The organism is Oceanobacillus sp. GQ8 (genome assembly GCF_059758495.1).
Genome location: NZ_JCAXEV010000001.1, coordinates 57,672 through 115,342, shown reverse-complemented (window position 1 = coordinate 115,342; position 57,671 = coordinate 57,672). Strand labels below are relative to the sequence as shown.

General features: G+C 38.4%; 60 protein-coding genes, 1 riboswitch and 2 other annotated features (2 of these 63 cut by a window edge). Of the genes, 13 read left to right on the top strand and 47 right to left on the bottom strand.

Annotation, left to right across the window (positions count from 1 at the left end):
* Positions 1-144, bottom strand: partial view of a TrmH family RNA methyltransferase gene (locus tag AC6CHS_RS00585; protein ID WP_498233557.1) — the 5' portion only. The gene continues 594 nt to the left of window position 1, outside the view; the window shows 144 of its 738 coding nt (coding positions 1-144); its start codon is at positions 142-144; the stop codon falls past the left edge of the window.
* Positions 145-315: 171 nt separating this feature from the next.
* On the opposite strand from AC6CHS_RS00585, the gene sspI reads away from it, so the two are divergent.
* The 6 genes from sspI to AC6CHS_RS00555 all read left to right on the top strand — a co-directional run bounded on the left by sspI (position 316) and on the right by AC6CHS_RS00555 (position 6,272).
* Positions 316-537 carry a small acid-soluble spore protein SspI gene (sspI, locus tag AC6CHS_RS00580; RefSeq protein ID WP_106897105.1) on the top strand — a complete coding sequence of 74 codons (222 nt, stop codon included), beginning with the start codon at positions 316-318 and terminating at the stop codon, positions 535-537.
* 405 nt (positions 538-942) lie between these two features.
* Positions 943-2,523 carry a hypothetical protein gene (locus AC6CHS_RS00575; protein WP_498233556.1) on the top strand — a complete coding sequence of 527 codons (1,581 nt, stop codon included), beginning with the start codon at positions 943-945 and terminating at the stop codon, positions 2,521-2,523.
* A 109-nt stretch (positions 2,524-2,632) separates the two neighbouring features.
* Positions 2,633-3,769: an ABC transporter permease gene (locus tag AC6CHS_RS00570; RefSeq protein ID WP_498233555.1), complete on the top strand. Its 1,137-nt coding sequence runs from the start codon at positions 2,633-2,635 to the stop codon at positions 3,767-3,769.
* Complete coding sequence (locus AC6CHS_RS00565; protein WP_498233554.1) at positions 3,766-4,911, top strand: ABC transporter permease; 1,146 nt, start codon at positions 3,766-3,768, stop codon at positions 4,909-4,911. Before AC6CHS_RS00570 ends, AC6CHS_RS00565 begins: the two co-directional genes overlap by 4 nt.
* Positions 4,895-5,563: an ABC transporter ATP-binding protein gene (locus AC6CHS_RS00560; protein WP_498233553.1), complete on the top strand. Its 669-nt coding sequence runs from the start codon at positions 4,895-4,897 to the stop codon at positions 5,561-5,563. Before AC6CHS_RS00565 ends, AC6CHS_RS00560 begins: the two co-directional genes overlap by 17 nt.
* A 76-nt stretch (positions 5,564-5,639) precedes the next feature.
* Complete coding sequence (locus AC6CHS_RS00555; protein ID WP_498233552.1) at positions 5,640-6,272, top strand: lytic transglycosylase domain-containing protein; 633 nt, start codon at positions 5,640-5,642, stop codon at positions 6,270-6,272.
* 135 nt (positions 6,273-6,407) lie between these two features.
* Here the strand turns inward: AC6CHS_RS00555 and AC6CHS_RS00550 are convergent, their stop codons facing one another.
* Together AC6CHS_RS00550 and dut are read right to left on the bottom strand one after the other, a co-directional pair.
* On the bottom strand, positions 6,408-7,493 hold the full coding sequence (locus AC6CHS_RS00550) for a M42 family metallopeptidase (RefSeq protein ID WP_498233551.1): 1,086 nt from the start codon (positions 7,491-7,493) through the stop codon (positions 6,408-6,410).
* A 100-nt stretch (positions 7,494-7,593) separates the two neighbouring features.
* Entirely contained in the window at positions 7,594-8,028 is a 435-nt protein-coding gene (dut, locus tag AC6CHS_RS00545) for a dUTP diphosphatase (RefSeq protein WP_498233550.1), read from the bottom strand.
* A gap of 232 nt (positions 8,029-8,260) precedes the next feature.
* On the opposite strand from dut, the gene AC6CHS_RS00540 reads away from it, so the two are divergent.
* Entirely contained in the window at positions 8,261-8,653 is a 393-nt protein-coding gene (locus tag AC6CHS_RS00540; protein ID WP_498233549.1) for a sigma-w pathway protein ysdB, read from the top strand.
* 57 nt (positions 8,654-8,710) lie between these two features.
* On the opposite strand, the gene AC6CHS_RS00535 is transcribed toward AC6CHS_RS00540, so the two are convergent.
* The 22 genes from AC6CHS_RS00535 to citZ form a co-directional block, all read right to left on the bottom strand.
* Positions 8,711-9,283: a TVP38/TMEM64 family protein gene (locus tag AC6CHS_RS00535; protein ID WP_498233548.1), complete on the bottom strand. Its 573-nt coding sequence runs from the start codon at positions 9,281-9,283 to the stop codon at positions 8,711-8,713.
* Between the two features lie 109 nt (positions 9,284-9,392).
* On the bottom strand, positions 9,393-9,668 hold the full coding sequence (locus AC6CHS_RS00530) for a DUF1294 domain-containing protein (RefSeq protein WP_498233547.1): 276 nt from the start codon (positions 9,666-9,668) through the stop codon (positions 9,393-9,395).
* Positions 9,669-9,900: 232 nt separating this feature from the next.
* Positions 9,901-10,257: a 50S ribosomal protein L20 gene (gene rplT / locus AC6CHS_RS00525; RefSeq protein ID WP_036572175.1), complete on the bottom strand. Its 357-nt coding sequence runs from the start codon at positions 10,255-10,257 to the stop codon at positions 9,901-9,903.
* Positions 10,258-10,317: 60 nt separating this feature from the next.
* Positions 10,318-10,515, bottom strand: a complete 198-nt coding sequence (gene rpmI, locus AC6CHS_RS00520) for a 50S ribosomal protein L35 (RefSeq protein WP_106897116.1) — start codon at positions 10,513-10,515, stop codon at positions 10,318-10,320.
* Positions 10,516-10,546: 31 nt separating this feature from the next.
* Positions 10,547-11,050, bottom strand: coding sequence for a translation initiation factor IF-3 (gene infC, locus AC6CHS_RS00515; protein ID WP_036572171.1), 504 nt, complete (start codon positions 11,048-11,050; stop codon positions 10,547-10,549).
* Between the two features lie 72 nt (positions 11,051-11,122).
* Positions 11,123-11,245 (bottom strand) — a sequence feature (ribosomal protein L20 leader region).
* Between the two features lie 161 nt (positions 11,246-11,406).
* Positions 11,407-13,350: a threonine--tRNA ligase gene (thrS, locus tag AC6CHS_RS00510; RefSeq protein ID WP_498233546.1), complete on the bottom strand. Its 1,944-nt coding sequence runs from the start codon at positions 13,348-13,350 to the stop codon at positions 11,407-11,409.
* 53 nt (positions 13,351-13,403) lie between these two features.
* Positions 13,404-13,628, bottom strand: a binding site (T-box leader).
* Between the two features lie 54 nt (positions 13,629-13,682).
* A complete protein-coding gene (gene ytxC / locus AC6CHS_RS00505) occupies positions 13,683-14,540 on the bottom strand; it encodes a putative sporulation protein YtxC (protein ID WP_498233545.1) in 858 nt (285 codons plus the stop codon).
* A gap of 201 nt (positions 14,541-14,741) precedes the next feature.
* A complete protein-coding gene (gene dnaI / locus AC6CHS_RS00500) occupies positions 14,742-15,671 on the bottom strand; it encodes a primosomal protein DnaI (protein WP_498233544.1) in 930 nt (309 codons plus the stop codon).
* A gap of 27 nt (positions 15,672-15,698) precedes the next feature.
* The gene (locus tag AC6CHS_RS00495) at positions 15,699-17,024 is read right to left on the bottom strand and encodes a replication initiation and membrane attachment family protein (protein WP_498233543.1); all 1,326 of its coding nucleotides are present in this window, start codon (positions 17,022-17,024) and stop codon (positions 15,699-15,701) included.
* Positions 17,025-17,055: 31 nt separating this feature from the next.
* Positions 17,056-17,538, bottom strand: a complete 483-nt coding sequence (nrdR, locus tag AC6CHS_RS00490) for a transcriptional regulator NrdR (RefSeq protein ID WP_498233542.1) — start codon at positions 17,536-17,538, stop codon at positions 17,056-17,058.
* Between the two features lie 40 nt (positions 17,539-17,578).
* On the bottom strand, positions 17,579-17,968 hold the full coding sequence (locus tag AC6CHS_RS00485) for a cytosolic protein (RefSeq protein ID WP_498233541.1): 390 nt from the start codon (positions 17,966-17,968) through the stop codon (positions 17,579-17,581).
* Positions 17,969-18,183: 215 nt separating this feature from the next.
* Positions 18,184-18,564: an adenosylmethionine decarboxylase gene (speD, locus tag AC6CHS_RS00480; protein WP_106897122.1), complete on the bottom strand. Its 381-nt coding sequence runs from the start codon at positions 18,562-18,564 to the stop codon at positions 18,184-18,186.
* A gap of 286 nt (positions 18,565-18,850) precedes the next feature.
* Entirely contained in the window at positions 18,851-19,882 is a 1,032-nt protein-coding gene (locus AC6CHS_RS00475) for a glyceraldehyde-3-phosphate dehydrogenase (RefSeq protein ID WP_498233540.1), read from the bottom strand.
* Positions 19,883-20,002: 120 nt separating this feature from the next.
* On the bottom strand, positions 20,003-20,614 hold the full coding sequence (coaE, locus tag AC6CHS_RS00470; RefSeq protein WP_498233539.1) for a dephospho-CoA kinase: 612 nt from the start codon (positions 20,612-20,614) through the stop codon (positions 20,003-20,005).
* Between the two features lie 12 nt (positions 20,615-20,626).
* The gene (mutM, locus tag AC6CHS_RS00465) at positions 20,627-21,457 is read right to left on the bottom strand and encodes a DNA-formamidopyrimidine glycosylase (RefSeq protein WP_498233538.1); all 831 of its coding nucleotides are present in this window, start codon (positions 21,455-21,457) and stop codon (positions 20,627-20,629) included.
* 15 nt (positions 21,458-21,472) lie between these two features.
* On the bottom strand, positions 21,473-24,112 hold the full coding sequence (polA, locus tag AC6CHS_RS00460; protein ID WP_498233537.1) for a DNA polymerase I: 2,640 nt from the start codon (positions 24,110-24,112) through the stop codon (positions 21,473-21,475).
* Between the two features lie 170 nt (positions 24,113-24,282).
* Positions 24,283-25,659 (bottom strand): two-component system histidine kinase PnpS, encoded by a 1,377-nt coding sequence (pnpS, locus tag AC6CHS_RS00455; protein WP_498233536.1) that lies wholly within the window; start codon positions 25,657-25,659, stop codon positions 24,283-24,285.
* The gene (locus tag AC6CHS_RS00450) at positions 25,656-26,351 is read right to left on the bottom strand and encodes a response regulator transcription factor (RefSeq protein ID WP_498233535.1); all 696 of its coding nucleotides are present in this window, start codon (positions 26,349-26,351) and stop codon (positions 25,656-25,658) included. Before AC6CHS_RS00450 ends, pnpS begins: the two co-directional genes overlap by 4 nt.
* A 311-nt stretch (positions 26,352-26,662) precedes the next feature.
* On the bottom strand, positions 26,663-27,139 hold the full coding sequence (locus AC6CHS_RS00445; protein ID WP_498233534.1) for a MaoC family dehydratase: 477 nt from the start codon (positions 27,137-27,139) through the stop codon (positions 26,663-26,665).
* A 217-nt stretch (positions 27,140-27,356) separates the two neighbouring features.
* Positions 27,357-28,295, bottom strand: coding sequence for a malate dehydrogenase (gene mdh, locus AC6CHS_RS00440; RefSeq protein WP_498233533.1), 939 nt, complete (start codon positions 28,293-28,295; stop codon positions 27,357-27,359).
* Positions 28,296-28,634: 339 nt separating this feature from the next.
* The gene (gene icd / locus AC6CHS_RS00435) at positions 28,635-29,906 is read right to left on the bottom strand and encodes an NADP-dependent isocitrate dehydrogenase (RefSeq protein WP_238020532.1); all 1,272 of its coding nucleotides are present in this window, start codon (positions 29,904-29,906) and stop codon (positions 28,635-28,637) included.
* Positions 29,907-29,980: 74 nt separating this feature from the next.
* On the bottom strand, positions 29,981-31,096 hold the full coding sequence (gene citZ / locus AC6CHS_RS00430) for a citrate synthase (protein WP_498233532.1): 1,116 nt from the start codon (positions 31,094-31,096) through the stop codon (positions 29,981-29,983).
* Positions 31,097-31,378: 282 nt separating this feature from the next.
* On the opposite strand from citZ, the gene ytvI reads away from it, so the two are divergent.
* Positions 31,379-32,488, top strand: coding sequence for a sporulation integral membrane protein YtvI (gene ytvI / locus AC6CHS_RS00425; RefSeq protein ID WP_498233531.1), 1,110 nt, complete (start codon positions 31,379-31,381; stop codon positions 32,486-32,488).
* 7 nt (positions 32,489-32,495) lie between these two features.
* Here the strand turns inward: ytvI and AC6CHS_RS00420 are convergent, their stop codons facing one another.
* The 8 genes from AC6CHS_RS00420 to dnaE all read right to left on the bottom strand — a co-directional run bounded on the left by AC6CHS_RS00420 (position 32,496) and on the right by dnaE (position 43,349).
* Complete coding sequence (locus AC6CHS_RS00420) at positions 32,496-32,885, bottom strand: FxsA family protein (protein WP_036572134.1); 390 nt, start codon at positions 32,883-32,885, stop codon at positions 32,496-32,498.
* A 230-nt stretch (positions 32,886-33,115) separates the two neighbouring features.
* Positions 33,116-34,879, bottom strand: a complete 1,764-nt coding sequence (pyk, locus tag AC6CHS_RS00415) for a pyruvate kinase (RefSeq protein ID WP_498233530.1) — start codon at positions 34,877-34,879, stop codon at positions 33,116-33,118.
* A gap of 21 nt (positions 34,880-34,900) precedes the next feature.
* A complete protein-coding gene (gene pfkA, locus AC6CHS_RS00410; protein ID WP_498233529.1) occupies positions 34,901-35,860 on the bottom strand; it encodes a 6-phosphofructokinase in 960 nt (319 codons plus the stop codon).
* Between the two features lie 177 nt (positions 35,861-36,037).
* Positions 36,038-36,982, bottom strand: a complete 945-nt coding sequence (gene accA, locus AC6CHS_RS00405; RefSeq protein WP_249226162.1) for an acetyl-CoA carboxylase carboxyl transferase subunit alpha — start codon at positions 36,980-36,982, stop codon at positions 36,038-36,040.
* A gap of 8 nt (positions 36,983-36,990) precedes the next feature.
* Entirely contained in the window at positions 36,991-37,851 is an 861-nt protein-coding gene (accD, locus tag AC6CHS_RS00400; protein ID WP_498233528.1) for an acetyl-CoA carboxylase, carboxyltransferase subunit beta, read from the bottom strand.
* A gap of 128 nt (positions 37,852-37,979) precedes the next feature.
* Positions 37,980-38,609: a FadR/GntR family transcriptional regulator gene (locus AC6CHS_RS00395; RefSeq protein ID WP_498233527.1), complete on the bottom strand. Its 630-nt coding sequence runs from the start codon at positions 38,607-38,609 to the stop codon at positions 37,980-37,982.
* 31 nt (positions 38,610-38,640) lie between these two features.
* The gene (gene ystJ, locus AC6CHS_RS00390; protein ID WP_498233526.1) at positions 38,641-39,879 is read right to left on the bottom strand and encodes an NADP-dependent malic enzyme; all 1,239 of its coding nucleotides are present in this window, start codon (positions 39,877-39,879) and stop codon (positions 38,641-38,643) included.
* 104 nt (positions 39,880-39,983) lie between these two features.
* On the bottom strand, positions 39,984-43,349 hold the full coding sequence (gene dnaE, locus AC6CHS_RS00385; RefSeq protein WP_498233525.1) for a DNA polymerase III subunit alpha: 3,366 nt from the start codon (positions 43,347-43,349) through the stop codon (positions 39,984-39,986).
* Positions 43,350-43,488: 139 nt separating this feature from the next.
* Between dnaE and ytrH the strand changes: the two genes are divergently transcribed.
* The 3 genes from ytrH (at position 43,489) to AC6CHS_RS00370 (ending at position 44,691) form a co-directional block, all read left to right on the top strand.
* The gene (gene ytrH / locus AC6CHS_RS00380; protein WP_106897139.1) at positions 43,489-43,821 is read left to right on the top strand and encodes a sporulation membrane protein YtrH; all 333 of its coding nucleotides are present in this window, start codon (positions 43,489-43,491) and stop codon (positions 43,819-43,821) included.
* Positions 43,821-44,312, top strand: coding sequence for a sporulation membrane protein YtrI (gene ytrI / locus AC6CHS_RS00375; protein WP_498233524.1), 492 nt, complete (start codon positions 43,821-43,823; stop codon positions 44,310-44,312). The genes ytrH and ytrI overlap by 1 nt, the downstream gene beginning before the upstream one ends.
* 175 nt (positions 44,313-44,487) lie before the next feature.
* Entirely contained in the window at positions 44,488-44,691 is a 204-nt protein-coding gene (locus AC6CHS_RS00370) for a YtzJ family protein (protein ID WP_498233523.1), read from the top strand.
* A 255-nt stretch (positions 44,692-44,946) separates the two neighbouring features.
* Here the strand turns inward: AC6CHS_RS00370 and AC6CHS_RS00365 are convergent, their stop codons facing one another.
* Complete coding sequence (locus tag AC6CHS_RS00365; RefSeq protein WP_498233522.1) at positions 44,947-45,891, bottom strand: DHH family phosphoesterase; 945 nt, start codon at positions 45,889-45,891, stop codon at positions 44,947-44,949.
* A 161-nt stretch (positions 45,892-46,052) separates the two neighbouring features.
* Here AC6CHS_RS00365 and AC6CHS_RS00360 point away from each other — a divergent pair, with 161 nt between their 5' ends.
* The gene (locus tag AC6CHS_RS00360) at positions 46,053-46,364 is read left to right on the top strand and encodes a YtpI family protein (RefSeq protein ID WP_498233521.1); all 312 of its coding nucleotides are present in this window, start codon (positions 46,053-46,055) and stop codon (positions 46,362-46,364) included.
* Between the two features lie 25 nt (positions 46,365-46,389).
* Here the strand turns inward: AC6CHS_RS00360 and AC6CHS_RS00355 are convergent, their stop codons facing one another.
* The 12 genes from AC6CHS_RS00355 to AC6CHS_RS00300 all read right to left on the bottom strand — a co-directional run bounded on the left by AC6CHS_RS00355 (position 46,390) and on the right by AC6CHS_RS00300 (position 56,213).
* A complete protein-coding gene (locus AC6CHS_RS00355) occupies positions 46,390-47,697 on the bottom strand; it encodes a DRTGG domain-containing protein (RefSeq protein ID WP_498233520.1) in 1,308 nt (435 codons plus the stop codon).
* Between the two features lie 72 nt (positions 47,698-47,769).
* Entirely contained in the window at positions 47,770-47,997 is a 228-nt protein-coding gene (locus AC6CHS_RS00350; protein ID WP_379549407.1) for a hypothetical protein, read from the bottom strand.
* Positions 47,998-48,105: 108 nt separating this feature from the next.
* Positions 48,106-48,645, bottom strand: a complete 540-nt coding sequence (locus AC6CHS_RS00345; protein WP_498233519.1) for a hypothetical protein — start codon at positions 48,643-48,645, stop codon at positions 48,106-48,108.
* The gene (locus tag AC6CHS_RS00340) at positions 48,626-49,180 is read right to left on the bottom strand and encodes a hypothetical protein (protein WP_498233518.1); all 555 of its coding nucleotides are present in this window, start codon (positions 49,178-49,180) and stop codon (positions 48,626-48,628) included. The genes AC6CHS_RS00345 and AC6CHS_RS00340 overlap by 20 nt, the downstream gene beginning before the upstream one ends.
* A gap of 5 nt (positions 49,181-49,185) precedes the next feature.
* Complete coding sequence (gene pilM / locus AC6CHS_RS00335; RefSeq protein WP_498233517.1) at positions 49,186-50,085, bottom strand: type IV pilus biogenesis protein PilM; 900 nt, start codon at positions 50,083-50,085, stop codon at positions 49,186-49,188.
* A 15-nt stretch (positions 50,086-50,100) separates the two neighbouring features.
* Entirely contained in the window at positions 50,101-50,853 is a 753-nt protein-coding gene (locus AC6CHS_RS00330) for a prepilin peptidase (protein WP_498233516.1), read from the bottom strand.
* Positions 50,854-50,947: 94 nt separating this feature from the next.
* Positions 50,948-51,289: a prepilin-type N-terminal cleavage/methylation domain-containing protein gene (locus tag AC6CHS_RS00325; protein ID WP_498233515.1), complete on the bottom strand. Its 342-nt coding sequence runs from the start codon at positions 51,287-51,289 to the stop codon at positions 50,948-50,950.
* A 48-nt stretch (positions 51,290-51,337) separates the two neighbouring features.
* Positions 51,338-51,420: riboswitch (cyclic di-GMP riboswitch) on the bottom strand.
* 44 nt (positions 51,421-51,464) lie between these two features.
* Entirely contained in the window at positions 51,465-52,664 is a 1,200-nt protein-coding gene (locus AC6CHS_RS00320; protein WP_498233514.1) for a type II secretion system F family protein, read from the bottom strand.
* A gap of 1 nt (position 52,665) precedes the next feature.
* Entirely contained in the window at positions 52,666-53,706 is a 1,041-nt protein-coding gene (locus AC6CHS_RS00315) for a type IV pilus twitching motility protein PilT (protein WP_498233513.1), read from the bottom strand.
* Positions 53,707-53,717: 11 nt separating this feature from the next.
* Positions 53,718-55,352 carry a GspE/PulE family protein gene (locus tag AC6CHS_RS00310; RefSeq protein WP_498233512.1) on the bottom strand — a complete coding sequence of 545 codons (1,635 nt, stop codon included), beginning with the start codon at positions 55,350-55,352 and terminating at the stop codon, positions 53,718-53,720.
* The gene (locus AC6CHS_RS00305) at positions 55,345-55,797 is read right to left on the bottom strand and encodes a hypothetical protein (protein WP_498233511.1); all 453 of its coding nucleotides are present in this window, start codon (positions 55,795-55,797) and stop codon (positions 55,345-55,347) included. Before AC6CHS_RS00305 ends, AC6CHS_RS00310 begins: the two co-directional genes overlap by 8 nt.
* A complete protein-coding gene (locus tag AC6CHS_RS00300) occupies positions 55,794-56,213 on the bottom strand; it encodes a type II secretion system protein (RefSeq protein ID WP_498233510.1) in 420 nt (139 codons plus the stop codon). Before AC6CHS_RS00300 ends, AC6CHS_RS00305 begins: the two co-directional genes overlap by 4 nt.
* Positions 56,214-56,276: 63 nt before the next feature.
* On the opposite strand from AC6CHS_RS00300, the gene AC6CHS_RS00295 reads away from it, so the two are divergent.
* Entirely contained in the window at positions 56,277-57,590 is a 1,314-nt protein-coding gene (locus AC6CHS_RS00295) for a prepilin-type N-terminal cleavage/methylation domain-containing protein (protein WP_498233509.1), read from the top strand.
* Positions 57,591-57,652: 62 nt separating this feature from the next.
* Here AC6CHS_RS00295 and AC6CHS_RS00290 read toward each other — a convergent pair whose 3' ends face one another.
* Positions 57,653-57,671, bottom strand: partial view of a metal-dependent hydrolase gene (locus tag AC6CHS_RS00290; RefSeq protein WP_498233508.1) — the 3' end only. The gene runs 662 nt beyond the window's last position; only the last 19 of its 681 coding nucleotides appear in the window; the start codon falls outside the window, past its right edge — the gene reads right to left on this strand; it ends in the stop codon at positions 57,653-57,655.

The window sequence follows — 57,671 nt, the reverse complement described above, 5'->3', positions numbered from 1 at the left end:
CTCCAAGATAGTCCAATTGCTTTTCCATGCTTCTTCTACCAAGTGATTACCTTCAACTAGAAAAGTTCCTGTATCCGTTCTTTCTTTCTTTTTATGTAGCTTTCGTAACGCTTTTATTTTCTCGTTTTTTGCTGAGGTAATCATAGACTTTTCATCCTTCATCTTAAAATTAAAATTGGCTAAAACATCTGAGGAATATTAATTTGCATTAATAGTCCTTGTATTAATTAAATCCATTTTTTATTATCATACATATTATTTTACTTCCGGGTCAAACTATCCCTAGCTTTAATTTTCTAAAAGAGGTGAAAAGTAATGGATTTAAATTTACGGAAAGCAATATTAACAAATATCGCGACGAATGACCAATCTCAATTAGAGGCAACAATCGTGGATGCCATCCAGGATGGAGAAGAAAAAATGCTACCGGGTTTGGGCGTGTTATTTGAATTAATTTGGAAAGCATCAGATGAACAAGAAAAACAAGAAATGATCGATGCCCTTGAACAAGGTGTTAAAAAGGAAACGGCTAGCTAAAAAAGCGCAAAAAGGTAAGTATGTTTAAGTTTTTGGAGCTCGGTGCTAGACGAAGAATTAAGGACGTCTGGTTATTTAAGACAATAAATAGACGATACTAAAATAGATGCGATTCGCATCTATTTTTTTAAAATAAAGAAAAAGACCTAAGCACATCGATCAATTTCTTAAATTTACCAATTATATTACCAAAATAAGGGAATAAATAAGACCTAATTACTCACTTAATTATCTTGAAGTCAAAGTATTATACCCCTTGATATGACAATCTATTTACCTACTTTTGTGAAACCATTTGACTATATTTTTTTTATCTGATAAAAAGAATGAGGATACTTTGTCGTTATGTATTTTTACTCTAAGCATATATAATAATGATAAAGGATAAAGGAGAGGAGCAAGATAATGGATGAAACTGTAAACAATACTCCAGAAAAAAAGAAAGGAGTATCCAAAGGACTTATTGCAATTATTGTTGCCGCAGTTTTGGTGGTAGGAGGTAGTGTAGCTGCCTTTGTATTATTAGACAATTCAGCCAAGGCTCAGTATTTTTTAGCAGAGAAAAACTCACTAGATTACATAGGTGATAAATTTGAAGAACGTTACCAACCAGAAATGGATTGGTTAGAAACATCAGAGGAAAATCCTACAGAGTCAACAGTTGAGTTATCAGCTGAATATAATGACCCAAACGGTGGGATGGGATATGGAATGGGATTGGATCCTAGCCAGATCATTAATAACTCTACTATCACCCTAACAACTGCTGCTGACATGGAAGCAAAACAAATATCCACAGAACTAGCTGCATCATTCGGTGAAATGGAGATAGATGGGGTTCAATTCCATGTGACAGCAGAGAAGGTTCTTCTTGGCCTCCCATTCATCAATGAAATATTACAACTAAAAGACGAAGACCTTGGACCTTTATTAAAAGAAGTAGACCCGGAAACCTTCACAGGTGAGGAATCTATGAATCTAGAACAATTATTTGAAGGAACAAACTCAGAAGACTTAGAGTACTTAAAAGAAGAATATGGAAAGATGATTTTTGAAGAGCTACCCGAAGATGCTTTTGAACAAACGGAAGAATCTATTAAAGTTCAAGATCAATCTCTAGACACAGAGAAACTTAGTCTCCATCTTTCTGAAGATCAGGTTAAAGATATTATCGTCAAGACATTAGAGAAAATGAAAGACGATGAAAAACTGAAAGAAATGATCCGTGAGCAAATGGCATTACAACAGTTTGGTGGTACAGCAATGGCAACTGATGCTGACCAATTTATCACCGATTTTGAAACTGGTTTAGAAGAAGGAATTAATGAAATAGATAAAGTAAGCATCCCTGATGGACTAAATTCTACAATTTGGGTTAAAGATGATTTAATTGCCCAGCGAGATTTCTCTGTAAAATTAGGTTCAACAGAAAATGAAGATACCGTTACCTTGGCTGTAAAAGGTACGCAACTACTTGAAGATGCAAAACAATCGTTTAACTATGATTTCAGTTACGATGATAGTTATACAGAAGGCACCATGAACTTAACAGGAGACCTTTCCTGGAAAGATAATCAAGCAACGGATTCACTAGCATTAACCGTCGCTGATACGGTTCTTTCTTATAATGGAGAAGAAACGCTTGATGGTACCGCGCGTGAGTTTGAGCGAACATTCTCGTTTGAAGATCCAATGAATGGTGAAGGAAGCTTGATCTGGTCTGGAAATGCAAATTATGAAGGTGACCAAATGACTTCTGAACATTCCTTCTCTGTGAACACACCAGATATGAGTCAAGACATGTTCGCCTTACACGCTGCTGTTGAAGGGAAAACAATTGATAGCGTCGAGCTACCAAACGAGGATAACTTAAAAGACATAGGAAGTATGAGCATGGATGAATTGTCGCAATACTTCAATACGGAGGTAACACCACAATTCCAGCAATGGGTTTCAAACCTTCTATACGGAGGAGCAGGCTTTTAATCTTTAAAGAAATGGAAGTGCTAGAATGCATTTCATGAGTAATGTAAGATTATTTGTTAAAAATAATGTATTACAGTTTAGGAGGAAGTGGCTCTCACTTCCTCTTCTTTTGATTTTTCCGATCTTATTAACAGGCCTTGTACTATTTGTTATACTTCAGTTTTTTATTAACGAGGAGCATGCCCCCGTTCAAGTCGGGATCGTGGATCAAGACCAATCGGAAGAAACACAACTCGTGAGCCAATTAATTGAAGAGACCCCGCTAGGCTCTTTCCTTGAACTTAAAGGGATGGAAGAGCAGCAGGCGATTGAAAAAATAGAAGATGACACATTGAGTGCTTATCTAGTCATCCCAGAAGGTTTTACAGAAGACCTCTATCAAGGTCGATCGGTAGAGTTTCCAATCGTAGGTAATCCAACACAGCCGGCACAAAGCCAATTAGTAAGAGAGTTAATTGCAAGCGTGACACGACACATACGTGCTTCCCAGGCTAATATTCTGACCATTAATTATTATGCTAAGCAGTTAGATATGGATAGTGAAACAAGAAGCGATCTACTCTTTGAACAATTCAAGGAATACTTTTTCTATACGATCGGAAAAGACAGAATAGTAAATGAAAATGAAATTAACAATGCAGCTACATCTAATCCAATTAATTATTATGGCTTATCTTTTTGGTTTACCTTTGTAACATTATGGCTTTTTGTTATTTATAACTTTTTATCTAAGGAAGACACTGTGCGACTTAAGCAGCGGATGAAGTTATATGGCGTTACCGAGTTACAGCAAACATTAGCAAAAATGTGCGTTACGCTTATGGTAGCTACGTTATTTTCTGCAATTGCCCTTATTCTTTTCCAATCATTACTTGATTGGGATATGATGATAGAAGACTATGGACGGATCTTACTGCTTAGCATGCTTTATAGTACTCAATTTCTCTTTGTTCTAGGGTTGGTAGAAATAATAATTTTCTCCCAAAAATTACGGATGCTAATCCAATGTTTAATAAGCGGTGTATACCTTCTAATAAGTGGTGCACTAATCCCGACGATTTATTTTCCAATCGTCATACAAAAATTTATAGACTATGTTCCCTCTGCGGAGGCACTCCATTGGGTGCAAGAAATTGTTTTAAATAACAGAGTATCTGTTGACTATATTCCACTCTTGCTTCTAACGATTGCTACTACTCTTATTTTTATTGGGACAGCTATTGGAAAGGAGCGGATTCAAGAATGAAAGCAATTCTTCAAACACGCTTCATCCATTTAAAAAAGCATTGGGGATCACTTCTTTTTTGGCTCCTATTTCCTATTATTGCTACTCTGGCCATTATGGGGTTAACGAATTCTCTACAACAAGACAGCAAGGTACCAGTAGGAATTGTCGTAGAAGAGACCACCCCTATGGCATTGGACTTGGTTGATTCTATCAAACAAACACCCATCATTCGAGTTGAACAACTATCTGAAGATGAAGCTTTAACTCAGCTGGAACAACACCAGCTTGATAGTGTATTTATCATACGGGAAGGCTATGAGGAACAAATAAAAAAAGGAAGTAGAAACCGTCTGATCAAGAGTTATCGTTCAGACCTATCCTTTGCTTACTCTCCTATTGCGGAAATGGTTATGTCCTACGTCCAGCAGGATACTGGTAGAACGAAAGCAGTGCTCACTATTCAGGAACTTAGTGAACAATATCCTAATACAGGACAAATTTGGACATGGGAAGAAATCGTGGACAAAAGTAAGGAAGTAGAAGCAGAAGAAAATTTACTACAGACTTCTTTTACGTTTTTAAATGCCAACACAAAAGAGGATGAAAACCGATTTGTTTTATTTAATCCCTGGGGATTATGGGCCATTTTTTCAATCCTTTCGACCTTTATGGTAATGGATTGGATTATACGGGAACGACGCAAGAGCTTATCGCCACGTTTTTTCTTTATGCGAATAGCACTTAAATCTTATCTACTGCGAAATGCTCTGTTATATCTGCTGTTATTTATCATGGTAGACATCGTAACAATTGCAGTATTTTACAAATTCTTAGGAGAAGCTGTAACGCTGGCATTAACCTTAGCTGTCCTCTCCTTTCGACTTACCGTTTTAATGGGAGCATTCTTACTAGCCATATGGATTAATAAATTACCTGTCTATTATGGTTTCTCGTTTGTGCTCACACTTTTAATTGCCATTATAAGTGGTGCCATTCTTCCGACTGAAGGATTAATAAGTCGCTATCCATGGCTACAATTAGGAAATCCACTAGCACCCTTTCTTTCTAAAGAAATTGGATATGGATGGAATATTTTATTTGTTATCCTAATTGCAATATGGTTTGTACGAAAGGAGAAGAGAAATGTTAAAGGTTCATAACCTATCCAAAAATTACGGAACGCGAAAAGTATTACAAGACATTAGTTTCATTGTTAACCCAGGAGAAGTCATCGGTTTGGTTGGGGAAAATGGCGCAGGGAAATCTACTCTGCTTCAGATCCTTGCCACCTTACAAAAACCAACTAATGGTAGCCTATCACTGTATGAACGAAACTTTGAGGACAAAAAGAAACTTCGAAAACAGATTGGGTTTGTGCCCCAAGAAATAGCCTTATGGGATGAATTTTCCGTAGAGGAAAATATGGTCTTTTTTGAAAAGCTGGCGTGGAGCAATAGAACTAAAACCCAGCTAAAACAACTCTGTTTGGATATGAAGCTCGATAGATGGAAAGACCCTGTTAAGTCCTTGTCTGGTGGGATGAAGCGTAAATTAAACATTGCAATCAGTCTAATTCATGATCCGGATCTACTGTTGCTTGACGAGCCTACAGTAGGTATAGACCTTAAATCGCGCAAAGAGATCGGCAACTATCTAAAACGATTAGCTAAGGATGAAGGCAAAATCATCGTTTACACTTCCCATGATATGGATGAAATTATCTCATTATGTGATCGAATTGTCTGCATCGGGGAAGATCCTTTTTATAAAAACTTACTAGAAGAAGCGGGTAAGTCTATTATTCCAGTTTAAATTTATATTGCATAATAGATAGATTATAGTAAAATAATCCTGTAAGCTATTTTAAAAGAGAAAGGGGGCAGTTACTATGGAGATAAGAGAGTTACAACAAATGATTCAATATCAGGCAATGGCTACGATGACAACATCCTCTGGCTCAAGTCCTTACTCTAATGGTTCCCCCATGATGGAATTAGCATTTAAACAAATGCTCCAGGAAAGAATAAACCAGGCAACAACTCAGAGTGCTGATTTAAATAAAAATGTTTCAAATATGAATACTCTTTATACTGCAATACAATCCAGTCCATCGACCTCTTTCACAACAGGGGCAACTGGTGTTACTTCACAGTATAATACATATGTACAAGAAGCAGCGACAAAGTATGGCTTGGATGAAAAACTGATTCATGCGGTTATTAAAAATGAATCCAATTATAACCAAAACGCACGTAGTACTGCTGGTGCCCAAGGTCTTATGCAACTGATGCCCGCTACAGCTAGAGGACTTGGAGTAACAAATCCATTTGACGCACAGCAAAACATCGAAGGCGGAACAAAATACTTAAGTCAGATGCTTAGTCGATATAACGGAAATATGGAATTGGCACTTGCTGCCTATAATGCTGGTCCAGGTAATGTTGACAAACATCAAGGTATTCCACCATTTAAAGAAACACAAAATTATGTAACTAAGGTAATGAACAGTTACTTAGCATAATTTCACAAAATAAAGTGGGCATGTAAAAGCCGAACGTTATTGGAACTCTTTTAGAGTTCCAATAACGTTCGGCGTTTCTTTATTCTATACTCTTTAGTCTAAGCAAGGTATTTCCGTATTTCCGTATCTCCCTGCTTAACTTAGCACAATGTCCTTTACTGTATCTGCGTCCAGTTTTTTTATGGTTTCTACAATAATTTTCACAGCATTTTCAAAATCATCACGATGCAAAATTGCTGCATGAGAATGTATATAGCGAGTAGCTACCGTGATAGATAATGACGGTACACCATTTGCAGTTAAATGAATAGAACCTGAGTCCGTACCACCAGCCGCGATAGAAGTGTACTGATAAGGAATGTTGTTCTCATCAGCTGTCGCTAATACAAGATCTCTAACTCCTTTGTGAGATATCATAGAAGCATCATATAAAACAATCTGTGGGCCTTCTCCTAGCTTACTGTCAGCATCTTTGTCTGATACACCTGGCATATCTCCAGCAATTCCTACATCCACACCAAAACCAATATCTGGCTTTATCGTATGTGCAGCTGTCTTAGCACCACGCAGTCCGACTTCTTCCTGAACAGTTCCCACTCCATATACAACGTTAGGATGATCAGTATCTTTTAACTGTTTTAACACTTCAATTGCGATAGCACATCCGATACGATTATCCCAAGCCTTTGCCATTAGCAACTTCTCGTTATTCATTTGGGTAAACTCAAAATAAGGAACTATGGAATCTCCAGGTTTTACACCAAATTCTTTTGCCTCTTCCTTACTTGAAGCGCCAATATCAATAAACATATCTTTGATATCTACAGGTTTCTTACGTACTTCTGCAGAGAGAATATGTGGTGGTTTTGAACCAATTACACCAGTTACATCTCCTTTATTTCCCATAATCGTTACACGTTGTGCGAGCATAACTTGGTTCCACCATCCGCCAATGGTTTGGAAATAAACGAAGCCTTTCTCATCGATTCGAGTTACCATAAAGCCAATCTCATCCAAATGACCTGCAACCATAATGCTTGGTCCATTTTCATCGCCAGCTTTTTTAGCTATTAAACTCCCTAGATTATCGGTATACACCTCATCTGCATATGGAGAGATATATTTTTGCATTACTTCTCTTGCTTCTTTTTCATTACCAGAAATCCCTTTAGCGTCCGTTAAATCCTTTAGCATTGTTAATGTTTCATCTAGTTTTGCCATATATGTACCAGTACCTCCTATATTATAATGTTCCCTTACAGTATAACCGTTTTTTGAAAAATAACAAAACAGAAACGTAGTTTTGAAAAGGCATCCTCATTTATTTTCCAGAGGAACCAAATCCCCCTTTATCTCTAGCAGTTTCAGACAGGGTGACTGTTTCAATAAGATTTACTTGTGCGACAGGAGCGACAACCATTTGGGCAATTCGCATTTGTTTCAAAACCTGGAAATCCTCTTTCCCATGGTTAATTAAGATTACTTTTATCTCCCCCCGATACCCCTCATCAATTGTTCCAGGACTATTCAGAACCGTAACAGAGTGCTTTAACGCTAACCCACTTCTAGGTCTTACCTGCGCCTCTGTTCCTTGTGGTAACTCAATTTGAATCCCCGTTCTTACTAAAGCTGACTCGCCTGCTTTAATTGTTTTGTCTTCTATTGAGAATAAATCCATCCCAGCATCCCCTCCATTTGCGCGGAATGGTAATGTTGCTTCATCATCAACTAATTTTACTTTCAATGTATATGGCATGTAATCAACCTCTCCCCTATTTCCATCTAGCTACAATTTGTATACGTTTGATAGCGACACACTTGTCCAGTGTTTCTCTATCAAATTTACAATCAGTTCATTTTAACATGATTGGACCTTTAATATTAAACAAGACAATGTTAAAGTCCTTAAATTTTTTTGTCAAAAGTGAAACCTTCCTCCCTTGTTATACGTATAACGAGTATTAATCTGCAGGGAGACGTGTATCTTTATGATTGTGATTCTATTTCGCGTACTAGTTATCATCGCACTGGTACTCCTCGTTTATACATTAATACAATATTATCGCAATCCTTCACGGCGGCTGCGTCTGGCTAAGGAAGCAAATGAATTTTTCTTTCTCGATGAACCTAATAACAGTAAAAAAAATGTGCAGTTTGTCTATAAAGGTTGTTTATTTGAAGGAGAAAAGTATTTAGGTACAACCGAGGATGCATTTGAAGTAGTTAACATTCATGTTACGGTAAGAGATCCCCTTGAACTAAAAGGGCTTACGAGAGATGATCTTTATTTTATGGAGAAAGAAATTTTAATGCGATATCCCTATGCAAGTATTGAATGGAAGCATCCAATAAATCAGTTGCTTCTTACAAGCATTGAGTAAATATTATAAAACAAACTAAAAACCACTCATCATCAGATGAGTGGTTTATTCATTAAATTATGTCGCTGGGTGGAAGAATTCATTCCATTTAATTATTATCTCTTTTCTTCTCAATAAGTATAATAAAGGAAGCAGAGCCATTAGAAAAATGCAGATATGAAGTGGGGTTAAATTAGAAATCCATTGACCAATGGAGGTGTAAACAAAGGCTAATGGAATGTTGGTAATTAGTGCAGACTTTGTATAATCCTTAAAGCCAGCTGTTATTTCCATTAAACATAGGGAAAGTAAGTGGAAATGTATAAATGGCACAAGCCTAAGTAATGCAATCTGAGATGGTGTGAACGAGGTCTGCTTCCCGATTAACTTTTGTTTGACACGGACTAATTTATTAAACGTTCCGGGCATCCAACGAATTACATAGTAGAACATAATACTGGATAACGTAATACCAATTAATGAATAGACACTACCAGCAACTGCACCAAACAGCACCCCTCCGGAGATACAAATGAAAACAACTGGAAGGAAAAATAACGGCCTTAATAAATGAAAGCTGATGAATAACAACGGTGCCAAAAATCCTCCTGTTTCAATAAACGCCATCAGGTAATTTCCAAACAGCTCCATAACAAACCTCCTCGCTTCAGAGCCTGCTCAAGCTTCTTTGCCCACCTCCTCACCTCATTATATGATGGTCATTGTCGGATTATGCCCGAATAGAGCGTTATGTAAAGTTTTAAATGGAATAAAACAGATATACAATGGAAACAATATTGACTAATAGCAAGATAGGCATACCCCATACAAACGTTTTATGCTTGGTTTTGTGTCTATATCGTTGCATTCCAATAATCGCCCCTAGAGATCCCCCAACAATCGCTAAAAGCCAGAACGTCCTTTCGGGTATACGGTATTGTCTCTTTTTTGCTTTTTGCTTATCTAAACCCATCATAATAAATGCAATGATATTAACGCCTAGAAGATATAGCAGCAATCCATTCAACTCGTTCATTGAAATACCTTCCTTCTCTTAATTACTTACTTGATAAATTCAAAATTGGCCTCCACTACTTTGCACTAGTAAATCGTTAATAGAATACTTGTGTTTTTTTTATGTGTCTATGTATTATGCTATTTAAAAAAGACCAGATCTCTTATAAAATAAAAGATTTGGTCTTCTATCATTTAGGGCCGAATCAGATGGAGACTAAGCTCCACTAGAAACGGATGTACCTAAACGTTTTTTACTTAACGGCTTGTTTAGCTTTTTCTGCTAATTGAGCGAATGCTTGCTCATCATTAATAGCAAGATCTGAAAGCATTTTACGGTTGATATCAATACCAGCAACTTTTAAACCGTGCATTAATTTGCTGTATGAAAGGTCGTTCAAACGAGCTGCAGCATTAATACGTGTGATCCATAGTTTACGGAAATCACGTTTTTTCTGTCTGCGGTCACGATAAGCATACTGACCTGATTTCATTACTTGTTGTTTTGCTGTTTTAAATAACGTTCTCTTTGAACCATAATAACCTTTTGCTAATTTAAGGACGCGTTTACGACGTTGACGCGTTACTGTTCCACCTTTTACACGTGGCATATAAATTCCCTCCTAAAATACATCTCATAGTAGTCTTTTTATTCGTATGTGCTTCTTAACTTATTTGTATGGAAGCATTGTTTTGATACGTTTGAAATCTCCTGCAGATACAACAGTACCTTTACGAAGTTTACGTTTTTGTTTTTGAGATTTGTTTGCGAACATATGGCTTGTGTAAGCATGTGCGCGTTTAAGTTTTCCAGTTCCAGTCTTCTTAAAACGTTTTTGAGAACCTTTATGGGACTTCATTTTTGGCATAGTTATTTCCTCCTCGTAAGCTGTCCAAATATTATTTTTCGTTAACTGGAGCGATCATCATAAACATATTACGACCTTCCATTTTTGGCTTGGTTTCAACGGTTGCAATATCTTTCACTTCTTCAGCGAAACGATCTAGCACCTCACGTCCAAGCTCCTTGTGGGTAATAGCACGTCCACGAAAACGGACTGCTGCTTTTACCTTATCACCCTTCTCTAGGAATTTTCTAGCGTTCTTAAGTTTTGTTTCAAAATCATGATCGCCAATTCCTGGAGTAAAGCGTACTTCTTTAACATTAATGATTTTTTGTTTCTTACGTGCTTCTTTTTCTTTCTTCTGTTGTTCAAAACGGAATTTACCGTAATCCATAATCCGACAAACAGGCGGTTTCGCATTCGGTGCAACTAACACTAAATCTAGGTTTCTTGTTTGTGCGATTTCAAGTGCTTCCTGGCGTGATTTCACTCCAAGCTGATCACCGTTTGAATCAATAAGACGTACTTCCCTAGCACGGATTTTCTCATTAACATTCATATCTTTGCTAATAGCCAGCCACCTCCAAAGTTATTTTGCGTGTTTCTGATCTCTATTGACAAGCGAATCATATACATTAAAAAAGTGTCGGTACAAAATGCACCCACACGTCTCCAATCGTTTTAAAAAGTTCGGAACCAGTCAACTGCAATAAAGCGTCGATCAGGTGAGAAGCGGGTGCTTCTTCTTGTCTTAAGATCATATAATGTTTTCAACTTAATTATCATATCATTTAAAAACACTGCTGTCAACACATGGTAAACAACAATGAGTTCTTAACCAAAATCTATTCTATCATAGATATCTGCATTTAAAAAGGGTAAATCCTTTAGAAAACGGATTTACCCTTTAGATATCTATTTTTTAAATAAAGTTTTACTTGTTATTTCTTCTTTAATTAATTGTTTAAATGCCTCAAAAGATAAGGTGTTGGAAGCTTTTTCACCATATCGTCTTACATTCACGGCATTTTCATTAATCTCATTATCACCAAGAACAAGCGCAAATGGGATTTTCTGTGTTTGTGCTTCCCGTATTTTGTACCCGATTTTCTCGTCTCTTTCATCAAGGGATACACGTACCCCTTCTAAACGAAGGTCATCGGCCACTTTTTTGGCATACTCGAGATGAACTTGTGGAGATACAGGTATCACTTTTACTTGAACGGGAGCTAACCAAGTCGGGAATGCTCCTTTGTATTCCTCAATTAAGAATGCAACAAAGCGTTCCATTGTAGAAACAACACCTCGGTGAATTACTACAGGACGGTGCTCTTTTCCATCTTCCCCAATATAAGTTAGATCGAATTGTTCTGGCAGATGGAAGTCAAGCTGCACCGTGGAGAGTGTCTCATCCTTACCAAGAGCTGTTTTCACCTGTACATCAAGCTTTGGTCCGTAGAAAGCAGCCTCTCCTTCGGCCTCGATGTACTCTACATTCATTTCTTCCATTGTTTCCTTCAGCATGGCTTGTGCTTTTTCCCACATTGCATCATTATCTACATACTTCTCTTTATCCTCTGGGTCACGATAGGATAGACGGAAATAATAATCTTCGATACCAAAGTCTTCATATACTTTTTGTACTAACTCTACTACCCGGATAAATTCATCCTTCAATTGATCAGGACGAGCAAAGATATGGGCATCGTTTAATGTCATCGCACGTACACGCTGCAAACCAGCCAAGGCACCAGACATTTCATAACGGTGCATTGTTCCTAACTCTGCAATCCTTACAGGTAAGTTACGGTAACTATATAGTTGGTTTTTATACACCATCATATGATGTGGACAGTTCATAGGACGTAAAACTAATTCTTCATTATCCATCTCCATTACAGGGAACATGTCATCCTGGTAGTGATCCCAGTGGCCACTTGTTTTATATAGGTCAACACTACCCAGTACTGGGGTGTATACATGGTCATAACCTAAGCGTTCCTCAAGGTCTACAATATAACGTTCAATGTTACGGCGAATAGTAGCACCCTTTGGAAGCCATAGAGGAAGCCCTTGTCCAACTTTTTGTGAAACAGTAAATATCTCAAGCTCTTTGCCTAATTTACGGTGGTCTCGTTCTTTACGTTCTTCCAAAATGCGCAAATACTCATCCACTTGGCTTTGCTTTTCAAAAGCTGTTCCGTAGATACGTTGTAGTTGTTGATTATTACTATCTCCACGCCAATATGCCCCAGAGATGCTTAACAATTTAAATGCCTTTATTTTATTCGTAGATGGAACGTGAATACCGCGACAAAGATCAAAGAATTCACCTTGTTTATAGATTGTCACTTGTTCCTCTTCAGGAATGGCATCAATTAATTCTTGTTTGAGTTGGTCGTCCTTAAACATTTCTTTTGCTTCGTTACGGGATACTTCTATCCTATTAATTTCTAAGCTTTCATCCACAATACGCTTCATTTCTTTTTCGATTTTTGGTAGGTCTTCTGGCGTTACAGAGTGATCCATCTCGATATCATAATAGAATCCCTCTTCAATCACTGGACCTACACCAAAATTAACGTCACCATACAAGCGCTTGATTGCTTGTGCCATCAAATGAGCTGTAGAATGGCGCATTACTTCAATGCCTTCCTCATTTTTATAGGTAACGATTTCTATTTTGCCACCGTGGTAAAGTTCACGTTTTAAATCAACTAGCTCACCATCCAGTTTAATTGCAACTGCCTGCTTTTTTAGTCCACTGGAGATAGAACTTGCAATATCTTCTCCTGTTGTTCCTAATGGAAACTGTTTTTCAGCTCCGTCAGGGAAAATAATTGTTACTGCTTCTGACATTTCTGCTCACTCCTTCTCTACAATTAAAAAGCGCCCATCCCTCTGCCTATTTGCAAAGGGACGAGCGCTGACACGTCGTGGTTCCACCCAAGTTTCCGTAACAATAAATTACGGCTTCATAACATCTTTAACGCAGATCATACGCTGCTATTTACTTCATTTCCACAGCAGGGTTCAAAGGGGGTAATCAGTTGATGGTATAGAGGAAGCTTACAGCCAAGGCTCCCATCTCTGTACTAACTCAGTCCAACAAATCATGTCCTTCTCAAAACCTTTAAGTTGAGATAATTTATAATCAGTATTATATCTGTTGCTATACAGAAATGCAAGCCCTATTTTTGGCGATTGTTTAAGTAAAAACCGAAAGGAAAATTATTGTATGGTTCAAAGTCTACTCTTTCCTGAAAAACATTAATAACTGTTAGAGTTTTTGGCTCTGATGGATGATCTCCATAAATTTTAATTTTCTCTGGAGCCATGGCTACAAGCGGTGCCAAATTAAGTTCATCCTCATCAAGCCCGACAATATATAACGGTTCCTTTTGCATGAGCAAGTGTAGTTCCATTTTAGACAACCTTTTTCCATTCTGCTTAAAAAAGGAAAAGGGATCGCCCTGTAAAATATGAATAATTTTAAAGCTAGGCTCTTTTTTAGCAATGTATTCACGGAGCAAATAAACAAACTCTTGATGGTCCTCTTCCCGTTTGAACTCATCTATTGCCAATCCTACATAATGAACTAGCTTGTCTTTAAAAGCGTTTAAGCGAAACTTTACAATAGAGTCATAATGTACCGTAGGCGTATTTTTTATATTTGCCATAAATAGCGACATTAAGAGTTGCCTAGGATCTTTGTCTTTTCTGACACGTTGACTGTCCTCATCTTCCCCTGCAAATATCCATTGTGTTAATTCAAGTATTTTTTCCATTTCATCTTGGTTTGTATAATAATAATATTCTTCAATAATGGCGTTTATCATTGCTGTTAAACGGTGGGTAACAAATACTTCAACCATCGCCTTCGAAATGGCATCAAATAGTTCATTTGACTTTATCTCTTTTTCAAATAATATATGATTCCCCCAATCTTTATTGGTTTTCCAGTGTAACTCGATTCCCTTATTGTAGCGAAATAGCAGTTCACAGAATCGGATTACTTCTTTATCTGACTCAAAATATACTTCAAGCAATCATCATCACCCTCACCCAACACCAAACTGTTACATTATATGGACGAGGAGAGCAAAAAATGAATAAACAACTGAAACTAGTCAATATAGTAAATAAAAAGAAAAAACTGGTAACAGAGTTCCTAAACTCTATCACCAGCTTTTTTAAAAAGGAAAATGGAGACCTTCTTGTTAACCTACCTAGTTTCAAGCACAAACAAGCTAGGATTCTCTTCGGTTTCCTCCAGCAATGCGCACTTCTTTGCTTACTTGTTTTATTCGTTCCATAATTCTACCTGCCTTCACTTCCTCTACGCCCCCACGTGTTGTAGCCAAATGACCCTCTAACTGATCCATACTGTAGTTGGATGTGAAAAACACCGGCAGTCCCTCCATCATGCGATATTGCAAAATAGATCCAAGAATTTCATCACGGAACCAAGCTGAATGAAGTTCTGCTCCAATATCGTCAAGCATTAAGACGTCTGCCTTTTTAAAGTAATCGATTTTATCATTAATCGAGTCATCCTTAAAAGAAGCTTTTATTTCCCTTACGAACTCCGGCATATAAATTAAAGTCGAGGAAATGTTTTTCTCCTTCAACAGATTTGCTAAAGCACCAAGAAAATACGTTTTTCCTACGCCAAATGGCCCGTAAAAGTAGATTCCCTTTTTAGGTAACCCTTCTTTAACCTGTCCCACAAAATGTAAAAGCTGCCTAACAGCCTCACTTCGCTCGGGATCACTGTCAATATCAGCGATTGTTGCCCGCATGATTTCCTTAGGCATAAATAGACTTTTAATTAGTTTATGCTGCTTTTGCTGCCTCTCATAATCAACTCTACTATGGCATTTTTCATAGGAAAGATGAATTTCGTTATCTTCCACGTGTAGAATTGGCGAATAGCCCTGGAGCATATTCTGGCAACTACCAAAAGACTTACAACGATCACATTGTTTTGACTGTGTCTTATACTCGTAGAGCTTTATTAAACTCTTATTAATCTCGTTCTTTTTTAATTCGGGATGTGCAGCTAAAAATTCCTTTATTTCCGGATCAGCTAATACTTCCTGTCTAGTACGGTTATAGTTTTCCTGGAAATTTTCATTTTGCTCCATCCAGCGTTTTAATTCAGATTGTACTGGTTTCATCTCAATCATCCTTGCAAATGATTATTTTTATTTATTTTCACCTGAAAATTGGCGTAGCAATGCCTCAATTTCCTGTTGTTCTTTTTCTTTATCTATATTTTGTTCCTTCGCAGTGGAGGGTTGCTTTTTCTTCCGCTCCTTGAACCAATCCGGAATAATTTCTTTCGAGGCCGGTTTTCTATAGCCCGAGGTAGCTTGGTTGCCTTTTTGGAAATTCTTTGTTTCTCTCTTCGCAAAAGCCATCGCTTCCTTCGCAGTCTTTAAATTGGCTCGCGACCAATGGCTGGCTATTTTCCCCAAGTAGGCTTTGGATAGCTTCATATTAGTTTGGAGTAGCACATAATGAATTAATACATTCATGACTGGAGAAGGAAGTCCTTGTGTTGTCATAACCTCTCTGATGACTTTCATATCCTGATCAGAAGCATGGTTACCGCTTGATAGATCCTCTAATAACTGTTTGGGAGAGATCTTTTCAAGTTCCATAACTAATTGATCTTCCTTCGTCACCACTTCTTGAGATGGTATCTGTGTTGGGCTCGATTGTTTTTCGGTTAGCTGTATATCTGTTTCTTTGTACTTTGATTTAAATAAATCATGGCACGCTGTTTTAAATTCTTCAGAGTGAAGCACATTGTCCTCTGTAAGTGCCCACAAAAGGGACTTTTCTATTTCAAATGTTTCCAAATCATATAATTGCATCATTTGAATAATTAATCGTTTATTCTCACCAGTCAAAACACGCTGTGCTGGGATCATGCGTTGCTTAAGCATCTGTTCCATCCAAGTAAAATCAAATACTGCTTCACTTGAAGCCGTTTCCTCGTCCTGCTTCACCTGATTGGCCGGAGCTTGTGGCTGAAAGGTTTGAAACACTTCATTGAAGGAAGCCGTTATATTTGACCCTTTAGTGACGGGTTGTTTCGTATAATGTTCCTGTAATAGTTCAAATTTATCCTTGCCGATGTGATGGTATAGTAATTGTGTAAGCATACCATCTAAGAAAAAGCTTTTTGCAGAGAACGGACTTTGGATTTCATACGTATAATAGTTTTGCATTTCGCCCTTATTCTCGTACGTTTTTAACAGACCAATCCCCTCTAGCTTTAATCGCGCCTGGTAAATTTCATCAAGAGGGAGATTTAAATAATTCATTAATGTATGATGTGTCTGCGGTGAATCTTCCTTTTGTAATTCTACTTCATGCAATAATGTCAAATACAATGTAACAGCCTGAATTCCGATCAGCGGCTGATACAAATGGGTCAATGATTTTGCATAGTCGACAGGTAAAGATGATTTCACCACCACATAATAGCCTTCAATAGGTAAAATTTTACCAATAAAATTCATCGTGATTAACCCTTTCGCTTAACCCAATTTACTACGGTTTAGAACGTGTACTGTCATTTTTATCTGTTTTAATGAGATCTTTTAACTCATCAAAAAACACACTAATATCCTTAAACTGACGATAAACAGATGCAAAGCGAACATATGCCACTTCATCTACTTCAGAAAGCCTGTCCATCACCATTTCTCCAATTTCGTTGCTATCAATTTCAGACATGCCGGTGTTTCGCAGTTCTTTCTCAACATCTATCGCTACCGCTTCAATTTTCTCAAGCGGAACGGGCCGTTTTTCACATGCCTTTATTAAGCCACGAATAAGCTTTTCTCTGCTGTATTCCTGCCTAGTTCCATCCTTTTTCACAATGATTAACGGAACTTCCTCAATTCTTTCAAAGGTAGTAAAACGAAAACCACAGGCTTCACACTCTCTTCGTCTTCGAATGGAACGGCCTTCTTCTATTGGTCGCGAATCCAATACTTTTGTACTTTTATATTGGCAATTGGAGCATCTCATGTCGTGGCGTCCCCCCTTTATGTCTTTTCATGAAGGAAATCTATTTTTTATCCGTAATTAGCTGCAAGTGTTTGTTTAGTTCATTGTATAATGTTTTGATTAACTTTGAACTATAGCCCAAATCGAACGGTAAGGCTGACTCTGTAGTAACCGAGAAATCAATGGCTGTCTGATATGGCCTAACCATAATAACGGTCGCTACAACAAATGCCTTTTTCCCCTTTTTTACATACATGCTGATTTCGCCATGTTCTGCTGAAACAGCGTTTAATTCATAGGATGGTGAATTTTTAATGATCTCTTCAAGGGCACGTAATCCCTTGTCTTTTGATGTTTTATAGTAATGTGTGTTAAGTGACTCGTCCCAGTGATTTTCCTTTGTTTCCGCATGATTACTTAAATATTTTCCAATCGTATTGCGAACACCCATATCGCACACCTCATCATGAATATATTCTCAAACTTAAATATAAGGATTCTGATCGCTATGTAATAGATACATCTTTAGTAGATTACTATTAATCTTAACATGTTTCAGGGAATTCCTCTAGACTGAACATCATAAGAGTGGCTATACTCAGGGGAAAATAAAAGGTTGACTAGTTAGCAGTGTTTGATCACTGAATTAGTCAACCTGTTCTTATATTATAATACGCTTTGGAATTTTCCTGCTTTTACCGGTCCCATACCACGTGGAACTTCAACTTTTTCGAAAGTTTTTGACTCTAGCGCTTCAGCAATATAAGTTGCTGCGACATTTGGATCAATAATGTCTCCGCAAGTATATACATCAATGCTCGCATAGCCATGTTCCGGAAAGCTGTGGATGGTTAAATGTGATTCTGATATGATAACCACACCGCTCACACCGTGTGGTGCAAACTTGTGAAATGCTACCTCTCGAATCTCTGCACCAGCTTTAAGTGCTGCATCCACAAAAATTCGTTCTATCAATCCCATATCATTTAATTTATCAATATTACAATCCCATAATTCGGCAATAACGTGTCTTCCCATTGTATCCATATAAATCCCCCTTATTTATGGTGATCCTCCTGATTTCTAACACCGCCACGGGGGAAAGTTAGTCCGATGAGGTCCTAACCCTTTAAGCGGATAAACCATTTAATCAGGAAGTACAACGAAAAGTATATATGTTTTCTGCGCGATTTGCAACACGTTTTTTTCGAAATAGGGAAGATCGAAAATTGATGTTCTTATGACAATTTTTCACTCTTTTCTAATACTTCTATTGTATCTTTTTATCTATTGCCGTACTGGTTGCCCCCGAAAATTACAGCTTGAAAGCAATTTACGATACTACTGCAGAAGTGCGATACATATATTTCCCCACATATTTTGTAAGGTCACCTACACGTTTTGCATATCCCCACTCATTATCATACCAAGCAAGCACCTTTACTTTGTTCCCTTCCATTACCATGGTAGATAGTCCATCAATGATTGCTGAATAATTTGTAGTGGTGTAATCAATCGAAACGAGTGGTTCTACACTATAATGTAAAATCCTCTTCATACTTCCGGCTGCTTCATCAGCAAAAGCCTTGTTAACCTGCTCTGTTGTAACTTGATGGTTAAGATCTACGACTAAGTCGACTAGCGAGACATTTGGTGTAGGTACTCTTAATGCCATGCCATGCAATTTGCCGTTCAAATGAGGTAAAACCTCACCTAAAGCTTTGGCAGCTCCTGTGGAGGTAGGAATAATCGATTGGGTACACCCTCTTGCGCGTCGAAGATCTTTATGTGGATTATCAATGTTTTTTTGGTCATTTGTAAAAGCATGGACGGTTGTCATCAGGCCATTCTTTATTCCAAAATGGTCATCCAATACTTTTACAACAGGTGCTAAACAATTTGTTGTACAGGAAGCATTGGAAAGAATGTGATCCGTATGGGGGTCATATTCTGTCTCATTCACCCCCATTACAATGGTTCTGTCCAACCCTTTTCCTGGTGCTGTAATAACTACTTTTTTGGCTCCTGCCTCTATATGTTTACCAGCACTTTCTTTTGTTTTGAACTTACCTGTTGCTTCAATAACTATATCAACCCCAAGGCTTTTCCACGGAAGCTTCTCCGGTTCCCTTGAATTTACTATCTTTACTTTCTTTTCATTTACTTGCAATCCTTTTTGAAGCGCTTTCACTTCTTCGGAAAAAATACCGTGTACACTATCATATTTAACTAGGTGCGCCAATGTATCTGCAGAATAGTTAGCATTGACTGCAACCACTTCAATTTCACTATCCAATATCAGTTGGCGAAAAACCATTCTGCCAATTCTTCCAAACCCATTTATCGCGATTTTTGTCTTCCCCATTTAGACAACCTCCCGTTAAGCTATACTTTACTCGAGATATTTCAAAATAAGTATAACACAAAAACGAATTAGTGTGTCTTATTAAAAAGAAAAACCTGACAAAATTGTCAGGTACGGATTTTAGTTTTCAGTAGTTCTGGCTTTCCATTGCTGAAGTAACTGTTCAAGTTGTTCATACGTCTCTTGCTTTGTACCATTATTATCAATCACAGCATCTGCCATTTTTACTTTCTCGGCGATAGGGATCTGTGACTGTATGCGTTGCCTTGCTTCTTGCTCATTATAGCCATTCCGATTCATCAGCCGAGTTAGTTGGACCGATTCTGTCACACTAATAACAAGCGTCTTATCGACAAGATGCGTTAGGTTACTCTCAAACAATAACGGGATATCCAATACAACAGTGGGTACACTTGCTTTTACATAGGAGTCTCTTTTAGCAAGCATCCTTTCACGTACCGCAGGGTGCACGATGTTATTAAGTTTCTCTCGCATCACTTGGTCATTAAATATAATCTCAGCAAGCTTTGCCCGGTCTATGGTTTTATCATCTTGCAAAATACTGTTACCAAACGTCTCCACTATTTTATTGTATGCATCCTCTTGAGGATTTACTACTTCTCTAGAAATTTTGTCTGCATCAATTACCGGTACATTAAGATCATTAAACATGAGAGAAACGGTGCTTTTTCCGCTGGCAATACTTCCAGTAAGTCCAATTATAAGCGTCACTATTCTCTCACCTCAATTATTTTTTTGACAGGTACTGCAAACATGCGTACCACGGCCGCCAACCTTCATCTTCATAATCGGTTTTCCGCATTTTTTACACGGTTTATTTTCTTGTCCATATACAAATAGGGACTGTTGAAACATTCCCATTTGCCCTTGTCCATTTACATAGGAACGAATGGTTGTACCACCTAGTTCAACTGCCTCAGCTAATGTTTCAATAGCTTGTTCCTGAATAGCCTTTACTTCCTTTTTGGTTAGCTTACTAGCTTTTTTTAAAGGATGGACACCAGCTTTATATAATGTTTCATCTACGTAAATATTGCCAAGACCTGTAACGATGGTTTGGTCTAAGAGGGCCGATTTTATTACCCGCTCTGTTTTTTTCAACTTTTGATAGAAGTATTCAAATGTAAACGTAGCATCAAAGGGATCTGGACCTAATTGATTCAACGGTTTATTAAGAAGCTCTTCGCCTCGTTGATATAGATGCATTGTACCAAACTTCCGAACATCGTTATAACGAAGTTCTTCTCCATTCGTAAAACGGAAGATTACGTGAGTATGCTTTTTAACCGCTTCCCCCGGTGGCTCTACACTATATTTCCCTTCCATCCGAAGGTGAGACACCATAACATAATCATCTAGCTGAAAAAGTAAAAACTTTCCCCTTCTTGTTATATCCGAAATCGTCTGTCCAATTAGTAATGTTTGAAATTGCTGCACATCATCTGGTTCTTTTATAATATTTGGCCAGAAGACCTCTACCTGCTCAATTGTTTTATTTAATACAAATTGTTTAAGCGTATTTTTAATCGTTTCTACCTCGGGTAATTCAGGCATGTTTTTCGTCTCTCCTTACTTCGCGTCGAACCAGCTGGAACCGTAAGCATAATCTGCTTTCAACGGAACAATGAGATCCACTGTGTTTTCCATCATTTCCGGCACTATTTCTTTTAACTTGTTTAATTCTTCTTTTGGAGCTTCAATAATTAATTCATCATGGACCTGCAACAGAATACGTGCCTGCAATTTCTCTTCCTGCAGTTTTTCATGCAAGTCAATCATAGCCTTCTTAATAATATCTGCTGCACTACCCTGAATTGGTGTATTCATGGCTGTTCTTTCTGCAAAGCTACGAAGATTAAAATTCCTGCTCGTAATATCCGGTAAATATCTCCTTCGCTTCATTAATGTGGTGACATAACCTTGATGCTTTGCTTCTTGGACAATTTCGTCCATATAAGCCTTAACCCCAGGGTAGCTCTCAAAGTAACGCTCAATAAACTTTTTTGCTTCCTTACGGGTGATACCTAGATTTTGTGATAGTCCGAAGTCACTAATACCATATACAATACCGAAGTTAACCGCTTTGGCCTGTCGCCGCATATTCCCGGTAACCTCGTCTTTTTCTACATGAAATACATCCATTGCCGTTTGTGTATGAATATCGGAATCCTCTTTAAAGGCAGCCACCAATTTCTCATCATTAGCTATATGTGCTAGCACCCTTAATTCAATCTGTGAATAATCGGCTGCAAACATGATCCAATCTTTCTTAGAAGGAATAAAAGCTTGTCTAATTTTCCTGCCTTCTTCCAGCCTAATCGGGATATTTTGCAGGTTAGGATCAATTGAGCTTAAACGGCCTGTTTGTGTTAATGCTTGGTTAAAGCGTGTATGAATTCTATTTGTGTCCTTATTTACTACTTTTAACAATCCTTCGATATAGGTAGACTGAAGCTTACCTAATTGACGGTAAAGAAGTAACTTTGGAATAATTTCATGTTCATGTTCTAGCTTTTCCAATACATCCGCTGCAGTTGAATAGCCTGTCTTCGTTTTCTTCACAACAGGTAACTGTAGCTTTTCAAATAGTATAGGCCCCAACTGCTTAGGTGAGTTAAGATTAAAGGTTTCACCTGCAAGCTCATGTACTTCTTTTTCTAATTCAGCTAGCCTAGATTTCAAATCAATACCCATTTCCTCAAGTCGCTCAACGTCCACCTCAACACCGTAGTGTTCGATCTCACCAAGAATTAAAGCAAGTGGCATCTCTAACTCTGTACATAATTCCTTCTGTTCGTTATCAATCAGCTGCTGATTCATTTTTTCTGTCAAATCAAACAATGCTTTTGTTTTACGAACAACGTGTTCTGCTAATACTGACTGTTCTGGAACCATTTGTTTTGCACCTTTGCCGTAAACTTCCTCATCAAAGAGAACAACTTGTTTTCCCATTCTATTTGCAATAGCAGGGATGTCATGATTATTATCTGATGGATTCAGCAAATAAGAGGCAAGCAGCATATCAAACGTAATTCCTTTTATGTGAATCCCATTTCTAAGGAGTGTTACTAGTGTCTTTTTCGCATCAAATACTGCTTTCTTTTTACTGCTGTCTTCGAGCCATGTTTTAAATGCTTCTGAAGATAAAGCGATTTCTGTTGGGATAAAGTAGGCTTGCTCGCGATTAAATACTCCAAAGCCCTCGATTTCCGTTTGGTGATAATTTTCACCAAGTGTTTCCACAACGATGGATTCATCTCCAAGAAACATGGATTCATCGATTTCTTCTACAATTTGAAAATCAATGCCCTGCAATTCAGTTTCTGTTGGTTCTTCTGCTGATACATCTCCTTCAAGTTTGTCCAACAATGACTGGAAACCTAGCTCTTTAAAAATTCCACTAACATCACTTGGTTGGTAGCCATTAAAGGCAATGTCCTCTACCTTAATGGTGATGGGAGACTCGCGGTCTATGGTCACAAGCTCTTTGCTCATAAACGCATCATCTTTGTATGTAGTCAGCTTTTCCTGTAATTTCTTTCCACTTACCTCGTCCACATGGTTATAGAGTTCTTCTAACGTATTGTACTGCTTCAACAATTTCGTGGCGGTTTTCTGTCCCACACCAGGGATCCCTGGAATATTATCTGAGCTATCTCCCATAAGTGCTTTTAAATCAATAATCTGATCCTGATGCAGCTCCATTTTTTCCTTTAAAAAGGCTGGATTATACTCTTCTACCTCACTAATGCCTTTTTTCGTTAGGCGTACGGTTACCGAATCAGAAACAAGTTGTAATAAGTCCTTGTCCCCTGAAATAACTGTGACATCCCATTTATTTTCCTCAGCCGTTTTAGAAAGCGTACCGATGATATCATCTGCCTCATAGTTTTCCAGTTGATAATGGGGAATATGAAAGGCATCCAATACTTCTTTTAAAAGGGGAAATTGTTCTGATAACTCTGAAGGCGTTTTTTGCCGACCGCCTTTGTATTCTTTATAGGTTTTGTGACGAAACGTCGTTTTTCCTGCATCAAACGCAACCAGCATATGTGTTGGTTTTTCTTCCTCCAGGATTCTAAGTAACATCGTCGTAAATCCATACACAGCATTTGTATAAACACCTTTGTCATTATTAAGCAAGGGAAGTGCAAAAAAAGCGCGATATATAATACTATTACCATCTATTAAAACAAGCTTTTCAGACATCGTATTAATCCTCCATTCCTGAATCTTCATTACCCCTATAGTATCATTCTCTTTCATGAAAGTGAAAAAATATATATAGGAATAGAGCCACCGGATAGATAAATAGAAAGAAGATGACCCTATAGCTAAAAGGGGCACCCTCTTCCATTCTCCATATGCTGTACAAAATATTAATCGATCAGTTCTTTTTTAAAAGTAACAGACACCGTTGTGCCTTTGTTTAGATCACTACTGATTTGAATATCCCCTCTATGGACTTCCACAATATGTTTTACAATAGCTAGACCAAGCCCCGTTCCGCCTGTATCTCTGCTCCTCGCCTTGTCAACGCGGTAAAAACGTTCAAAAATGCGTGGCAATGCTTCTTGGGCTATCCCAATCCCTGTATCCTTCACTTCTATCGTAACCTCATCTTTAGTGTTTTCACCATTAATCCAGATCTGCCCATTGACAGGGGTATAATTGATCGCATTATCTAGAAGATTAATAATGACTTGCTTTAAACGTTCTTTATCTGCTTTTATTATTGCTTCATCACTAATATTAACGGATAGCAAAAGCTTCTTTTTATCCATTTTATGTTTCATCAACATGGCCACTTCCGCTACAATTTGTTTTAAATTAATATCAGATAATACTAGCTGGAAATCTTCTTTTTCAAGTCGAGATAAAATAAGGAGATCTTCAATTAGTAATTGCAAACGTTCACTCTCATTATAAATAATACCGAGGAATTCCTTACTAGCTTCTTTATCATCCATCGTGCCATCCAAAAGTGTTTCCGCAAACCCTTTAATCGATGTAATAGGAGTCTTCAGTTCATGTGAAACATTGGCAACAAAGTCCTTGCGCATTAACTCCAGCTTTTTCATTTCTGTTATATCATATATGACTAATACCGCACCTTTTAGCATGCCTTTCTCATTAAAAATTGGTGCACCGACAATTTCCAAATAAATTTTATCAATGCCTTTATAGTGGGTAAATGCTTCTTTTACGTTTTTTTCATATAAAAATGTCTTTTGTACCGTTTCATGAATAATTTCATTTTCTAATATATCGTAATAAAGGTGCCCCTTATAATCTTTTGGTACACCACCAAAGATGTGGATGAATTTCCGGTTAACAAAATGAATATATCCTTTTGCATCCACTAGAATAAGACCACTTTGCGTATTATCAATCACAGTTGATAATTGCTCCGATTGCATCTTCTCGTGCCTGGCGAACTCCCCAATATTCCGAGCAAGGGAATTTATCTTTGCACTTAATAACCCAATGCTATCATTGCTAGGATGATGGAATCTAGCCCGATAGTTTCCCTTCACTATTTCTTCAATGGTACGTGTTGCTTTCTTTATCGGACGTATGTAACGTTCATAAAGATGCATTAAAAATAAGGTTAAAATTATAAACTGGGTTAGCAGAACAGACCCTAAAATAAGTATGTTATCAACAATCTGGTACAGGACAAGTCCTGTGGCGAAAACCACAATGAAAATGCCAATTAAATAAGTAGCTAGTGGTTTTTTAAAGAGTGCTTTCATGTAGTAGGCTCCTCCAATTTATATCCGAGACCGCGAACTGTTTTAATATATTTAGGTTTTTTGGTGTCTGGTTCAATTTTATCTCGTAAATGGGACACATGGACATCTACTATTCTTGTATCCCCAACAAAATCATAATCCCAAACACCGCTCAACAGTTGATCACGTGAAATTACCTTTCCTTTATTGTTCGCAAGATAATGAAGTAATTCAAATTCTTTTCTTGTAAATGTTATGATCTTATCCCCAATTTCAGCCTCATAGCGCTCAGGGTAGACAATTAGTTCCCCTATTTTTAAAGAGGAATAGTTTGATTTGCTTACTTTGTTAGATCGTCTTAGGATAGCTTTCATTCTAGCTATTACTTCTTTAGGACTAAACGGTTTTGTCAAATAATCATCAGCGCCTAATTCAAGACCAAGTACTTTATCAAACTCTTCATCTTTAGCAGTGAGCATGAGGATAGGTGTATCAATTTTGTTATTACGGAGATATTTGCATACTTCCATCCCGTCCATTTCAGGTAGCATGAGATCAAGAATGATTAAATCATAGTCATTTGCCTCAGCCTTTTTAATTGCTTCAGCTCCGTCATATGCTACATCTGTCTGAAATCCTGCTTTCTCAATATTAAAATTAAGAAGTGTCACAATGGACTTCTCATCATCTACAATAAGTATATTCTGCTTCATTCAAAATCCCCATTTCTCTAGAGAATATCGTATCTATTACCATTTAATTACGTTCGACCTACCCTCATCTTACAATGAATAGGTGACAATGTGAACATATTAAAAACTTTGTTAACTAAAATTTACAAAAAAGCAGTCTTAAAATGGGGATCTAGATACAATACTCTATCTTAAAGTAGAGAAAGAATGAGTAGCAGAACTCAAATACGAATAACACACTTTGAAATCACTTCACGACACAGCCTCTTGAAAGAGAAAATGCCGAACGTCATGTTTCCCGTTCGACCTGGTTTAATAGGTATCCTCCTTGATCAGAAAAAGTTTTCCAATGAAGTTGCTGTCAACGAATTTGGTTTATATGGCGGACAAACTTGCAACTTTCCAATTATAACCTTATCTCCATCCATATCGTACCCTGTAACATTGATTGAAACAGTATGATCTTTGTCATCTATAGCTATTACTTCTAAGTTAAATCTTATTTCTGTCTGGTGTTGGACAGGTTTTGGAAAAGTCATTTCATGCTGTGTAATATGGCTACCTGGACCAGGGAGATGCATTGATACTATGGAGGATACCATCCCAAACAACAAGACTGATGGGACAATTGGAGCTTTATATGGAGTCTGTGAAGCATAATCATGTTGAATATATAATGGATTCGCATCATTTGTTAATCCTAGATAGAGCAATAACTCTTTGTCCTCAATAACTTTGATTGCCGTATACGTTTCCCCTATTTTTATATCCTTCAACGTCTTTCCAAGCTTTCTTTTCTTCCCTAACATTGCAACCACCTCCGTTTTGTAAGCGCTTTCTATTATAACAAACCTTTCCTTACTTTACCAGAACAAATGCGAAGAGCCTATGAGACTAAAAGGGTGGCAGCAAATAGCCAGAAAATACGTTTAGGAATTTATTCACCTAGATAAAAAAGAGCGTTCACAGTAAAATTAATGATAAAAGAACCCTCCACAGTTTAGAAACTGCGGAGGGCTTTCATAACTATCCCAATATGCTTAGAACATTTTTAACTGAATCTGCTGATTTATCAAGAGCAGTTCTTTCTTCTTCAGTTAAATCAAGTTCAATGATTTCTTCAATACCTTTTCCGCCAAGCACTGTTGGCACTCCTAAGTATATATCGCTGTAACCATACTCTCCTTCTAAGTAAGCAATAGATGGTATAACACGACGTTGATCCTTAAGAATTGCTTCCGCCATAACGGTTAGGGAAGCAGCCGGAGCATAATAAGCACTTCCATTACCCAGAAGGCCTACAATTTCTCCCCCACCTTTGCGTGTACGTTCTACAATGGCGTCAAGGCGATCTTTGGAAATAAGCTTTTCTAACGGTATTCCTCCCGCGTATGAATAGCGGATTAGTGGAACCATGTCATCCCCATGGCCACCTAATACAAATCCTGTTACATCTTTAACAGAAAGATTTAATTCTTGGGCTACAAATGTACGGAAACGAGCTGTGTCCAATACACCAGATTGACCAATTACGCGTTCTTTTGGCAATCCAGACTCTTTAAATATAGTATACGTCATGGCGTCAACAGGATTTGTTAACACTACGATAAAGGTATCAGGAGAATATTTAACGACTTCCTTGGCTACAGTCTTCATTATTTTAGCATTTGTATTAACTAAATCGTCACGGCTCATGCCTGGCTTTCTAGCAATCCCAGCTGTAATGATGACAAGATCGGAATCTTTGGTTTCCTCATAATTAGATGTTCCTGTTATCCTTGCATCAAAACCTTGTACTGGACTTGCTTCAAGCATGTCCAATGCCTTTCCTTTTGTCGGATCCTCCATGTTTGGAATATCAACAAGCACGACATCGCCCAATTCTTTTTGCGCTAACATTAAAGCAGTTGTTGCTCCAGTGAAGCCTGATCCGATTACTGATATTTTACTTCTTTTAATAGCCATTTTAACGTCCCCTTTCACAATATTTGCAGTGAGGACGGGACAAACGTATTTACGCAAAAGATAAATCTGAAAGATTGGCCTTTGGAAAACCGCTTCAGAAATATACTCCGCTTTCCATGGGCGGCTGGTGAGCCTCCGGATGCTCCGTATTCCGGGTCTCGCCTAGGCCTTCCTCCCATAGGACAAGGAAGACTTCGACAGCATTGCATCGCACGCAGAAAATCGTTTTTTGATTTTCAAGGAGTCTCCGTACATTTCTTAAGCTTATTCTAGCTATCGTCCTTCTCTTGACTAATACTTTTTGTAATGTCCCGACCTCAGAGATTCTATAGCTTATAATTAGTCCATGTTTTTAATAAGTTCTTGACCAAACTCTGAACATTTAACCTCTTTCGCACCATCCATAAGTCGAGCAAAATCGTACGTAACTACTTTGGATGCGATTGTTTTATCCATAGCCTTCGTAATTAAGTCCGCTGCTTCTCTCCACTCTAAGTGTTCTAGCATTAATACAGCAGATAGGATAACAGAAGATGGATTTACTTTATCCAGTCCTGCATATTTAGGTGCTGTACCGTGAGTAGCTTCAAAAATGGCATGCCCTGTATCGTAATTAATGTTTGCTCCTGGTGCAATACCAATTCCACCAACCTGTGCTGCAAGGGCATCTGAAATATAGTCACCGTTAAGATTCATTGTAGCTACAACATCAAACTCTTTCGGTCTAGTTAAAATCTGTTGTAGGAAAATGTCGGCAATTGAATCCTTAACCAAGATTTTGCCTGATGCTAAAGCTTCGTCCTGTGCTTTATTTGCAGCATCTTTCCCATCTTTTTCTACAATGCGATCATATTCAGCCCAAGTGAATACTTTATCACCGAATTCTTCTTCAGCCACTTCATATCCCCATGCTTTAAAAGCACCTTCTGTAAATTTCATAATGTTACCTTTATGTACTAAAGTAACACTCTTACGTCCTTCATTCAGTGCATATTCAATACTTGAACGTACTAGACGTTTTGTACCCTCTTCAGATACTGGCTTCACACCAATACCAGACGTTTCAGGGAAGCGAATGTTGCTTACATTCATCTCGTTTTTAAGAAATTCAATAACCTTTTTAACATCATCTGAACCTTTTTGCCATTCTATTCCTGCGTAGATATCTTCTGTATTTTCACGGAAAATTACCATATCTACATCTTCTGGTCGCTTAACTGGTGATGGAACACCTTCAAAATAACGTACAGGACGCAGGCATGTGAATAAGTCAAGTTCTTGACGTAAAGCAACGTTTAATGAACGAATACCACCACCAATTGGTGTAGTAAGCGGTCCTTTGATTGCAATTTTGTATTCATTGATTTTATCAAGAGTATCCTTTGGTAGCCATTCTCCTGTCTGATCGAATGCTTTTTGACCAGCAAATACTTCTAACCATTCTATTTTCTTCGTGCCATTGTAAGCCTTCTCAACAGCAGCCTCAATTACACTACTGGCTGCAGCCCAAATATCCGGGCCAGTTCCATCTCCTTCAATAAATGGAATTACTGGAACGTCTGGTACATTCATTTGTCCGTTTTCAACTGTAATTTTTGTTCCTTGTGTCATTGTAAAAAACCTCCTGTTTCTTTTCTCGATTCTAGTATAACGTATTCCCCGTTATCTGTGTCTAGCTATCTCTTTTATCTTTCTTCAATTGGAACGTATTTGGGTGATCTTGGTCCATTGTACTCAGCACGTGGACGAATCAGTCGATTATTTGAGTATTGCTCAAGAATATGGGCAAGCCATCCTGATGTACGACTCACTGCGAAGATTGGTGTAAACAAATCATGGTCGATTCCCAAGCTATGGTAAACACTAGCAGAATAGAAATCTACATTAGCAGGAAGACCTTTTGTCTCTTTAATATAGTCTTCAATCTCGAGTGACATATTGTACCATTTGGATTGTCCTGTAAGCTCTGTAAGCTGTCTAGACATTTCCCTCAAGTATTTAGCACGTGGATCACCATCACGGTATACACGGTGCCCCATGCCCATAATTTTTTCTTTGTTCTCTAACATTTTTTTAATGTAAGGGATCGCATTTTCTTCTTCGCCAATTTCTGTAAGCATTTGCATTACTCGTTCATTTGCTCCACCATGCAACGGTCCTTTTAATGCGCCAATTGCTGCTGTGATTCCTGAATACACGTCAGATAATGTTGCGACACACACTCTGGCTGTAAAAGTGGAAGCATTAAGCTCATGGTCTGCATGAAGAACCAAGGCTTTATTTATCGCTTCAACCTCAATTGCTTCTGGTTCCTTTCCATTCAGCATATATAAAATATTTTCAGCATAATTATAGTCATGCTTAGGCTGTACTGGCTCCTTACCCTGACGAATTCTTGCGAAAGCAGTTACAATTGTTGATATCTTAGCTTGAATTCGTAACGCTTTCCGTTTGTTAGCCTCTTCGTCCATAACGTCTGCTTCTTCATCATACAGCCCAAGTAAAGAAACCGCTGTACGTAGAGCTGCCATTGGATGAACGGTAGACAGGTCATAAGAACGCAAATGAGAAATAACTGCATCTGGCAACGACATATTTTCTGCTATCTCTTTTTTGAAAGCATCTAACTCTGACTTATTTGGTAGTTTTTGATTCCATAATAGATAAATTACTTCTTCAAAGCTGGAATTTTCTGCCAAGTCATCGATTTTGTAACCAACATATGTTAGTTGATCATCAATGATGGAGCTTATGGAAGATTGTGTTGCTACAACGCCTTCAAGCCCTTTCGTTGTTGTCATTGAAAACCTCTCCTTTTTCTATTAATTGTTCCATTCAATTAGGACCATTTAAAAATCGACAATATATTCATAGTTTCATATTGTCATCCCCAAGGCTAATTATAAAGTATTTCGAATGTAATGTGAATTGAAACCGATTAAATTACAGATTAATTTTAAAAAAAGTAAATTTCTTCCTTAATTTACACCTGTCAAAATCGCCCTAAACTGGTAAGTCTAATCCTTCACCTAGAAGCATAAATAAAAAGTATACGTCATTATTTTAATGAATGGGGTCGTTTTATGTACAAGCAGCTTTCTTATCAACTGTTGCGCTTATTTATTGTCATTTTACTATGTACGGTTATTTTCTTAGTGTTTCATTATACTGCCAAATTCATCTATCCACTAATCATTGCCATTATGCTGTCACTGGGTATGCATCCAGCTGTGACTTTTTTACAAAAACGTTTCAAATTCCCTCGGATTGTGGCAACATTGACCGTCATTGTTGCTGCCTTTTTTACGTTTATTAGCTTCATCTTTTTTATTGTGAATGAAATAATTAATGGTGTCATATCTATTGCAGATAAGATTCCCGGTTACTTTGCCAAAGGCACACAGATACTGGACAATCTTACGAACAGCTACTTATTACCCTTTTATCAGAAATTAGCTTCTCTTGTTCACACATTAGACGAGGAGCAGCAAATTACAATTAAAGAAAAAGTTACAGATTTTGCAAATAATATGGCAATAGCTGCTGCAGAATTTCTGCAACAGCTACTGTTATCCATACCTGCCTTTGTCAGTACACTACCAAATTCGGTTACCATTATTATCTTCATCGTTTTGGCTTCTTTTATCATTACAAATGACTGGGATTTATTAAATACGAAAATGAAATCTCTTCTTCCAGCTCGTATTAATAGTTCAGGACAACGAATTATGACTCAACTAAAAAAAGCTACTGCAGGGTATATAAAAGCGCAGGTAACACTTATCTTCATTACATTTATCGTCATACTTGTTGGCCTAATCGTACTCCAAGTTGATCATCCACTAACCATTGCCTTCTTGGCAGCATGTGTGGACCTCTTGCCATATGTTGGGACAGGCATCCTATTTATCCCTTGGATTCTCTATCTTTATATGACAGGTAATTTCCCACTGACGATTGGCCTGATTGTTATTTATATGATTATTGTCATTTTACGACAGATCCTGGAACCGAAAGTGCTTGCATCTAGTATTGGCTTACACCCGCTTGCAGCACTTATTATCTTGTTTGTTGGTGTACAAATGCTTGGCATGCTTGGCTTCCTTATTGCGCCTGTATTATTAATCCTTGTTAACGCGTTTTACAAGGCTGAAATACCTCAGAAGATTTGGCAATTCATTGCGAAAGGATAACCTACCACTACCATTTCCGATAAATAATGGTGTTTTTACTCATCATCTTCGTAATAAGTTTGCCGATGTATGCTTTGAACGGTGCTCTTGTATATGGGATAACGAGAATAAAACCAGCAATGTCTGTAATAAAACCAGGTGTAAAAAGAAAAATTCCACCGATTAAAATACAAATACCATCAATGATATAAGGGGTAGGGGCTGATCCATTACGCATAGAGAGCTGCGCTTTGTTCCATGTTTCAACACCTTGCTGCTTTGCAAGTGAAACACCAATAATTCCTGTAAGGATAATTAAGAGTGCTACCCACCATGGGCCAATCATCCCACCTACCCAAATAAACATTCCTATTTCCAATCCAGATAATAGGAGCATGCTAAGTAACAACCAGCGCATATCCGTACCTCCCTTTAAAATAAAGTGAAACTTCAATCAGTGGGGATTTTCATTCTTCCCCCACTGATTGTTAGTTGAACGAATCGGGGTGTTAGCGTCCGTTTTCTCCCACTTAAACATCACGGTTTCACCTCATGTTTTTGAAGTGGGAGCCTTACGGACGGTTGCACCGGGATAAATTTAAAAAATATAAGAAAAAAAGAAGGTTCTCCCTTCTTTTTTCTTACGGATTAAAGGACTCTTGTATGGCCTTTATAGATATCCCCTTTTGTACCATCAACGGTAATTACCTGTCCTTCTGCGATGACATCAAAGACATCTTTAACACCAACGATAACCGGAATTCCTAGACTCAATCCCACAACTGCTGCGTGTGAGGTTAGTCCACCTTCTTCTGTAATAATAGCTCCGGCCTTTTCAATTGCAGGCATCATTTCTCTCTCTGTGCCATACGTTACTAGAATATCTCCATCATCCATCTTATCAATGGCTTCTTGTGAACTTTTTGCATGGATAGCTTTACCATAAGCACTGCGTTTTCCAATTCCCTGTCCTTTTGCGATAACGTCCCCGATCACATGTACTTTCAACAGGTTAGTAGTGCCACTTTGTCCTACAGGAACACCGGCAGTAATAATTACTCTGCTTCCATGTTCTACAACGCCAGTTTCCAATCCTTTTTCGATAGCAATATCAAGCATTTCATCAGTAGAGTTTGCTTTTTCTCCTGGTACAGCGTGTACTCCCCATACAAGAGAAAGTTGGCGTTTTACACGATCTGCAAAAGTTACTGCCACAATTGGTGCTTGCGGGCGATATTTGGAGATCATTCGTGCAGTATGCCCACTTTCCGTAGGAGTAATAATCGCACTCACTGACAGGTTCATTGCTGTATGTGTAACAGATTGACTAATTGCATCCGTAATCGTCATATCTACATGTTTAGAGCGATCTTTCAGAATTGATTCATGGTTTAGCGCCGTTTCTGCTTTTATTGCGATATTGCTCATCGTTTGAACAGACTCTACTGGATAAATTCCTGCAGCCGTCTCCCCTGAAAGCATGATTGCATCGGTTCCGTCAAAGATTGCGTTCGCTACATCGGAAGCTTCAGCCCTTGTCGGACGAGGGTTGCGTTGCATAGAATCAAGCATTTGCGTTGCGGTGATAACCGGCTTTCCTGCTGTATTACATTTTTTAATTAACTGCTTTTGTACAAGTGGTACATCTTCAGGAGGTATCTCTACTCCTAAATCACCACGAGCAACCATAAGCCCGTCACTTACTTCCAGGATGCTATCGATATTGTCGACACCCTCTTGGTTTTCAATTTTAGGGATAATTTGAATGTGTGAAGCATTGTGGGTATCAAGCAATTCTTTTATTTCAAGAATGTCAGATGCGCGACGAACAAAAGATGCTGCGATGAAGTCAACGCCTTGTTCAATACCAAACGTAATATCGTTGGCATCCTTATCCGTAATACCTGGTAAATTCACAGATACATTTGGAACATTGACACCTTTTTTATTTTTAATTGTTCCTGAATTTAAAGCTTTTGTTCTTAATTCCTTATTATCATGGTCCACACTTAAAACTTCCAGTTCAATAAGTCCATCATCTAATAATATTTTGGAGCCTTCATGAACATCATTAATCAGACCGCTATATGTTACCGAGAACTTTTCAGCAGTACCTTCAAGCTCTTCATTCATGGAAACATATACTTCTTTTCCTTGAATAAGCTCTGCTTCTCCATCACGGAATTTCCCGGTGCGGATCTCTGGTCCCTTTGTATCCAATAAAATAGCTACTGTTTTTCCTGTGTTTTCAGCAGCTTGTCTTATATTTTTAATTCGTGCTCCGTGCTCTTCAAAATCACCATGGGAAAAATTCAATCTAGCCACGTTCATTCCGGATTCAATTAACTGTTCCAGCTGATCAATAGTCTCCGAAGCTGGTCCAATTGTACATACGATTTTTGTATTTCTCATTCTAGTTACCTCCTAATGTTCCTATATAGATAATTCTTTTGAAAGCTGGTACATGTCTTTATCGATAGTATGTGGCTGTGCAAGGATTTCCAAAATATCATGGTTTACCAATTTATTATTCTGGATACCAACCATACGCCCAGCTTCCCCTTCTCGTAATAAATCAACAGCATAGCCACCAAGTCGGCTTGCGAGTACACGGTCAGAAGCAGTAGGTGATCCTCCACGTTGGATATAACCTAATACAGTTACCCTTGTTTCCAAGTCTGTTGTTTCTTCGATTCGTTTTCCATAGTCGAAGCCACTGCCCACACCTTCTGCCAGGACGATGATACTGTGCTTTTTCCCTCGCTCATGGCCTCGTTTTAACCGTTCAATGACTTCATCAAATTCGTCTTTTACTTCTGGGATAAGAATACTTTCCGCACCATCAGCAAGTCCCGCCCATAAAGCAAGATCTCCTGCGTCTCTTCCCATTACCTCAATGATATAGGTCCGTTTATGAGAAGTAGCTGTGTCTCTAACCTTATCAATCGCTTCAATTATGGTATTTAACGCTGTATCAAAGCCAATTGTAAAATCAGTTCCAGCAATATCGTTATCAATTGTTCCTGGAATACCAATACAAGGATAGCCTTTTTCCGTTAGCTTCTGAGCACCTCGGAAACTACCATCTCCACCTATGATGATTAATCCTTCAATTCCAAACTTTTTAAGTTGCTCAATGCCCTTTTCTTGGCCTGCATCTGTTTTGAATTCTTCACTTCTTGCAGAATAAATAATAGTGCCTCCGCGGTGAATAATATCTCCTACAGAGCCAATTTCCATTTTTTCAATATTTCCTTCCATTAATCCTTGATAACCATATTTTATGCCATATACTTCAATATCATGGTAAATGGCTTTTCTAACGACAGCCCGAATAGCTGCGTTCATTCCCGGGGCATCTCCACCACTTGTCAATACACCAATTCTTTTCATATTCGTTCCACCTCTGTCCTCACTGCTAATTATTTCTTCACTATCAAAGATAATGGGAAATAGAAAAAATAGCAATTAATTATACTGTTTCCACAGTGCTAATGAAAGTAATCAGAGGTTGACTTCAAAGTCAACCTCTTCTAAGTATTATTATTATAACCTAAGAACAGTCCAACCTTACAATGTTGTAAAGTCCCCAATTTGCTTATACTTTTCCCAGCGTTTTTCTAACAGTTCCTCTGGAGTATATTCTTTCAACATGCTAAGCGATTGTTCAATGACATGGTCCATATAGTCTGCTTGCTGTTCTAGATCTCTATGGGCCCCACCCTTTGGCTCTGGGATTATATTATCAATAACCTTTAGCTGTTTCAAATCATAGGACGTGATTTTCATTGTTTCAGCAGCTTTTTGCGCTAAGCCGGAATCTTTCCATAAAAGGGCGGCTGCTCCTTCTGGGGAAATCACAGAGTATGTAGAATTCTCCAGCATGTGGATATGATCTCCTACCCCAAGGGCAAGTGCGCCACCGCTTCCTCCTTCACCTATTACAATACATATAATCGGAACCTTAAGCCCCGCCATCTCCATTAGGTTTCTGGCGATAGCTTCACTTTGACCACGTTCTTCTGCAGCCTTTCCTGGATAAGCACCTTTTGTATCAATAAAGCAAATGATCGGTCTGTTAAATTTCTCCGCCTGTTTCATGTGCCTTAGTGCTTTTCTATAGCCTTCAGGATGCGGCATACCAAAATTACGTCTTATATTTTCTTTTGTGTCTTTCCCTCGTTGATGGCCAATGACGGTAACAGGACGGTCCTTGTAATATGCGATACCTGCTACAATTGCTTCGTCATCACCAAATAAACGATCACCGTGAAATTCAATAAAATTACGGAAAAGTTTTTCTATATAATCTAGCGTTGTTGGCCTGTCTTGATGACGTGCCATTTGTACACGCTGCCATGGCTTAAGATTTCCATATATATCATCTTCAAGTACGGACAATCTTTTTTCCAAAGTACTTATTTCTTCTGATAAGTCAATCTCACTATCCTTTGTGAAATTTTTCAGCTCGGCAATTTTTTCCTTTAAGTTAACAATTGGTTTTTCAAATTCCATTACTTGCTTCACGAAATTTCGCCGCCTTCCTTATGCATGTCAAGTAGCGTAGTAAACAGGGTTTTCATCTCTTGTCGATGAACCACCTTATCCAATTGGCCATGCTTTAGTTGGAATTCAGCCGTTTGGAAGTCATCTGGTAATTTCTCCCGTATCGTTTGTTCAATGATTCTTCTCCCGGCAAACCCAATGAGTGCACCTGGTTCGGCAAAGTTATAATCTCCCAGTGAGGCAAAGCTTGCTGAGACACCACCCGTTGTCGGATGAGTCATAACAGAAATCATTAAACCACCTGCATCGCTGAATCGCTTGATTGCAATAGATGTTTTTGTCATTTGCATCAGACTAAGAACACCCTCCTGCATTCTGGCCCCACCAGAAGCAGCAAAGATGATAAACGGAAGAGATTCTTCTCTAGCATTTTCAATCGCCCTTGCAATCTTTTCACCTATTACAGAACCCATGCTTCCCATGCGAAAGCTTGAGTCCATTACAGCTACCGCTGCCGGTTGGCCATCAATAACGCCTTTTCCAGTTATAACGCCTTCGTTCAATCCTGTTTTCAAGCGGTCTTTTTCCATTTTTTCATCGTAACCAGGAAATTGTAAAGGATTGCTTGTGATTAAATCCTTATCCCATTCTTGAAAAGATTCCATATCAAAGAGGCACTCAATTCTGTCCCATGCTAATAGTGGATGATGATGGCCGCAGTTAGGGCATACATTTAAGTTTTTCTTCATCTCTTTACGGTAAAATATCTTGTGACACCCATCGCATTTTTGCATTAAACCTTCCGGCACATCTGTTTTCGCCTGGTGATTTGGAATGGTTGCATATTTCTTTCGCTTGCCAAAAAGATCTTTAAGCAAGGTAATTCCTCCTTTTTCAACACCACTTGGCATTATACCATTTTCTTGTCAAGTGCTTGTGCTGAGCTTGCTCAGCTATATGAACGTCTTTAATAGAATTCAAATCGTTTATAAAAAATATAATAAAATTATTCAAATTGATCGTCATCTTGTACTGCGAGTGACTCGAATAAAGGCTCAATTAACTCATAATTCTTCGTTGAATACAGCTGTACTAGCTCTATGTAAAATACTTTGCTGTAATATAGCTTGTTAATTGTATGGGAGAATTCTTCCATTAGCTGCCAAACCCTGGCTAGCAATAGATTCTCCGACTTTGTAAATAAATATTTAAAGAAAGCAACATGCCGATCGTTTGGTCCCATTACTGGATCATGAAGTAACTGTTCGAGTTTGTCCAAATCCTGCACATTCATTCGGCTAAACGCCAGTTTCGCCGCTTCCTTTTCAAGAATTTTCTTGGCTAAATACAAGTCCTTCCTTGTTCTTGCCTCTTTTAAAATGAATGATGATAATAGCTCTACAGTTTGATAAGGGCGATACGTACTAAGAAACGTACCTTCCCCCCTTTTTGTCTCGATAAGACCAAGCAGTTCCATTGCTCGTAATGCTTCCCTTACGGAGGATCTGCCTGCCTGCAGTGTATCAGCTAGCTCTCTTTCTGAAGGAAGTTTATCACCAGGCATTAAGTGTTGTTGATCAATGTATTGACGTATTTCCTGCAACACGCCCTGGTATACCTTTTGCTTCGATGACATAGCCACAGACCTGACCCACTCCTTCTACCGCCTATTTATTATCTATTTGCGTTAACCTTCTTGTTTTTTCTGCTATTTCTTCTGGGTCAACTTCAATCCTGGAAACACCAGACTCCATCGCCGCCTGAGCGACTGATTTAGCAACAATTGGTGCCACTCGGGAATCAAATGGTCCAGGGATCACATAATCTTCATTCAGCTCTTCTTCGGTAATTAAGGAAGCAATCGCATTAGCAGCAGCTACTTTCATACGCTCATTAATTCGAGTCGCACGAACATCTAACGCCCCACGGAAGATCCCCGGGAAAGCCAATACATTGTTTACCTGGTTAGGAAAATCTGAACGGCCTGTACCAATCACTCTAGCACCTGCTGCTTTCGCATCCTCTGGCATAATTTCTGGCTCTGGATTTGCCATGGCAAAGATAATGGCATCATCGCTCATTTTACTTACCATTTCTTTTGATAAAGCTCCTGCAACAGAGACTCCAATAAAGACATCGGCATCTTCTAGTATTTCTTCTAGACTGCCTTCTTTCTTCTCTTGATTTGTAAAAGTAGCGACGCGTTCTTTAATATCATTCATGCCATAGGAACGCCCTTCAAATATTGCCCCACGCGAATCACACATAATCATATTACGTACACCAAAATTATATAAAAGTTTAATAATTGCAATGCCAGCAGCACCTGCTCCGTTGGCAACGACTTTGATATCGGAGAAACTTTTTCCAACTAGTTTAAGTGCATTAATTAATCCAGCAACTGTTACAATTGCTGTTCCGTGTTGATCATCATGAAAAATAGGAATGTTCGTTTCCTTCTTTAGCCGGTCTTCAATAATAAAGCAATTCGGCGCGGCGATATCTTCTAAATTAATCCCGCCAAAGGTTGGTTCCATTAATTTTACTGTTTGCACAATTTCTTCTACATCCTGTGTCGCCAGGCATATAGGAAATGAATCCACCCCTGCAAAGCTTTTAAAAAGGACTGATTTCCCTTCCATAACCGGCAATGCAGCTTCTGGTCCAATATTTCCTAATCCTAATACAGCAGATCCGTCACTGACTACTGCAACCATGTTCCCTTTCATTGTGTAATCATAGACTGTTTCCTTGCGATCATAGATTTCCTTACAAGGTTCAGCTACACCTGGAGAATAGGCCAAACTAAGTTCATCTGCATTTGTAACAGGTACCTTAGATTGGGTAGTAAGCTTCCCTTTGTTCACTTTGTGCATATGCAATGCTTCGTCTCTTAAGCTTGCCATATTAGATTATCGCTCCTTTGTTAGCAGTAGAAATTGCCGTAAAGTGGTCAGACCACCCTTAACCATTACATTATAACAGATGGTAAAACTCTGTAAAGTATAGTTTATTTTGCTGATTTGTCGAGTACAATATTTTCATTGCCAAAATATTGTTTTAAAGCTTTTACGCATTTGTACGTTGGATCTACAAAGTATTCACTATCAAGCTTATAAGATTTTCGTTGCTTTTGCCGAAAGACAATGATGGGTACAGCGCCTGGGTGCTCCTTGACAATTTGCCGGATCGTTTTTAAGTCTTCCTCATTTTCCTCGCCGGTTGTACGGATAAACAGTCGTTCTTCTTTCTCCGTTTTCTCTAATGCTGCTTCCTCGAAGGACGTTAAGTTACTTAGCAGTAATTGCTTCGTTCCATTTCGCTCCTCCACTCTTCCTTTAACCATAACCACATTCTCTTCTTCCATTAACTTCCTAGTGTTTCGGTATAGCTCTGGAAACGCAACTGCATCCATGTCACCTGTTTCATCATTAAGTGTAAGAAATGCCATATTTTCTCCACGCTTCGTTCGGATTGTTTTGATTCGTTGAATCATCACGGTGCATTGTATTTCTTTTTTAGCTTCTAAAGCTGATGCTGCAGAAATAGACAAATAACCATTTCTCCTTAGTGAATCCCTGTAAGTATGCAGAGGATGGCTGGATATATAAATTCCGAGAAGGTCTTTTTCATCTGACAGCTTTTTCAGCGGACTAAAATCCTCTATTTCGACATAATCTGCCTCGAGTTCAATCTTATCTTGAAACAGACTCGGCTGGTCTTGAAATTCTTTGAACAGCTCTCCTTGCTCTAACGCACGGTCGATTGATGCTAGAAGACTCGCTCTATTCGCTTTTGTTTCATCAAAAGCTCCAGCCATTATAAGAAGCTCTAATGTCTTCCTGTTCACCACTTTATGGGACACACGTAGACAAAAATCAAACAGGTCTTTAAACGGGGCATCCTTCCTTACACGAATGATCTCCTGTACAACTTGATTGCCAACCCCTTTAATAGAAGAAAGTCCCATACGGATACCAGAACCTTCTACAGAAAAGCGACCAAAGCTAAAGTTAATAGATGGAGCTGCGAGCTGTATTCCCAGTTCTTTAATTTCTTGAATATATTGATGCATTTTTTCCTGCTGATTGGCTACAGAACTTAGCAACTCGGTAAAGAAGGCAGCGGGATAGTGTGCTTTTAAAAAGGCAAGCTGATAGGATATTATACTGTAGGCCACAGCGTGGCTACGATTAAATCCATAATTTGCAAAGCGAACAATCCAAGCAAAAATCTCCTCACCAACTGCTTTTTCGTAGCCGTTTTGCAAACAGCCTTGTACAAAAATTTCCTTTTGCTCTTGTAATACATGCTCCTGCTTTTTACTAATAGCACGCCGTAAAACATCCGCCTCGCCTAATGACATACCGGCAATTTTATTGGCAATTTGCATAATCTGTTCCTGATAAACTAAGACACCATACGTATTTGCTAAAATCGGCGCTAAATCCGGATGCGGATAACTAATCTGTTCTTTGTTATTCTTACGTTTTATATAGGTTGGAATGTACTCCATCGGGCCTGGACGATAAAGGGCGTTCACGGCAACAATATCTTCAAAAGATGTAGGCTGTAAATTACGTAGAACCTGTTGCATTCCCTGTGACTCAAGCTGAAAGACGCCATTTGTTTTTCCATGTCTAAGCAAGGAAAAAGTCTTGGCATCTCCTTGTTCAAGGTTATGTACGTCAACCTGCTTTTTGTAGGAAAAATGAATGCTTCGGACTACCCGCTCGATAAGAGATAGGTTTCGTAAACCTAGTAAATCAATTTTAAGCAGTCCTAACTCTTCAAGTTCATTCATTGGAAACTGTGTAAGCATTGTGGTGCCTGTCCCAGGTCTTAACGGAATATGTTCCACAAGAGCTTCTTCACTAATGACAACCCCAGCAGCATGTGTAGACACGTGCCGTGGTAATCCCTCTAATCTAGCCGCTATGGCAAACAATGTTTTTAATTGAGGAGACTGTTTTATATAGGAAACAAGCTCCGCTGACTGCTTTACAAGCTCTGGGATCGGTAACTTAGCTTGTAATGGGATATGTTTTAATATATATGCTGTATCCTGTTGATCTATTTCCATCGTCTTCATTACTTCCCGAAGAATTGACCTTGCTGCAAAGGTACCGAATGTAATAATTTGTGCTACATGGTCATCTCCATATTTATCTCGCACATATTCAATTACTTCATCTCTTCTCGTATCTGAAAAGTCAATATCGATATCTGGCATTGTCCGTCTTTCAGGGTTTAGAAATCTTTCAAATAGCAAGTTATATTTTATCGGATCAACATCGATAATTTCCAGTAAATAGGCCACTAAAGAACCTGCTGCTGATCCCCTACCCGGACCAACCATAATCCGATTAGCTTTGGCGTATTGGATAAAATCAGCTACGATCAGAAAATAATCACTAAACCCCATCTCTGCAATAATGCGTAATTCCACTTCAAGTCGATTTTTAACTTCTTCTGTAACTGGGTTATATTTCTTATTTAGATTTTCAAAGCATTTAGCCTCTAGATACGTTTGCGCATCCGTATGATCTGGCACAGGAAAGGATGGAAGCAGTGGCTTTCCAAATTGTATCGAGACATTACATTTTTGTTTTATCACTTCTGTCTCAAGTAAAACCTCTGGCCAAAAGGTATGGAAAGAATTCTCCATCTCCTCAGTTGATGTAAGGTATCGCTCTGAGTTGCCTGATCCGTTCTGGCTCACTTCCCAACTCTCACCATTTTTCATTGACTGCAAGCAATCAAATACAATATCATCTTGTGCATTCAAGTAGCGTACGTCATGTATTGCTGTGACTGCTACACCAGCTCGTTCATTTAAGTCCTTAAGGACAGAATGCATTTTTTCTTCATCTGAAATTCGAATATCCTGTATACCTAAATAAAAGTCTTCTTTTTTGAAGAGATTCTCCCATTTTTTTATGTAGGACTGTAATTGTTCAAACGTTTCGGTTTCCAAACGGGTTCTAAATGTGGAGTTACTTAGCGTGAATATCGCAACCACATCTTGTGCTAGAATGCGCAGCGTTTCCGCATCGATCGTTTCCTGGTCTTGTTGTTGAATCCGTGTGCTTATTTTAATAAGGGATTGATAGCCCGTATTATTTTTTGCCAGCAACACACATTGCTCCTGGTTGTTTTCTTCATCTTCTATTTGAATGATCATCCCGATAATTGGCTTGATTCCATTCTCCTTACATGCCTTATAAAAAGGAATAGTGCCATAAAGGGCATTCTCATCTGTTAACGCGATCGCATCAAAATTTAGTTCACTTGCTCTTTGTACTAGCTTTTCTATCGTGATGGTGCTATTAAAAAAACTATAGCCACTTCTAACTTGCAAATGCGTATATGACATAGTATCCCGCCTTCTATTCTTTCACTCCTATTATAACAATCTCTATAGAACATGCATACGTATATGCTGATTATTTATCATAACGCCTCTAATCTCCTCATAAAATGGTAAGGACATGCCTTCGGAAGGAGTCGTTTTCATGGAAGAACGTTTTTTCGCTACAGCCATACATTGCTTCTTTATCGCCTTTGGTGTAATGGTGGGCGGATCTATTATCGGAAGTATTGGGGAATTCGCTACAGGGGATGCTCCATTATCGGCGATCGGCACTATTGCAAAAAAACTGCGTATTTGGGCAATCGCTGCAGCAATTGGGGGAACATTTGATGCACTTAGCAATTTTGAAAGAGGAATTTTTGATGGTTCAACCATGGATATCTTTCGACAAATTGTATTGATACTATGTGCCATGGGTGGCGTTAAGACTGCCGTCATGCTCATTGAATGGCTCATCCAAGAGGAAGTATCCTAATGCATATTCCACCTTACCATAAGAAGAAGACATGGCAACGTTTCTTTGCAGGTTCACTAGTCGGTGGAATTATTGCATACATTATTTTTATTTTTATGTATGGCACCATGTATGAAAATCAGCTAAAAGAAAATCTTGAACTTACTTCCCAAGTTAATGACTTAAAAAATCAAAATGAGGCACTCTTAAAGGATACGGAAAACTTAAAAACCCCCGTTACTGTTTCAGTAATAGATATAACAATTGAGAATGCGGAGGAAATCTCATTGGACAGTCTTGTTGTTCCAAAACTTGAAGAATTGGTAAAGGATGAAATAAGTCATATTACGGGGCAAAGTGTCTCCATTGTCGACGAAATCGACCAACTCCTCATTTCAGCTATTGAAAATAAGGAATATACTATAGATGATCTTCGTTACCAATTTACCGTTCGAAAACTAACCATATCCGAAACAGTCAAAGTCTTTCTAGAAGCAGAAACCGTGAATTAGTAGTCGAAGTGAAGAACGCCTGGACCTTAACCTCTAGCTCAACGTGACGAAACACCTTCATGTTATTGGAGATAAAGGAATTATACCGGATACAATTTGATTTTATTATCAATAGAGAGACACCTTTTACCTATCCTTTTTCATATAATATCCTTAAAAGGGGGATGGTTATAAGATGCTCATCATGCCTTATTATAAAATGCGCGATGAAAAGCTAGCCCAGTTACGAAACGGCCACACTGCTTACGCTGAATCACGCGAACTGATTAGAATTCTAAAGCGCGGAATTGAAAAGGAGCAACTACAAGTTCACTATGACGAAACCCAAAAAGGCTGCTGGTTTAGTCCACTCATGCCGGAAAAATGTAACTATACTTAAATATCAAAGAAAAGCCAAACGTCTTCGAATGATAGATACAGTCGAATTCGTCTGGCTTATTTATCCCGGAGCAACCGTCCGTAAGTCTCCCACTTCAAAACATGAAGTGAAACCAAGTTTTTAGCGGGAGTAAACGGACGCTAACACCCCGATTTGTTCAACTAACAATCAGTGGGGGAAGAACGAAAACCCCCACTGATTGAAGTTTCACTTTATCGGCTTAGCAGTATAGGCTTCCCCTAATCGCTCTGTCTATCATTTAAATGCCTTGCAAACTTCCTCTAAATCTTGTATAACCTGTTCTGCTTCTTCCCAGCTGTATACGGTTGCCCCTGAAGCCATTGGATGACCGCCACCATTATATTTTGCGGCAATCTCGTTTACGATCGGCCCTTTAGATCTTAGTCTCACACGGATTAAGTCCTCTTCCTCAATAAAAAACACCCATGCTTTTATTCCTTCCACTTCGCCTAGGATACCTACAAGTTGCCCTGTTTCAACTGGTTCCACTTGAAAAGAGTCTAGAATGTCCTTGGTTAGTTTAATTGTACTTAAGCCATTTGGTGATAGTTCATAGCGTTGTAGAACATAACCGCGGAGTCTTGCAATATGCTGCTTAACGTTATATATTCCGTCATAAAGTGCCGTTCTGTCAAAATCATACGTTACAAGGTCAGAAGCATATTGAAAGGTTTTCTTTGTTGTACTGGGAAATAGGAACCTTCCCGTATCCCCTACAATGCCAGCATAAAGAGAAGCTGCTGATTTATCATTCAGTTGTAAGCCTTTCTCTTTTCCCTGAAGGTACAGCTCATAAATCATTTCACTTGTAGAACTTGCTTCCGTATTTATCCAGCGTAGATCACCGTATGAATCTGTATTAGGATGATGGTCAATTTTAATTAATTTGTCGCCAAGATTATAGCGAGAATCACTTATTCTATCAGTATTTGCTGTATCACAGGTTATGACAAGTGCATGCTTATACGTATCATCTGGTATGACATCCATTGTTAATAAAAACTCCAGGGAGGCATCTACTTCTCCTACTGCATATACCTTTTTTTCTGGAAATGATGCTTGAATGATTTCTTTTAGCCCGCCTTGAGAGCCAAGCGCATCGGGGTCTGGACGGACGTGTCTATGAATTATGATAGTGTCATAGGCCTTAATTGTGTCTATAATTTGCTGAATCGACATTTTGTTACCTCCACTGTTTTCATTTCTTTCTGGCTAAACCGATACAAAAAAGTTACAATAAATAAAGATGCATCTGTCAGTCCACCGGGCTGGATCTGGTTTAGTCGCATTATATCAAGTAAAACGGTTTATCCGTATACATACTTTCTAGGAGTGATTTCATGTTTATTTTCCCGGTTCTTATCATCCTATCCGTTGTGTTCTATGTGTACTACAAGGTTGCGATCTTAAAAACAAAGGACCGTCTCACACAGGTTTATTTTAACGCACGATCCCGTATGTGCCTAGGTAGCTTCGTGTTATTCTTTGGCGTTAATCAATATGTGTATTATCAAACTCAATTATCTCTTTTTATCGGTATCTTATTTTTCGTCCTAGGCGGGTTTCAACTTTACACTGGATTTAAGGAAGCAAGACATTATAAAAATGAATACAGGCGGTTACATCCTGCAGGTTATAAAGCTGACGAATAAAGTCAGCTTTTTAATTTGGACTTTACTAACGATCAATCAATTGGGCCATAATTAAGCCTTTTCCTGTAATTTTTCGTTCGTTGTATACTTCCACTTCTATTTTCGCATACATTCTGCCTGCTTCTAACAACTTTGGTTTAATCACAAGCTTACTATCAATTTGCATCGGTTTTAAAAAATATACGGTGAGATTTTCAACCACTAAATCACCTTTTTTATAATGCATTAACAGTCGACTGCTCGCTTCTGTGATTAAAGAAGTAAACACTCCATTGGAGAGCGTTCCAAGTTGATTCGTCATTTGCGGAGTTACATCTGCATGGTACACCGGTTTATCGTCCTCAGAATCAATTAACGATCGTGACACAATATCGTCAATGGTCTCTCCAACCTGTGGTTGCCGCTGAATTTGCTGTAGGGCTTTTAGGACGTCCTGCCTGGAGATAACCCCTTGTAAACGAGAGGCTTGGTCAACTACCGGAACGACTTCGATGCCTTCCCATACCATCATATGCGCAACAGAAGCTAGTGACGTTTTCGCCTGGACGACCTGGGGGTTCTTGCTCATAACCTTATCGATTAACAGACTAGCTTCTTTGGCTACCACATCTTTTGAAGTAACCATTCCTAATACCCTATTGCTATCATCGATAACCGGAAATCTCGTATGGCCCGATTGTTCATTTAACTCATACCATTCGCCAACTGTGTCCCCGGCATGCAAAAACCAAGAGGCTTCATAAGGAGTGAAAATATCCCCAACAAAAACAATTTCCTTTTTGATTAGTTGGTCATATATGGCCCGATTAATCATGGCAGCTACAGTGAATGTGTCGTAACTTGTGGAAATGATCGGCAATTCTTTTTCATCTGCTAGTCGCTTTATATGTTCCTCTGTATCAAATCCACCGGTAATCAATACTGCAGCACCTTCATTTAATGCCAATTCATGCGCTTCGACACGATTCCCGATAATTAATAGGGAGTTGGCCTCTGTATAGCGCATCATGGCGTCAAGCTGCATAGCGCCGATCACAAATTTATTTAATGTTTTGTGGAGTCCTGTCTTTCCACCAAGAACTTGTCCATCAATAATATTAATTACCTCTGCAAAGGAAAGCCTCTCGAAGTTCTCTCTGTTTTTTCTTTCGATTCGAATGGTCCCCACACGTTCTATGGTACTAACGATCCCCTGATTCTCTGCTTCTTTAATTGCACGATATGCTGTCCCATCACTTACACCTAGTTCTTTTGCAATTTGCCTTACTGAAATTTTATGGCCAACAGATAGGGACAGGATATGCTGAATAATTTGCTCATGTTTCGTTGCCAATGGTGTCCCACCAACTTTCAACTGTACTAGTACGATATTTAACTTTTATTATACAGTTGTTCATAGTGAAACTCAATAATTATGGGACTTGCGCCGATCTAATTCTTGCTGTTCCATAATTGGTGGTTTGGTCATTTGTAAAAACGTTGCAAAGTTAGCTCCAACAACTAAGAACAGAAAGCCGAGCCATCCTCCCCAAAACACCATTTCTACTGTCGTGTTTGCATAAGGAATTACTGGCCAAGCAAAATATAGCAAAAATCCCGCTAACAATAATCTTAAAATAGCATAGTTTCGCATAATATCTCCTCCTATTGACCAATGTATGAAAAAATACCACAAAACAGAACTTGATCAAACAGAGATGTAGAGGTGAAAAAAAGCTAAAAAAAATAGCCCTCTGTAAGGCTATTCCGCATAGTAAGTAGAAAAGGAAATGGATGCAAATAACGAATCCCCGTCCTGGTTCAAATTTAATGTTTCAATTGTAATTAATCTTTCCCCTTCAAGTAAGGCATCTAAGAACTGATTTACTTTCTCCACACTTCCACCAGTAACTTCCATCGTATAGGTTGCTTCTTCAACTCCTGTTGTTTCTTCTTCAGTAACGTCGGTATCTTCCGTATTTCCGTTCATTGCACCTATATAATCAATACGTATGTCATTTGAATTTGCTAACTTCTGTATCTCGCGTAATAAGGAATCCATTGCTAAATGATCAGGAACCAACTGAGTAATAGTCGTGTAATCCTCGGTTACATCTTCTTCCATTTCACCGTTGCTGGCAGTAACTTGTTTTTCAAACATGGATACCTGGCTATGTAGACTATCCGCTTCACTTTTCTGTGGTTTCACCATAAGTTGATATCCTAATAAATATACGAGACCGAGTACAATTAGCGAGCCGACCAACACAAATATATGCTTTTTATTCAAGGACTTCATCATGTGTGCCCAACTCCTCCATTAGAGTTTCTTCTTGCAATTGAACAGTTAACACAGCTTCATAGTTTTCTTCCATTGTGATAACACTCGTTAACTGTACCTCTGACACATACGCTAAATCTGACACCTCAGCGATAAACTTTGCCACATCGTCCATACTTGGATAACTTGCTGTCACAACAAATGAATTTGCAGAAACATTTTCATAGCTTACTAGTTGTTCGGCATCACCAAATAATCCGTACACAACATGAAAGAGAGGTATTACAGGCGTGGCTTCTCCTTTAATTCCTTGTATCTCATCAAGCAGTTGTTCCATTTCTCTTGTACCCGCAGTGTCTTGTTTCTGCTCCGCAATTTTAATCTCCAACTCTGTTAGATAGGTTTCAGAAGCAGAAATTTCTTTCTCCACGCTATTTTTCTGGAATAATAAAACGGTCAATACACAACAGGCAACAAAAAAGAACACACCTGCAGAAAGCATTAGGAAAAGCTTCTTATTTGGTTGCTTTTTAATAAAATTAATTTCCGTAGTCATGTTGCTTAAACCTCATTTTTCATTGCCAGACCAAGAACGTCTGTGTATTTTGAAGGTAGCTCGCCATTTGTAAAATCCTCTACCACTATGATTGACTCTGTAAATCGTTGTTTCAATATTGGTAAACCAGGATAATCACCAGATAATAAAAGAAGTTCTATTTGGCCATTCCCTTTTGTGATGGAATATTGATAGAAATCAATGATGCGATTTATTTCAATTAAATACTCATCAATAGTTCGCTCAATATCTACTTCCTCTGTTACTTGTTCCACTTTCATGTTTCTTGTAAATACAGGCTTGTTTTCTTTGAAGGCCGTTAATACAAGCGCATCTTCATTCCAGTGAACGAGAAGGATATGGTGTTGTGTTGTTTCCTGCCTTGTGGCCATGTAATACCGATATACAGACAAGGAGGTCAAATCTGCCACCACGGGACGCAGTCCTTGCTGTTCAAAGACATCAACATAATCCGTTATCTTTTCTTTTGGATAAGCAAACAGTAAAACATGTTGCTTGTCATCCAGTTTTTCAAGAAAATCTATCGCGATAGCAGGATTGGAAAATGGTAAATAAATACTATTCCCCAGCTGTGTCTCGATATAGCCTTTCGCTTCTTCTCTTGATAAAGCTGCTGGCACTTCTAATTGCCTGATTACTACCGTGTCATCAGGGACCGCAAATAAAAGCTTTTTTCTTTTCCATTTATGCTCATGCACAAGCTGTCTGATGAGCTCAGAAAATAAAGCTTTATCAATTATCTTGCCTTCTTCTAAGACAGATGGAGGAAGCTCTAGCTCTCCGTGTTCTTGCAACCCTTCCATCTTATTGCTTTTATGATAGGTATACCGTAATTTTCGGTTCGTAATCACGATATTAACCCTGCCATTAGACATCAATCCCATGCTGTCACGCCCTTATTAGAGTATTGTAATATACCAGTCTATTAATCTCTCACCATAGAAGTATGTTATCAGGGAAGCGAGCACGATATACGGCCCAAAGGGAACCGGCTGCTTTCGGTCGATTACTTTTAGCACGATTAACAGCAGTCCCACTATTGCTCCAATGATACAGGAAAGAAAGAAAGCTAGAAGAGTGCCTTGTAACCCAAGCACAATCCCTAGTACACCAAAAAGCTTCATATCCCCTGCGCCCATACCACCCCTGCTAATCATAATAACAAGAGCAATAATTACCACACCCGCAATGGCTCCTACTAGACTGCTCCACCACGGTTCCAGAGGTTCAAGAAAACGCATAATAGCGAGGAACGGCAAGAAAAATAATAAAACCTTATTGGGTATAAGCATGTAAGCAAGATCTGACACAAGGATGATCATAAGCAAAGAAACGAGCAACAATGCTGTAACGATTTCCTTGTGCAGTCCAAGTTGTATGTAACTAAGTGCAAAAAGCACGCCTGTCAGTGCCTCAACAACTGGATAAATGGAAGAAATTGGTTTACCGCAGTATCGGCATTTACCCCGCTGTATGGCGAATGATAAAAGCGGTATATTATCATACCACGCCAATTGATGGTCACAGTTGGGGCACCTGGAGCGGTCATTCGCAAAAGGAATTTTCTTTGGAACCCGCAGTCCGACCACATTAAAAAAAGACCCAAAGAGCAAGCCTAAAGCGAAAAACAATAAAATCATGACACTTTCCATTTATGTACTCCTTCATGTTAAAGATGTTTATAATTGAAGAAAACGCCCTGCTTTGGGGCAAGGGCGTTGCATTAGTGTATATTAGTTATATTAATTACTCGTATTTAAAAGTTTTTCCACCATCATCGCTTGTTGTAACTTTCACATTACCTTTAAGTTCAAAATCTCCAAGATCAACGTCTAAGAATCCTGCATCTACTAGCTCTTTCATTGTATAACCAGCTTCAGCATCAGCTGGTCCAACGCCCGAAACATCAGCAAGCCTTGCAGCATTTTCAACCAACTCTTGATTCGCTATTGTAGCTTCGGCTTTTGAATTATCAATAACATTCCCAATCGTAGGAACCGCAATAGCAACAATAATAGCTAAAATTGCAATAACTGCTAAAAGCTCTACCAACGTAAATCCTTTTTCTTTTTTCAACATTTTTTTCATGCGTGTAAGCATAAAAATCCCCGCCTCTCTAAATATGTATATTTAGTAACACAGTCAGGTCGGTTGCACTACTTGCTCCGGATTATCAAAGTGCCCAAATAGAGATAACCCTTCATAGCATCCGTCTATTTACCTAGTACTATTATATTATATAAAATTACAATTTACCACACTTTTATTGTAAATTTTCGAACATAGAAAACATTGGTATAACAACAGCGGTTATGATACCACCTACAATGAACGTAAGAACAATAATCATAAGCGGCTCTATTAACGTTTTAATCCTATTTGATAATTGTTCTACTTCTTCTTCATAGAAAGAAGCCGCTTTTGCTAGCATTTGATCCAACGTTCCTGTTTTTTCACCAATTTGCATCATTTGAATAATTAGTGGGGGAATCACCCAGTGGTTTTTCATTGGTTTTGTGATCGACTCACCTTCACTTAGGCTTTCCCTAGAATCATGCAGTACCTCTTGTATCACTTTGTTCCCAACGACTTTTTCTGTTATCCCCACTGCTTCTAATATGGGAACTGCGCTGTTAACCAATGTACTTAATGTTTGCGTCATCCGGACCAGCGCTCCCTTATGCGCAAGAACGCCAAGAAAAGGAAAACGTAGCTTGTATGTATCTAAACGAAAGCGAAAACTATCATATCGTAACATATATTTGCCGAGAAAAACTAGTAATACTATAAGGAGAGCAATGCTCCACCAATAAACGCCAAGCCAGTCACTAAGACTTAAAATAAATTGCGTGTACGGCGGTATTTCTTCTCCAAACGAATGAAACATTGTAACAAATTGCGGCACAATAAATACTAGTAAAAACACACTTAAAAATAATGTAATGACACCTACCACACTTGGATAAAGCAATGCGGAGACGACTTTCTGCTTGTTGCGATATTCTTTCTCGTAATAATCAGCCATTTGGCTTAGAATTTCATCTAGTTTCCCACTTACTTCTCCAGCATGAATCATATTTACAAGTAGTTCAGGAAAAACATTGGATTGTTTTTCCGCTGCAGTAGATAGCGAGACACCCTGCTCTAACTGTTTTAGCATATCATCTAGGGCTGAACGAAGTGCATAATTATCGGTTTGTTTTGACATCGTATCTGTCGCATCCGTTATGGTAATCCCAGCATGAATCAGTGTAGAATATTGTCTCAGGAACAGAACAAAGTCTTTGTTTTTAACACGCTTATTCAAAATAATATCTTTATTCCATGGTTTCGTTTCTTCAATTCGTGTAATTAATAGTCCTTGTTTTTCTAATTCGCTAAGAGCTCGATGTTTTGAATCGGCATCAATTTTTCCTTTAATTCGCTCACCCGACATCCGTTTGCCGACATATTGAAAGTCCATACTAGGAGCTCCTTCCTTGCATAAACGGTGCTGCTGCTTCCATGGAAATCTGGTCTTCTTGCAGAAGTCGCTTCAATTCCATATCCAATGTATGCATTCCATGATCCCTTGAAGTTTGTAATACATTTTGGATTTGATGTAATTTTTCATTTCGAATAAGGTTCTTTACAGCGGAAGTATTTCGAAGTACCTCTGTTGCTGCCCTTCTTCCTGTATAATCCTTTGTGACCAATAGACGCTGAGAAATTACCGCTTTTAAAATCGTTGATAGTTGAATACGTATTTGCGTTTGCTGAGCTGGTGGAAACACATCAATAATCCGCTCAATTGTAGAAACGGCATCTGTTGTGTGTAGCGTTCCAAGAACGAGATGACCCGTCTCCGCCGCTGTTATAGCTGTAGAGATCGTTTCGAGGTCACGCATCTCTCCAAGTAAAATGATATCGGGATCCTGCCTTAAGCTAGCTCTTAAGCCATTTACAAAACTCTTTGTATCAAATCCAACCTCACGTTGATCAATGATTGATTGATTATGAGTATGCATATATTCAATCGGATCTTCTAATGTGATAATATGTTTTTGCATCGTCTGATTAATGTAATCAATCATGGAAGCAAGTGTCGTGCTTTTTCCACTTCCTGTCGGCCCCGTAACCAGAACAAGTCCTTGTGGTTCCTGTACAATTTCCTTTGTTACCAAAGGAAGGTTCAGTTCCTCAATTGATGGTATACGGTTCGGAATAATACGAATTGCTAACGATAATTCACCGCGCTGATAAAACGCATTTATCCGAAATCTGGAAACTCCTTGAATACCATAAGAAAAATCTAACTCTCTCGTCGTCTCTAACGTTTCCCATAAAGTTTCCGGTAAAATAGATTGTACAATTTGCTTCGTTTCTGTTGGTTTTAACCGGGGCTTGTCCTGCTCGACGAGCTTGCCATTTATTCGGAATACGGGGGCTTTACCAATTGTTAAATGCATATCTGATGCATTGTTGTTATATGCTTCTGTAAGCAATTGTTCAATTATGTCACGCATTCTATCCCCCCCTACAATCGAATGGAAACTTGCATAATCTCTTCCATTGACGTCTTTCCAGCTTTAATTTTTTCAAGTCCATCCTGCATCAGGAATGCTGTTCCCTGAGTTTTCATATAGGCTCTTATGTCAGCCATAGAGCCATTATTCAATAGCATTCCGCGAATCGCATCATCGATTACTAGTACCTCTTGAACTGCAATTCTTCCACGATAACCACGTTGGTGACAAACGGAACAACCTTCACTATCATAGACGTGTTCTACGCTCATTCCATTGTTTTCAAAGATCTCTTTTTCCATATCTGTTGCAGGCCGCTCTATTAAACAATCTCTACAAAGCTTGCGAACAAGCCTTTGGGCTACGACACCAGATAAGGAGGACACAACTAAATATGGTTCAATTCCCATGTCTATTAAACGCGGAATCGCATCCACTGCACTATTGGTGTGAAGGGTACTAAAAACAAGGTGACCTGTTAGGGAAGCGCGGATTGCGATTTCTGCTGTTTCCTGGTCGCGAATTTCCCCTACCATGATTACATTGGGGTCCTGTCGTAAAATGGAACGCAAGCCATTTGAGAAAGATAATCCAACAGAACTGTTCACCTGTACCTGATTAATTCCTTCTAATTGATACTCCACAGGGTCTTCTACTGTCACGATATTAACCGCTTCTGAATTCAGTTGATGAAGTGCTGCATACAATGTGGAAGTTTTCCCAGAACCTGTAGGACCTGTTAAGAGCACAAGACCTGAAGGACGGCTTATTAAATCTTCATATTTTTTGAGATTGCTTTGCGAGAAGTCTAACTCATTAACTTTCTTTAATGCTTGATTTAAATCCAGTATTCGAATAACAACCTTTTCTCCGTACACTGTTGGTAAACAAGAGATTCGTAGGTCAACTGGTGTTAAACCAACCGTCGTTCTAATTCTTCCGTCCTGCGGCAGCCTTGTCTGCGTAATATTTAAGTCTGCCAAAATTTTAATTCGTGCAATCAAGGCATTCTGCATCTGCTTGGCAACAACCTTTTCTGTTTGTAGCTTTCCATCAATTCGATAACGGACTTGAACGGCTGCTTCCTGTGGATCGATATGTATATCACTCGCCTTTAACTGAACAGCAGTTGTAAGCAACTGATCAAACAACTGAATAATCGGAGCTTCTGCTTCCCCATTTTTATTGTTATCTATCATTTCTGGTTCGTTTTTGTAGTAGTATTTATTGATCGCAAACAGGATATCATCCTTCGCAGCAATAACCGGAGAAATGCTAAAACCTGTTTCCATTTCCAAATCATCAATAACAAAATAATCCATTGGATCCTTCATCGCCACCATTAGTTCCGTATCACTAATCTGCAATGGCATAATCAAGTTTTGCTGAGCAGATTCCCTTGTGACGAATTGGAGGACATTTTCATCGATTGGATATCGATATAGCGACACATGTGGAATGCCTAGCTGGAATTCCAGGACTTCAATCAATTGCTTTTCTGTTATAAAGCCATGCTCGAGGAGGGCATCGCCAAGTTTTTGATTGCTTTTTTTATTTTCAAGCGCTTCGTTTATTTGTTGTTCTGTAACCAGTCCCGCGTCACGTAGCAGGTCTCCAAGACGTTTACGTGTGATCAAATTATTCATCCCTTTCAAATGTTATCGTAATAGTATCGTTAGTTTCTATAGTCTGACCCATTGATCTACCAATACTTATATAGGTAACTTCTAAATCTTCTCCTTCAATAACCTCAGGAAGAGGGTCTGGTAGTTCAATTTCGAACTGCCTGGCTTCATCCAGTATAAGGATCGGATTTCCCGTTTTTGAAATTTGCAAGTACTCATCCAATTTTGTTGACAAATAATCCATTACATCTTGGAGCTCATTATATTCATACGTTTCTAAAACAGATTGCACATAATCTATCCCCATTTGCGAAACTAACTCTGCATCAATACGTTTTTCTGTTGTCGTAACTTGTTTTGTTGTTTGAATAACTTGTCCAGACAACATCGTTACGAATAAGAGCAGTAATGTAATCATTAAAAGAGTTAGGACTAGCGCCGCGCCACTTTCACCTTTCAAGTTCATGGTTTTTCCTCACTTTTTATATATGTATAAGACTCACTAATAAGGTTATTGTTTTCCCCATAAACCTTTATTTCTGCGCGATACAGATTAACAGATGCCTCTTTACAAAGACCTATAGTACTCTGGTAATTTATATCATTTAATGTGTAGGTCTTATATGAAATTCCCTTTTCCTCCCCTTTACACTCTTTGACAGGGGTAGGATACCAACCTTCTACTCTATCATTTTTAACATCATAGGCTACTTGGCCTACTAAATTACTTGCAGTAAGTTCATTTTCCGTTTTTCCAGTCCACTTAAAAACTTGTGGAAATATTGGCAGAAGTACCATAATAACTAGTGCGAGAAGCGCTATTGATGCTATAATCTCTATAAGGGTAAAACCACGATCATTATTAAAAAAATTTTTGACCATTCTGATAACCACGCCTCACATGTGACTTTTATCCTATTATAGCATTTTAATGGATGTGAAAATATGAATTTTCGACAACTTCATAATGAAAAAGGGTTTACACTTGTTGAACTCCTTGCTGCACTTGGTTTATTAGCAATCGTCATAACATTATCTTCTAGTGTCTTAATGCAATTATTAGGCAGTGAAAAAGAGGCAAGTGCTAATATATCGTTGAAACAAAATACCAACGTTTTACTTAGTGAGATGAGAAATCAGTTTACGGAAGGTCGTAGTATTTGTTATGACGGAAGACACGGTGACCTAGAAGTAGTTTCTATGAACTTAACAAATGGTGATCAAGAATTAACAGAGGAAAATGGTTGTTTTACAAACGCTAATAATTCAAAAGCAATGCAGGTTAAACTAACTGTCAAAAGTAAGACCGATAAAACATATACAACTGAAACGACTTGGAACAAATCGGAGCCTTATAATCTAGCTATTCAACTAAAAGACAGCGATGATATTGATGATGTAGAAAATGACGAAGAAGGGAAACCTCCTGAAAAAGATGAGTACTGTGATTATTATGGTGATAAGAAATTTAGTCAATCAACATTTGGGGAGTGGAATTCCTGTTTAACTCCTACAGTTCACCAAGGAAATGCATGGTTTCCAAATGGGATAACAATTTTTGAAGGAATACGCTTTACAATCGACTATAATCTCTTTTCTGACCAAGCATTTATCTTTAATCACAACTCAAAAGCATTTATTAATAAAAGTGCGAAAGTGAAAGGGGACCTCGAGGTAAGATCTTCTGGGGAACTTAATATAAAAGAACATTTAATTACTGAAGGGAATGCCACACTACAAGAAAACTCCCGAACAAAAATTTTAAGAGATGCTCGCTTTGAAAAGGATTTAAAAATGACATCAAAAGGCGAACTAGAGGTAGGCGAGAATTTTTCAACCCAAGGCAACCTAACAATGCACAATAATAGTCATATTACAGTAAATAATAATGGAAAGCTTCTAAGCAATGTTTTTCTTACAACCAGTAGCTCTCTCAATATCAAAGGTAACTTGACTTCTAACAGTATATTATTAGAAAATGAGTCCACCATCTTTGTCAACAAGAAGGCAGAACTTTTAAATAGTGTAAGACTTAAAGGCACCTCCATGATACATATAAAAGGCGATGCTCACTTTTATAAAGATATTCATGTGCAGGATAGTTCAAAAATAATAGTCGAAGGCAACGCCACATTCGATGGACCGATAACTCCTAAAAATGGAGCAGGTTCGATTTGTGTAAAAGGTGATGCTGATATTAAACAAATGCCGGACTCCGATATAAAAATCACCCAAAACGACTCAAGTTGTGGAAGATAAAATTCCTATCAACTAAAATAGCCAGAGAGCACCCGCTCCCTGGCTTTTCTTATAGCTCCTAGTTAAATCTCCAAAACATCC

Excerpts from the sequence above, each read along its gene's own strand:
- sspI (WP_106897105.1), top strand. The coding sequence starts at position 316 with ATGGATTTAAATTTACGGAAAGCAATATTAACAAATATCGCGACGAAT.
- AC6CHS_RS00575 (WP_498233556.1), top strand. The coding sequence starts at position 943 with ATGGATGAAACTGTAAACAATACTCCAGAAAAAAAGAAAGGAGTATCC.
- AC6CHS_RS00565 (WP_498233554.1), top strand. The coding sequence starts at position 3,766 with ATGAAAGCAATTCTTCAAACACGCTTCATCCATTTAAAAAAGCATTGG.
- AC6CHS_RS00560 (WP_498233553.1), top strand. The coding sequence starts at position 4,895 with ATGTTAAAGGTTCATAACCTATCCAAAAATTACGGAACGCGAAAAGTA.
- AC6CHS_RS00555 (WP_498233552.1), top strand. The coding sequence starts at position 5,640 with ATGGAGATAAGAGAGTTACAACAAATGATTCAATATCAGGCAATGGCT.
- AC6CHS_RS00550 (WP_498233551.1), bottom strand. The coding sequence starts at position 7,493 with ATGGCAAAACTAGATGAAACATTAACAATGCTAAAGGATTTAACGGAC.
- dut (WP_498233550.1), bottom strand. The coding sequence starts at position 8,028 with ATGCCATATACATTGAAAGTAAAATTAGTTGATGATGAAGCAACATTA.
- AC6CHS_RS00540 (WP_498233549.1), top strand. The coding sequence starts at position 8,261 with ATGATTGTGATTCTATTTCGCGTACTAGTTATCATCGCACTGGTACTC.
- AC6CHS_RS00535 (WP_498233548.1), bottom strand. The coding sequence starts at position 9,283 with ATGGAGCTGTTTGGAAATTACCTGATGGCGTTTATTGAAACAGGAGGA.
- AC6CHS_RS00530 (WP_498233547.1), bottom strand. The coding sequence starts at position 9,668 with ATGAACGAGTTGAATGGATTGCTGCTATATCTTCTAGGCGTTAATATC.
- rplT (WP_036572175.1), bottom strand. The coding sequence starts at position 10,257 with ATGCCACGTGTAAAAGGTGGAACAGTAACGCGTCAACGTCGTAAACGC.
- rpmI (WP_106897116.1), bottom strand. The coding sequence starts at position 10,515 with ATGCCAAAAATGAAGTCCCATAAAGGTTCTCAAAAACGTTTTAAGAAG.
- infC (WP_036572171.1), bottom strand. The coding sequence starts at position 11,050 with ATGAATGTTAATGAGAAAATCCGTGCTAGGGAAGTACGTCTTATTGAT.
- thrS (WP_498233546.1), bottom strand. The coding sequence starts at position 13,350 with ATGTCAGAAGCAGTAACAATTATTTTCCCTGACGGAGCTGAAAAACAG.
- dnaI (WP_498233544.1), bottom strand. The coding sequence starts at position 15,671 with ATGAAACCAGTACAATCTGAATTAAAACGCTGGATGGAGCAAAATGAA.
- AC6CHS_RS00495 (WP_498233543.1), bottom strand. The coding sequence starts at position 17,024 with ATGAATTTTATTGGTAAAATTTTACCTATTGAAGGCTATTATGTGGTG.
- nrdR (WP_498233542.1), bottom strand. The coding sequence starts at position 17,538 with ATGAGATGCTCCAATTGCCAATATAAAAGTACAAAAGTATTGGATTCG.
- AC6CHS_RS00485 (WP_498233541.1), bottom strand. The coding sequence starts at position 17,968 with ATGGGTGTTCGCAATACGATTGGAAAATATTTAAGTAATCATGCGGAA.
- speD (WP_106897122.1), bottom strand. The coding sequence starts at position 18,564 with ATGGATACAATGGGAAGACACGTTATTGCCGAATTATGGGATTGTAAT.
- AC6CHS_RS00475 (WP_498233540.1), bottom strand. The coding sequence starts at position 19,882 with ATGGGGAAGACAAAAATCGCGATAAATGGGTTTGGAAGAATTGGCAGA.
- mutM (WP_498233538.1), bottom strand. The coding sequence starts at position 21,457 with ATGCCTGAATTACCCGAGGTAGAAACGATTAAAAATACGCTTAAACAA.
- polA (WP_498233537.1), bottom strand. The coding sequence starts at position 24,112 with ATGTCTGAAAAGCTTGTTTTAATAGATGGTAATAGTATTATATATCGC.
- pnpS (WP_498233536.1), bottom strand. The coding sequence starts at position 25,659 with ATGAAAGCACTCTTTAAAAAACCACTAGCTACTTATTTAATTGGCATT.
- AC6CHS_RS00450 (WP_498233535.1), bottom strand. The coding sequence starts at position 26,351 with ATGAAGCAGAATATACTTATTGTAGATGATGAGAAGTCCATTGTGACA.
- AC6CHS_RS00445 (WP_498233534.1), bottom strand. The coding sequence starts at position 27,139 with ATGTTAGGGAAGAAAAGAAAGCTTGGAAAGACGTTGAAGGATATAAAA.
- mdh (WP_498233533.1), bottom strand. The coding sequence starts at position 28,295 with ATGGCTATTAAAAGAAGTAAAATATCAGTAATCGGATCAGGCTTCACT.
- icd (WP_238020532.1), bottom strand. The coding sequence starts at position 29,906 with ATGACACAAGGAACAAAAATTACAGTTGAAAACGGACAAATGAATGTA.
- citZ (WP_498233532.1), bottom strand. The coding sequence starts at position 31,096 with ATGACAACAACGAAAGGGCTTGAAGGCGTTGTAGCAACACAATCTTCC.
- ytvI (WP_498233531.1), top strand. The coding sequence starts at position 31,379 with ATGTACAAGCAGCTTTCTTATCAACTGTTGCGCTTATTTATTGTCATT.
- AC6CHS_RS00420 (WP_036572134.1), bottom strand. The coding sequence starts at position 32,885 with ATGCGCTGGTTGTTACTTAGCATGCTCCTATTATCTGGATTGGAAATA.
- pyk (WP_498233530.1), bottom strand. The coding sequence starts at position 34,879 with ATGAGAAATACAAAAATCGTATGTACAATTGGACCAGCTTCGGAGACT.
- pfkA (WP_498233529.1), bottom strand. The coding sequence starts at position 35,860 with ATGAAAAGAATTGGTGTATTGACAAGTGGTGGAGATGCCCCGGGAATG.
- accA (WP_249226162.1), bottom strand. The coding sequence starts at position 36,982 with ATGGAATTTGAAAAACCAATTGTTAACTTAAAGGAAAAAATTGCCGAG.
- AC6CHS_RS00395 (WP_498233527.1), bottom strand. The coding sequence starts at position 38,609 with ATGTCATCGAAGCAAAAGGTATACCAGGGCGTGTTGCAGGAAATACGT.
- ystJ (WP_498233526.1), bottom strand. The coding sequence starts at position 39,879 with ATGGCAAGCTTAAGAGACGAAGCATTGCATATGCACAAAGTGAACAAA.
- dnaE (WP_498233525.1), bottom strand. The coding sequence starts at position 43,349 with ATGTCATATACGCATTTGCAAGTTAGAAGTGGCTATAGTTTTTTTAAT.
- ytrH (WP_106897139.1), top strand. The coding sequence starts at position 43,489 with ATGGAAGAACGTTTTTTCGCTACAGCCATACATTGCTTCTTTATCGCC.
- ytrI (WP_498233524.1), top strand. The coding sequence starts at position 43,821 with ATGCATATTCCACCTTACCATAAGAAGAAGACATGGCAACGTTTCTTT.
- AC6CHS_RS00370 (WP_498233523.1), top strand. The coding sequence starts at position 44,488 with ATGCTCATCATGCCTTATTATAAAATGCGCGATGAAAAGCTAGCCCAG.
- AC6CHS_RS00365 (WP_498233522.1), bottom strand. The coding sequence starts at position 45,891 with ATGTCGATTCAGCAAATTATAGACACAATTAAGGCCTATGACACTATC.
- AC6CHS_RS00360 (WP_498233521.1), top strand. The coding sequence starts at position 46,053 with ATGTTTATTTTCCCGGTTCTTATCATCCTATCCGTTGTGTTCTATGTG.
- AC6CHS_RS00350 (WP_379549407.1), bottom strand. The coding sequence starts at position 47,997 with ATGCGAAACTATGCTATTTTAAGATTATTGTTAGCGGGATTTTTGCTA.
- AC6CHS_RS00345 (WP_498233519.1), bottom strand. The coding sequence starts at position 48,645 with ATGATGAAGTCCTTGAATAAAAAGCATATATTTGTGTTGGTCGGCTCG.
- AC6CHS_RS00340 (WP_498233518.1), bottom strand. The coding sequence starts at position 49,180 with ATGACTACGGAAATTAATTTTATTAAAAAGCAACCAAATAAGAAGCTT.
- pilM (WP_498233517.1), bottom strand. The coding sequence starts at position 50,085 with ATGGGATTGATGTCTAATGGCAGGGTTAATATCGTGATTACGAACCGA.
- AC6CHS_RS00330 (WP_498233516.1), bottom strand. The coding sequence starts at position 50,853 with ATGGAAAGTGTCATGATTTTATTGTTTTTCGCTTTAGGCTTGCTCTTT.
- AC6CHS_RS00325 (WP_498233515.1), bottom strand. The coding sequence starts at position 51,289 with ATGAAAAAAATGTTGAAAAAAGAAAAAGGATTTACGTTGGTAGAGCTT.
- AC6CHS_RS00320 (WP_498233514.1), bottom strand. The coding sequence starts at position 52,664 with ATGGACTTTCAATATGTCGGCAAACGGATGTCGGGTGAGCGAATTAAA.
- AC6CHS_RS00315 (WP_498233513.1), bottom strand. The coding sequence starts at position 53,706 with ATGCGTGACATAATTGAACAATTGCTTACAGAAGCATATAACAACAAT.
- AC6CHS_RS00310 (WP_498233512.1), bottom strand. The coding sequence starts at position 55,352 with ATGAATAATTTGATCACACGTAAACGTCTTGGAGACCTGCTACGTGAC.
- AC6CHS_RS00305 (WP_498233511.1), bottom strand. The coding sequence starts at position 55,797 with ATGAACTTGAAAGGTGAAAGTGGCGCGGCGCTAGTCCTAACTCTTTTA.
- AC6CHS_RS00300 (WP_498233510.1), bottom strand. The coding sequence starts at position 56,213 with ATGGTCAAAAATTTTTTTAATAATGATCGTGGTTTTACCCTTATAGAG.
- AC6CHS_RS00295 (WP_498233509.1), top strand. The coding sequence starts at position 56,277 with ATGAATTTTCGACAACTTCATAATGAAAAAGGGTTTACACTTGTTGAA.